The sequence below is a fragment of the Enterococcus sp. HY326 genome (assembly GCF_026157065.1).
Taxonomy (GTDB): Bacteria; Bacillota; Bacilli; order Lactobacillales; family Enterococcaceae; genus HY326.
The window spans coordinates 630,857-688,527 of record NZ_JANLGQ010000001.1 but is presented as its reverse complement, the minus strand read 5'-3'; the positions used below and the strand labels follow the sequence as shown (position 1 = coordinate 688,527).

Below are 57,671 nucleotides of genomic sequence, written 5' to 3'. Positions count from 1 at the left end.
TATTCTTTTGGTTTGACGGCAACAAAGATAAAGCGATGTTCTAGGTTAGCGATAAATCCTTTTTGATTTAACTCTTCTTCTAAATAAAGCAGCTCCTGTAAATTATTTTCCACCGAAAAATTCGGAAACTCCCAAGAAATAGTCAATGCGTAATAGATGAGGGCCTCCAGCGTATAAAATTTTTGCCATGGATAGGCTTCATCAGCAAAAAGCAATTGAAAATTTTCGCCTTTAAGCTGTTCTTTGATGGTTGCCAAATGCCAGTCAAATTGCTTTTTTTGAAAATTAGGAATCAACCGGGAAGTAAGGGTCAAGCCATTTAAATCGCCGACCTGCTGCGAAATAAAAATTCCACCGGGTTTTAAGACCCGCTTGACTTCTTTCAAATCAAAAGACTCATGGGAATTAATCACCAAATCAAAATGCTGATCAGGAAAGTTTAATTTGTCATCCTCTTTTACAAATTCAACAGCGACACCCTGAGGGGTTAAATTTTCTAAAAGCAGCCGATAATTCTTCGGCCAGCCCTCCGTCACCGCCGTATTCTTTAGTGGGTGATTAAAGCTTTTTAAAAGCTCGCCACCGCCTGTTCCCATGTCCAAAAGCTGGCAGTCTGGCTGTAAAAATTTTCGAACAATTTCTTGGTAATTCCAAGGGTTCGCTTCTTGTGTGTACTCGGCTTCAATGGCTGAAAAATCCCAGCCGCTGAAATTTTTTTGTTGGGCCTGAGCTTTTAGCCAGGCCGGATTGATTGTTGTGGGCATAAACATTCTCCTTAAAATTTTAGTACTTGAGAAATTGATACCGCCCGTGATAGCAGAAAACAAGCTTGAGATAGTCGCTATCATGAGCTATATCAAGCAGTTACCTCGTTTTAGTCTGATAATCATCATCTCACACCCTTCAAATATTACGTCAAAGTCAAAGAATAGCTGGCATCAATCAAGCCAGCCAGTTCAGAAAAATCGGCAAATTGCCGTAAATCAACGGTAATCCAGTGGCTTTTATTCATATGATAGGCTGGGAAAAAACCAGCCTGCTCCTGTAAAATACTGCCTAATTCTGGTTCGATTTTTAAATTTAAGATGGTCAACTCATCATTAGTGGGCAAGTCCAGCTTGTCTCCCGTGACGCTCATCAGCAACGCAAACCACTTTTGATTGCGGCGATGACGAAAGACGCTGCTATTGTTTTTAGCAAAGGGCCGGTCCGGTTGAATCTGATAACGCTGAAAAATGTAATCGATAACTTCTGCTTCTGTACTCATAGATCAGGCCTCTGATGTCAATTGTTTTTGCATCAAATAATCGGTCTGCACATCGTCCCCCATGACAAAATCATGTTGGCCGACCCGCTGAAAGCCAATTTTTTTATAAAAGGCTAAAGCCGGCTGATTGTATTCCCAAACTCCTAGCCAAATCGATTGCTTTTGCAACTCATCTGCCCGTTGCAAAGCTTTTTGGAACAAGCGATTACCTAGCCCTTGGCGTTTAAATTGTTTACGGACATAAATCCGTTCAATCTCAAGGCCTTCAGCATCAACAGGTTCCGTTTGAGCGGGACCGTAATTTAATTTTAAATAGCCGGCTAAAACATCGTCGCTAAAGATAAAATAAAATTCTGAGAGGGGATTAGCAAGCTCTCTCTCAAGCTTTTCAAGATTGTAGGCTTCGTCTAAGTATGCATCCATATTTTCTTTGGTGTTGTCATTAGCGAAGGTATCAAAATAAGTCTCGCGGCTGATAACTTCCAGTTCCTTGGCGTTTTCTTTTGTCAGAGGTTTAATTTCAATCATCGTCTGGGCTCCTTTGCATTATCGCTTGTGTAGTAGGCCTTTTTAGCCAACTAAAACGCTATTGGTTTTAGCTGTCTGTAAATAGGTTTCTTTTTGTCTACGGGTCAGCTTTTTAAAGGCTGACTCGGCTTTGGTAGCTTCACTGCGGCTGGCAAAACTTTCCGCATGAATCATTTGAACAGGACGGCGGCTGTTGGGGTGAGTATATTTGGCGCCGGTACCGCTGTTGTGTTCAGCTAGACGGCGGCTCAAATCAGTCGTATAGCCGCCATAAAAAGTTTGATCACGACACAGCAGTACGTAGAAAAAATGTTCGTCACTTTTCATAGAGCATGCCTCGAATCTCAGGTGTATAATCGCCATTTTCATCGGTAGTAAGAAGAGGTGGCAATATTTTTAGACCGGCTTCTTTGCCGTTACGAATTCCTTCAACCAGTAAAATATTGGCTTCTTTGCCGACCTTTGGATAGACAAACTGCAATCGTTTTGGAGCGATATCATATTTTCTTAAAGTATCGATGATATCTAAGAAGCGATCCGGCCGATGGACCATCGCAAAATGGCCATTGGTTTTCAATAGACCGCTGGCAATTCGAATGACTTCGTCAAGATTCGTTTCGATTTCATGACGGGCAATCGCTAAATGGGGATTGGGATTTTTGCGACTGGTCGGCAGTTCCTTGAAATAAGGTGGATTGCACAAAACTAAATCAATCGAGTCAGGCTGTAAATAGTTGAAGCAGTCTTCAATGTCACCGGGTACCATAGTCACTTGTTCCTCCAAGTGATTTAGTAAAATACTTCGCTGCCCCATGTCGGCAAGGCGCGGCTGGATTTCAATTTGGGTAATCGGCGCAGCGGTTTTACCGCTGACAAAAAGACCCACGGCACCATTGCCGGCACAGAGATCGACAATCTGACCTTTTTGGGGAATTCTGGGAAAATTTGCTAATAAAACAGCATCTAGAGAAAAAGAGAAGACCTCTTTGCTTTGAATAATTTGAATACCTTCAGCGAAAAGCTGGTCAATTCGCTCACCGGTTTTTAAAGGGACAGTCACCTACGCACAGCTTCTTTCTTTATAATTTCTTAAGCCTTGTAGCTTTTTTTTAGGTTCTATGAATAGAATACTGGTATTATACCTTAGACATTTACTTCCAGCAAAAAAATACTTGATAAGTAAAATAAATTTCGGCATACTATGATTCAGAGAAGTCAGAGCTTTCTCCCAGTCAGAAAGGAAGAGGAACATGTTTTTCCGTTTTATTCGAATGGTAGCTCGCTTTGTGGTTTTTGTGTTGAATGGCAACGCCCATTATCAAAATCGTGAAGCCCTACCGCAAAATGAAAATTATATCTTAGTCGCACCCCATCGAACCTGGTGGGACCCGATTTATTTGGCGATTGGCGCCCGCCCAAAATCCTTTAGTTTTATGGCCAAAGAAGAATTATTTAAAAATCCAATTTTGCGTTATATTCTGGTTCACGCCAATGCTTTTCCAGTTAAACGCACCAATCCTGGACCAAGTACGGTGAAGACACCAGTAAAATTATTGAAGTCAACGGATTTGAGTTTGATTATGTTTCCTAGCGGCACTCGCCATTCTACTGAATTAAAAGGCGGCATGGCATTGATTGCTAAGCTAGCTAAGGTGCGAATCGTGCCGTCTGTTTATCAAGGCCCGACCAGTTTTAGCGGGTTACTCAAGCGCAAACGGATTGATGTTCGTTTCGGAGAACCGATTGATATTAGCGATATTAAAAAAATGGATAAAGCTGGTATGGATGAGGTGGAACGCCGCATTCAAACAGCTTTTGATCAATTGGACAAAGAGGTCAATCCAAATTACAAGTATGTCGCTTCTGAAAAAAAATCTTAAAAAACAGCTTCCCATTGTATCGACTCTTAAACTGTTAGCTTTTTAGTCTAACTCTTAAGGGGGATACCGACTGAATGGGTAGCTGTTTTTTTTGATTAATTTATCAATCCCATTAACTCTTTGACCACCATTGGCGAAATTTTTGGAATAAAGAAGGTTGCTGCTGTCTGTCAGCTACTTTTTCAGCAGCATTAAAGGCGGTGATTAGCTGGCTATTGAGTTGCTGATAGCTATCAATTGAAAACATGGGCTGACCAGCATGATTGGCATATTGATCAGTCCCAACGGCTGAACCCAAGGGATCTTTTGGATATAGCCAATTTGTTTGCTGCTGCTTGGCAACATGTGTGCACAAAGCGAGTAATTCGTCGTAAAATTCTAAATAATCGGAGTAGAAGTTAATGGTTTCCGTGTAGTCAATAATGATTGGGACAGTCGCATCAGTCGCTCTTTGCTGCTGGATGACATGGACAAACTCTTCATAAACTGGGCTCAGTAAAGGATAAAGGGAATCAATATAGGAACGATTATCCTCAAGATTTTTTAAATAATTGTCGCTAGCAAGCTGGATTTCACCGACCAGATTTTCTGTAAACCACGTACTAAAAGCCTCTTCATAAGCTTCTTCCTCCGCAAATTTTTCTAATTGCGGAGCCGTTAAACTGGCAATCGCCTGCTGTTTTGCGGGCAATTGCGGCAGTGCCCCTAATAGCCAAAAAAGCGGCAAGCTATTGTTTGCTTCAAAAAGTTGACAGTCAGTTCCTGCCAGTAGATAAGCCCGATTCCCCATCTTTTTTCCTCCAAAGTAATTCAAATGGTTTTTATTTATTTTAACAGGAAAAAGGCTGAAGAAAGTGTTTGGAGGAATTTTTTTTAAATCGCAGTCTGCTTAGCATAATTTGAAAAACAGTCAGCCAGTTTAAAATCTTTTTTCTCCTGAATCTTCTGAGGCTGACGACTGCTTGAGGACTGGAAAAGTGGTATAATAGTGGGAAGACCATTTTTGGAGGAACAGACATGCGTTTTTTACATGTGGGGGATTTACATATCGGCAAAAAGCTTCATGGCTATGACTTATTGCTGGACCAAAAGAAAAATTTAGCAGATATTATTCAGCTGGCAAAAACTGAAGAGGTGGACGCTGTGGTGTTGGCGGGGGATTTGTATGATCGTTCGGTGCCGCCGGTTGAGGCCATCGAGATTTTCAATCAGTTTATTCAAGAGCTGAATATTGAAAATCAGTTTCCCGTCTTTGCGATATCGGGAAACCATGATAGCGGAGTTCGTCTGGAGGCTGGGGCGCCGTGGTATCAGCAGACTGATTTTTATCTGCATACCCGTTTAGAACAAGCCTTCACGCCAATTGAATTTCAGGGAACGCAATTTTTTCTGCTGCCCTATTTTGAGCCAATCAGCGCCCGTTTGTATTTTCAAGATGATGAGATTCGCACGATTACTCAAGCGATGGAGCGGGTCGTTCCTGAAATGGAAAAACAATTTAAGCCGGAGCTCCAACAGGTTTTAGTTGCCCATTTTTTTGTGGCGGGAAGTGAAAAAAGCGATTCGGAAACCAAGATTGAAGTTGGCGGCCTTGACAGTGTGCCAAGCTATCTGCTGGAAAGCTTTGACTATGTGGCGTTGGGGCATTTACATAATAAAAATGCCCTCCAGCATCAAAAAATGCGCTACAGCGGTTCGCCGTTAAAATTTTCTCTTTCAGAATTACATCAAAAAAAAGGCGGCTGGCTAGTAGAGCTGCCGGATTTACACTTAGAGTTTAAGGAATTAAGCCCGCTGCACAATCTCCAGCAAATCGAAGCGAGCTTTGAGGAGCTACTGTCACCGATTTTTTATCAAAGCATTGAGCGGGAGGATTATTTAGATATTTTACTGACAGACCGCGGGATTATCCCCAATATGATGAACCAGCTGCGGCAGGTTTATCCCCGGATTTTAGGGGTTAGCCGAGTCAATGGTCGTGAATCGACGGAATTGCAGACAGATTTTAAAGAAGTCCGACGGCTAGCACCGGAAAAATTAGTGGATAATTTTTTCCAAGAGGTGACCGGAGAAACCATGACATCCACCCAAACTGAGCTTGTTGCTGATGTCTTAGGCACACAGGAGGTGACTGACGCATGAAGCCTGTTTCGTTAACTTTGAAAAATTTTGGTCCCTTCATCGAAGAGACCCTTGACTTTGACCGTTTGGCAGAAGCGCCGCTGTTTTTAATTAGCGGCAAGACGGGTTCCGGCAAGACCACTATTTTTGATGGCATGACCTTTGCTTTGTTCGGTGAAACCTCTGGCGGCTTAAGAGGCGCCAGTGAAATGCGCTCTTCCTTTGCAGCGCCGACAGAAGAAACGATTGTGACCCTTGTTTTTGAACATCAAGGACTATTGTATCAAATTGAACGCCGCCCGAAGCAAACCCTACAAAAGAAAAAAGGCAGCGGTACGAAGGAACAAAATGCAAAAGTCGAGTTGACCATCTGTCAGCCGGATGGCACTGAAATCCGTCAGTATAGTAAAGATGGCGAGGTCCGCAAAGAAATTGAAGAGCTGCTCCATCTAAATGCTAAACAATTTAATCAGATTGTGCTCTTGCCTCAAGGAGAATTTCGGAATTTTCTGGTGGCTAAAAGCGAAGACAAAGAAGCGGTGTTACGGAATTTATTCGGCACTGGTATCTATCAAAAATTTGCCAGCGAGCTGCAGGAACGCTTGAAACGAGCAAAAAAATTACAGGAATCAGATACGGCGGAACTGGCCTTGATTCAAAAGCAGTTTCAGTGGGAGCAAACGGCTTTGTCAGATCAGGAATTTTTAACTAACGGCGAAAATTATTTGCTGGAGGAAGCTCAGCATTTAAAAGCTGCGCAAAAACAGTTGGCTGAGCTGGCCTTAAAAGAGCAAACGGCACAAAAAGAACTTTTCGCAGCGCAGGAGCTGACCAAATTATTTACGGAATTAGCAGCAGTTGAGACACGACAGTTAGAATTATCAGCACAAGCTGATGAAGTGGCTGCTTTAGAAAAAGAGCTGCAGCACTTGGAATGGGCGGAAACGCAACGGAATAAATTAGTCAAAGTGGATGAGCTGACTGAAAAAGCCGAAACGTTGGCGGATCAAAAAGAGGCGCTATTAGAAAAAAGCGCCGGCTTGAAGCAGATTCTCAGCGACAGCTTTAAGCAGCAGGCTGAGCTGGAAAAACAAGCGCCAGCTTATGAAGAAAAAAAGAAACGGTTGCAGCAGCTGCAGGATAAATTACCGCAGCTTCAAGCATTTAACCAACTACAAGAAAAACTTCAGCAGTTAGTAAAAAAATTGGGACAGGCAGAAGCAGATGAAGCTCAGCTTAGCAGTCGCCAAGCTGAAAATAACGAGCAGTTAAAAGCGTTGCAACAACAGCAATTGGCAATTGCGGGCCTGCAGCAGCAATTAGCTGAGCTGACCGACAATAATTATCAAAGCCGTGAAATTCACGAGCTGCTAACAGATAATCAAAAGCAGCGGGAAATCTTACAAGCCAATCAGCTGGCAGCTGAAAAAGCTGAGACGGCATTAAACAAAACACGGACTAACGTAGCAGAACTTCAAGCTGATTTTCAATTGAAGAAAAGCCAGTCAGCTGCTCTGCAAATTGCTCGTTTGAGTTTAGATTTATTACCGGGCGAGCCTTGTCCGGTCTGCGGCTCGGTGGAACATCCTGGCCTCGTGCAGGAACAGCCGGTGAGCCAACAGGAAATTCAAGCAGCAGAAACAGCGCTAGTTACGGCAGAAGCTGCTTTAAACGAACAACAGCAAAAATTAGCCGAGCTAGAAACCCGTTGGCAGATTTCTGTCGAGGAAAATCAACAGGCGGTCAGCGCCCTTGAAAAAGTCGAATCAGCAGCTGCTGCCAAGGCTGTCACTTTTATTGAAAAAATGGCAGCAGATTATCAAACAAGCCTGTTGGACTTATCGGCAGTCATTCATTTTTTCGAGGCTGAAAATAAGCGATTAAACGCTGAAATCAATGCTAGTCAAGCGGCAGGTTTGAAAGCCAAAGACTTGCAGGCAGAACAAGAAAAACTGGTTCCACAGCTACAAGCACTTCAAGAGTGGAAGCGTCAGCTTTCTGAAGAGCATAATTTATTAAAGGGTCAAGTGACAGCCCTTGAACAACAGGGCTTATCAGAAGACCCACAAACTATTGAAGTGGAAATTACTGAAATAACCGATCAGCTAAAAAGCTATCAGCAGCAGGTAACTGAGATAACGGAACTGGTTCAAGCGAATCAACAGGCAGAGATTCGCTTGATAGAACAAATTCGACAAAATCAAGACAGTTTTGCCGAAACGAGCAAGAGCTTGACTGAGCAAAATGCCGAGCTAGCGGCACTACTTAAAAAAGCACCAGTGGCGACAGTGGATGAGCTGCGGGAGTTGTTAACCCACACGTCACAGCTGCCGCAATTGCGAAAAACAATTGGTGATTATCATACGCAGATTGCTTTAAATCAAGAAAATTTGAAGCGTCTGAACCAAGCTTTATCTACAAAAGAGCAACCAAACTTAACAGATTTAGAAACTGCTTATCAGCTAGCCCGCAGTGAACAGGAGCTCTTTCATGAAGAGGTCAGTCAGCTGCAGTATCAGCTAGCCAGCAATCAAAAAATTCTGGCCGATTTTAAAAAACTATATCAGAAAAATCGCCAGCAATTAGTTAAGCTGCAGGAATTACAGCAATTAGCAGATACGATTAACGGCAATAATGCCCGTAAAACGAGTTTGGAACGATTTATTTTGCAGACATATTTAAAAGATGTTCTGCTAGTGGCCAATCAACGGCTGCAAAGCTTAACCCATGACCGCTATCAGTTTGAATTATCGACGGCTGTCGGTTCCTTCCGCAGCCAAACAGGTCTGGAAATTAATGTCTACGATGACACAGTCGGTCAAAGCCGCAGTGCCCATACCTTATCTGGTGGCGAAAGCTTTATTGCCGCTTTAGCGTTGGCCTTATCTTTAGCTGAAGTCATTCAAAACCAAGCTGGTGGCATTTCAATTGAGGCTCTTTTTATTGATGAAGGCTTTGGTTCTCTAGATGAAGAGTCACTGGAAATGGCGATGGAGGCTTTAGAAACAATCGAAAGCCGCGGCAGAATGATAGGTATTATTAGTCATGTCAAAGAATTAAAAGAAAGAATTCCCCAGCAAGTGTTAGTCGATAGTTCTGGCAATGGGCAAAGCAAAATTGCCTATCGCTAAAGATTGCAACAAGTGCAGCTTGCCAAGTTAAGGAGGAGAAAATCCCGTGAAATGGAGTATACCTGAAAAAGTAATCAAACGTGGCCGAGAATATCTGGAATCGGGCCGAGTGTTATCCGTTGAACCAGATTATGTTAATCGTGTGTGGCACGGTGAAGTTCTCGGATCAGAGACGTACCATGTAACTTTGGACGGGACCACTAAGGAAGAAGACATCTGCCAATGTCCTTATTGGCAGGACCATCATTATTGCAAACACACGGTAGCAGTGGAATTATATTTGCGTAAGGAAGGGCTGAACCGCATAATTAAAGCCAGCGATGCGCCGGCTGCTGTCAGTGTTTCCCAATCAGAAATGTTTACCAAAGGATTTTCACGGATTTCCTTAAAGCAAACGGATAAAGTTCCCCCTTTGGCGATAGAATTTTATTTGGAAATTATGGAAACCAATCCTTATCATCCTGAGCTGGCTGCTCTAGGGCTGCAATTGCGAGTGGGGTATCTTGCCTTAAATCGCTTTTATGTGGTGAAAAATATCAATGATTTCTTGTCAGCTTGGCAGGAGGAGAAAAGTTTTGAGGTCAATAAACAAAATTTGGTTCTCAGTCGTGGCGCCTTTGACGAAGCCACAAATGAAATTTTGCAAATTTTATACGGTATCAATCAGTCTCAGCTACTACTTGGTACCCGCGGCCTGCAAATTAATGGCAAGGTGGACAAGCGGCGGATTTTATTGCCGGTAGAGTACGGGCAAAACCTGCTGCTGAAAATTAATCAGTTGCGGCAGCTGCACTTTAAAGTCGACGAAAAAAATTGGCAGCAGATTGCTTTTAGCGATGACTTGCCGCCTTTAAAATTTTCTATTTTAAAGGAAGCTGACCACTATCAATTGGCAGTCAGTCAGCTATTTACCCGCTATTTTAGTTATTATCAGTGGGGCTTTTATGAAGGCTATTTTTATCCTTTATCTCATCGTCAGCAGGAAATTTTATTAACCTTGGAGCAGCTCCTTAAACGCTATAAAAATCAACAGGTGGCCTATCAAATGCAGGAGCTGCCGGACTTATTTAAAGGAGTGCTGCCCTTTTTACGGGAAATCGGTGAAGTCTACGTCAGCCCAGAGGTTACCGCTGAGATTGCAGAATATCCCTTAGCTGCCGACATCATTTTTAAATTAAAAAGCAAATCTAAGCAAATTGTCAGCCAAGTCAATTTCAATTATGGCGACAATGTATACTCCACCAATCCGAAAGATCAACAGCTGGCAGAAGAAAAAATTGTGCTGCGGGATTATCGCCATGAAGCGCTGATTAAAAAGCGCTTTGAAGATTTTGGCTTTCAGGTGACTGCAGAAGGCTTTGAAAGAAAATTACCACAGGGCGCTGCCTTATATCAATTTTTTGCCGAAGAGCTGCCGGCTTTTCGCAAACTAGGCACGGTTAAAATGGGCAAAAAATTACGAAGCTTGTATTTAGATGCCCAGCATTATCAGCCTAAAGTCACCGTGACAGAATCTGATTCTTGGCTGGATGTCCACTTTGATATTTCCGGTATTTCTGACCATGAAGTGGATCAAGTTTTGCAGAGCTTAATGCAAAACCAACCCTTTTATACTTTGGAAAACGGCCAAGTGTTGGCCCTAGACTCGGAAGAATTTTACCAAGCCAGCCAATTTCTAGCAGAAATTCGCGGTAGCTTGCAGACGGAAGATGGCATTTTACATTTGCCAAAAAGTAAAAGTCTATTGGTAAAGGAAAAAGCTGGTGACGAAGTCGAGCTAACAGCCTCCTTTGAAACTTTAACCAGAGACTTGCTGCATCCAGAAGATTTTCCAACTGAATTGCCGGAGAATTTACAAGCGGAATTGCGCAACTATCAAAAAGTCGGTTTCCGCTGGTTTAAAATGCTAAGTCACTATCATTTCGGTGGCATCTTGGCCGACGAGATGGGCTTAGGGAAAACGATTCAAGCAATCACCTATCTGCTATCTGAAAAGCAAGAAAACGGTGCGATTCGGGCCGTGATTGTTGCACCAGCTAGTTTGATTTATAACTGGCAGGCAGAAATTCGTAAATTTGCCCCAAGTTTAACCTCCTGTGTTGTGGCAGGACCCAAAGAGGAGCGGGAGGCGCAGCTGGCCCAAGCTAGTGATATTTATATCACGTCCTATGCCGGAATGCGGCAGGATGGTGAGCTGTATCAAAATCAGCAAATTCAATATTTATTTTTAGATGAAGCGCAGATGGTAAAAAATAGCGTCACGAAAACGGCGCAGGCGCTGCGGGAGTTACCTGTGCCCCATGTCTTTGCCCTGAGTGGCACGCCGATTGAAAATAATTTGGAGGAGCTGTGGTCACTATTTCAAATTATTATGCCGGGCTTTTTCCCGGGAAAAACCAAATTCCGCAGCTTGGATAAAAAGTTAATCGCTCAAATGATTAAACCCTTTGTTCTGCGGCGGGATAAAAAGACAGTGCTGCAGGATTTACCAGAAAAAATCGAGACCAATCTTTACAGTGCTCTGACAGAGGAGCAAAAAACGGTTTACCTGGCGAATTTGAAGCAAATGCAAGATAGCGTCAATGCGATGGATCCAGGAACCTTTAATAAAAATCGGATTGGCATTTTAGCTGGTTTGACTCGACTGCGACAAATCTGCTGTGATCCGCGACTCTTTATTGAAGATTATAACGGCGGCTCTGGCAAGCTAGAGCAGGTGAAGGAACTAGTTTTAAACGCCAAAGAAAACAATCGGCGCATTCTGCTCTTCTCCCAGTTTACTTCCATGCTCTCGATTATCGAAACGGAGTTCCATGATTTAGGTTTGGAAACTTTTTATTTGCGGGGCAGCACCAAAGCGAAGGATCGCCTGGATATGGTGAATGCCTTTAACGAAGGCCAAAAGGATGTCTTTTTGATTTCCTTGAAGGCGGGCGGCACTGGGCTGAATTTAACCGGCGCTGATACGGTGATTTTGTATGACTTATGGTGGAATCCGGCAGTTGAAGAACAGGCGGCCGGCAGAGCTCACCGCATTGGTCAAAAAAATGTTGTGGAAGTTTGGCGCATGATTGCTGAAGGGACCATCGAGGAACGAATGGACCTGCTGCAAAAAGGCAAAAAGGAATTATTCCAACAAGTCATTGAAGGGGACCAAGAACAATTGGCCCTCCTGACAGAAGAAGATATTCGTATGATTTTAAGTGTTGGCGAAGCTTAACTAAAAGACTAGCTGGACCAGAAGCAAAGACAGTGTCGAAAAATTGACGGTGCCTGAGCTACTCGTCCAGCTATTTTTTTTACGAGGCTGTCAATTTTTTGAGATTTGACAGCTTATTAAAAAAATAGAGGGTTTGCTTTTGGTAACTTCAGCATACTAAAATAAGATGAATTTCCCATAAAGTTTCATTCAAGAAACCGCAAAGTATATTGAGGTTGCACTTAACTTTGCACCGAGAGCAGATATTCCTTATAATAGTAGCATTGGCGCTAAAGGAGCGGCCAATGGAGCAAAGAAAATCTAGCTTATCAATTAAAAGCTAGCAAAAATAGTTACGGGATGCTTTGAAAAAAGCACAAACGGGTTGTTTTTCAAAGAGAATTAAAAGGAGAAATCATGTTTAAACGTTTTTTTAGTTATTACGCACCTTACAAGAAATTATTTATGTTGGATTTTACCTGTGCCGTTTTGGCTGGCGGACTGGAATTAGCGTTCCCAGTAGTGGTCAATCAGGTGATTGACCAAATCATGCCTCAGCAAAATTTTCGGATGATTGCATTGGCAGCAATTGGTTTGCTGTTCTTTTATTTGGTGAATACTGCCTTTCAATATATCGTCGTTTTTTTTGGTCATAAATTAGGCGTCAATATTGAAACGGATATGCGGCGAGAATTGTACCAGCATTTGCAAACTCAGCCCTTTGAATATTATGATAATCAAAAAACTGGTCGGCTAATCAGCCGCCTGACTACTGATTTATTTGAAATTTCTGAAGTCGCCCACCATGGACCGGAGGATGTTTTTATCACTGTCATGACTTTGGTAGGTTCTTTTATTTTGATGATGCAGATTCATGTGCAACTAGCGCTGGCAACTTTTGTACTACTGCCCTTCATCACGATTGTGCTGCTATTTTTTAATAAAAAAATGACTAAGGTCAACACGCAAATTTATGAGAATTTAGGCGAGTTCAATTCAGGAATTGAAGCAGCTGTCAGCGGCGTGCGGGTCACCCAGTCCTTTGCCAATGAAAAATTTGAGCAGCAGCGCTTTGAAAAATTAAATCAGGCTTATCGCAAATCAAAAATTATTTTTTATAAGGTGATGGCGGTCAGTTCATCATACAATTACTTTTTGATGCGCTTGATTAATTTATTTACGCTGATTTTCGGAGCTTATTATGTCATTAATGGCGATATCACCAATGGTCAGTTTGTGGCGTTTATCCTGCTGGCGAATGTTTTTGTGCGGCCAATCGAAAAGGTCAATACGATGATTGAAAGCTATCCAAAGGGAATTGCTGGCTTTAAGCGGCTCACCGAAGAGCTGGACCGCCCTTCAACGATTGTTGATCGCCCTAATGCCCGCAATGTTGACAATCTCAAAGGAGATATTACCTATGAGAATGTTTCTTTTAAGTATGCAGACGGCAAAAGTGTCCTGCATCATTTAAATTTAGAAATTAAATCTGGGGAAACGGTTGCTTTTGTCGGTCAAAGCGGTTCTGGTAAAACGACGATTTCTAATTTGCTGCCCCGCTTTTATGAAGTCAGCGAGGGGCGTGTCGCAATCGACGGCATCGATATTCGCGACATTACCTTAGCGTCACTGCGTCAACAAATCGGCATTGTCCAACAGGATGTCTTTTTATTTCCAGGAACGATTCGCGAAAATATCGCCTATGGTAAATTAGATGCTACGGATGCAGAAATTCAGCAAGCGGTTTCTTTAGCACACTTAGATAAAGTCATCGACCAGATGTCAGATGGTTTAGAAACCAATATTGGCGAACGGGGAGTCAAACTCTCCGGTGGGCAAAAACAAAGGGTAGCGATTGCTCGAATGTTTTTAAAGAATCCGCCGATTTTAATTTTAGATGAGGCAACTTCTGCCCTTGATACGGAAACGGAACAGGTTATTCAGGAATCGCTAAATTCCTTAGCCAGCGGCCGCACGACACTAATCATCGCCCATCGCTTGGCGACGATTAAACATGCAACTAGAATCATTGTGGTTAGTGAAGAGGGCATCGTTGAAGAGGGTAGTCACACTGAATTAATGAATAAAAATGGCAATTATCGGAAATTATACGATGCTCAGTTTAGAAAAAATAGCCTTTAGAATTTCTTAATAATTTTTATCTATTTTCTGAAACTTCCAAGAAGAATGAAAATGTGTTTCATTCTTCTTTTTTTGTTTGTATTTTCGAGAAAATTTACGCTATTTCTCTTTGAAAAAAAATAAATCCTGACCAAATGAAACAGAAAAAAAACGAAGATAATAACCCTTTTTAGACTAATTTCAAAAGACAATCAATTGTTGAGTGAAATAAAATAACACCTATAACATTATTTATTGTGCGTGATAAGCTAATTTAGCATTGTTTGTAGTCCAAATGAATAGACTTTAGGTTTTTTTGAAAAAGCTACCAAGAAATATTTAGACTTTATAAAAAAACAATACTGGAAAAAATATTTCTAAAAAAAGAGTGTAATATTTTTAAAATTATAACAGATTTTGTCTTCTGTTATATCGTTTGTTATAAAAATAAGTCAATCATTCAAAAATGTTTTGATTTGTGCAAATTATGAAAGAAAGCTGAATTTTATAGGCTTTCTATGTGAAAAAAGCCGAATGCATAAACATTTAATTTCTAGCAAGTATAGCTTTTTTTGAAGAAATTCGATATAATAATGGCATAAGAAAGAAACAGAATACCTTCTGTTATAAAAATGTGATGAATATCATCAAAAAAGGAGTGAGAATCAATGTTGACTTTATACACATCTCCTAGTTGTACCTCTTGTCGGAAAGCTCGAGCTTGGTTACAAGAACACGAGATTCCATTTGTAGAACGGAATATTTTCTCTGAACCATTAAATATTTCAGAGTTAAAGCACATTTTAGAAATGACTGAGGATGGCACGGAAGAAATTATTTCGACTCGCTCAAAAGTATTCCAAAAGCTGAACACTGATTTAGACGAATTGTCTCTGCAGGAACTATTAGAACTGGTGCAAACGAATCCTGGATTGTTGAGAAGACCAATTATGGTAGACGAAAAAAGATTGCAAGTTGGTTTTAATGAAGATGAAATTCGCCGTTTCTTACCACGCGGTGTACGCCAATTAGAGTTGCGCCAAGCCCAATTGATGGCTGGCTTGTAAAAAAGTAAATTGTTGTTGATTGCACAAGCGATGAAAAAAGTTCATCGCTTTTTTTGTGCGTTTCAAAAGCATCCGTTGTGGGGTAGGTTGCAAAATGCACAAAAAGAGTACAGGAGTGCTTCACCTGTACTCGAATAACCAAAAACAGTTTTTTTATAGCTTTTTCAAAGCAGTCCATTTTTAAAGCTTAAAGACTTTCACTGAATGGGGAGCTAAGGAAAAGAGCAGTTGATTTCCACTAAACTTGAAGTCAGTTTGTTGCCATACTTCAACAGGATTGTTTAGCCTTTTTTTCCGCTTAACATGATGAACTTTTTCAGGCAGCATATCCAAAGAGTAAGTTACATTTGTGTCTGATTCTGTTAAGTTGAGAAAACACAAATAAATTTCTTGAGTATCTAAGTACTTGATTAAAATATCAATGTTTTGTGCAGATTCTAAAACCGCTGGTAAATATGGGCGGCTTTGATTGATGCGAATTATTTCTTGATTGGTTACAATTTTCAAAAAATCACTAGATTCTTTGGTTAGATACCTCAAGTCATTACCTAAGACTAAAGGGGCGCTAAGAAATGACCATAAAGTGAAATGAGCTATACTTTCATTGACGGTCAGTTGGCCATTACCTATTTCTAGCATGTCTGGATCTGCATAAGAACCTTCGACAGCAAACTTCGCCACTCGCAACGCCTGCTGGTAGCACTCTACTATAGATTGCCAACTATTTTCAATGTCAGGATAAATACGATAAGAATTGCCAATTCTGTTCGCCCAAGTCCAAGGTTGAGTTCGGCCATGCTCACAAATTGCAAAGTTGAAATTTTTCTCTGGATTGTTTGAGTTATCGATGGCCAATCTGAGAGCATTTGCCATTGTGCGGTATCGCAATATCGCATCGGACTTTTGATCGAAGACTGAATTTTTTACGAGTAATTTTTTTAAAGGTTCCGATAAGGTGATGATTTCTTGTTGTCGCCCTGAGTTACTCCAACCGCTTGAAGTAGGGAAGAAGACGTTGACGGCTGTCTGATTAAAAATCATCTCTAAAAGCTGGCGTTTTTCAGTTTTTTTCTTTCGATAAACAATCGTTACAATATAGCTGCCAGCAGGTAAGTCTAGATTTTCGAAAATAAGTTCACCACGATTGCTACTAAGCCCGGTTAGGTATAGATTTTGCCCTTTTTCCTCACTAACAATTTCTGCTGCCCCTCCCAGAGCCCCTTGACTAGGTTTAAGAATAGTTTTTTCATTGGTATTAGTCTCAAGTAATTGAATCTCATAAATATCAGGTGCATCTGGCAACCAACCCTCATCACTTTTTAAATCAATGACATGACAATAATCATATTTTAAAAAATCAATGTCCCAATTGATAAATTGTGCTGCATCTTGTTTTTCAGTCGTGTAGCTAGCTGGTAAATCTTCACAGGTTAACCGACCGCAGGAGCTGTATAAGCCAATTTTCAGACCTAAACGATGAATATTTTTAATTAGCTGGGTTGGATTTGGAAAATTTATTAAATCAAATTGTAGATTTCCATTTATATCCCTGGTGGATGATTGCCAACAGTCATCTAGATTTAGATATTGATAGCCAGCTTCTAGTAGCCCAGTATTTTTTAAAGCCTGAGCTGTTTGTTCGATAATCTCTTGATTGATGTTCTGATGAAAATAATTCCAAGAAGACCAACCCATAATAGGTGGAGCAATTTTTTTCATATTACCATCTCCATTTCACTAAAATAATTTTTCTTTATAATGGGATTAAAACACTATTAAAATAGCTTTTCCAAAAAAATGTAAAAAATATATTGACAACTATTTTACTGAATTATATACTAACTTTAGTAACATTGGAAGCGCTAACAAATAAATTTTTTTTGGAGGAGAAAACATGAAGAAAAAAGTGATTTTGGGTAGTATGCTGTCGTTGTTTTGTTTAGGAGCTGCAGCCTGTGGTTCGAGTGGGGGAGATAGTGGGAGCAACACGAATGATAGTGGTGGCAGCAGCGATAACGTGACCATCTCATATGCCAGCTGGGATACAGATCAAGCGGTGGGATTACAAAAAGTTATTGATAAGTTTGAAGCAGACAATCCTAATATTACCGTTAAGATGGAAACAACGCCTTGGGAACAATATTGGACGAAGCTAGAAGCTGCAACTACTGGCGGTAATATGCCCGATATTATCACAATGCATTTAAATGAATCCTATAAGTATATGTCCAATGGCATGTTGATGGATTTACAAGAAATGGTTGATGCGGGGGATATTGATTTTGATAATTTCACTGACGGAATTGCCGATTTATATAGTTATGAAGATAAAAATTATGCAGTACCAAAAGATGTAACGACAATTGGCGTTTGGTACAACAAGACTTTATTTGAAGAAGCTGGCGTTCCACTGCCAACAGCAGACTGGACTTGGGAAGATTTTTCAGCAGCGGCAGCGGCATTAACGAATGAAGAAACTGGCGTCTTTGGATACGCAGCAACAAATGCCCCTGAAACTGGGTATTATGATTGGATTTACCAAAATGAAGGGTCAATCTTTACGGATGATGGTTTAGCATCTGGTTTTTCTGAACAAAATACAATTGATGCTTTCCAACATTATGTTGATTTTACATTAACAGATAAAGTTTCACCTGCAATGGAAGTCTTAAGAGAAACAGATCAAGTGAATCTATTAGGCTCTGGAAAAGTTGCGATGATTACTCATGGTAGCTGGATGGCTTCTGGTTTTGCTGAAAATGAATACATTGCTGAAAACTGCGATGTTGCTGTCTTGCCACAAGGAGAAGTGCAAGCGACAGTTACAAATGGCTTGGCATGGTCAATCGCCGCTGATACAGAACACCCTGAAGAAGCCAAAAAATTCATGGCCTTCTTAGCATCAGAAGAAGCTAACCAAATTCAATCTGATGAAGGTGTTTCGATACCGGCTTATAAAGGTCTTGGTGAAGGCTGGGTGAACAAATTTGTCGACGTCTTTCCTGGAATTGGTGCCTTTGATGACATGTTAGAATATGGCGTGATTCGTCCGTTTAACCAAGAAACATTGAAATGTGAAAGCTTAATGGATGAAGAAGTCGACAAAGCTTTAGCAGGAACTGTAACGGTTGAAGAGGCTAGCGAAAATATTGTCAATGGAGTCAACGACATTATGGCAGCCTACCAATAAAAAATAGGGGGTAGGTTGGATGAAGTTTTTAAAAAAATATAAAAAGGATCATCTTATTTGGGGCTATATTTTCATAGCCCCAACTGCTATTGGATTAATCCTGCTGAATATTAAACCGGCAATTTATACGGTGATTTTGAGTTTTAGTAAGTCAACAGGTTTTGGCAATAGCACGTTTGCTGGTTTAGTGAATTTCAAGCGTTTACTTGCAGATGCAGAAGTTTGGCAATCCTTTATTAATACGTTTAAGTATTCAATTGTGTCCATCCCGTTGATTGTTGTCTTTTCGTTGATTGCCGCTGTTTTAGTCAATCAAAAAGTTAAAGGGGTGAGTATTTACCGAACCTTGTTCTTCTTACCAGTTGTTGCTGCCCCAACTGCAGTGGCGATGATTTGGCGTTGGTTGTTGAATTCTCAATTTGGTTTAGTCAATCAAGCGTTAGCAGTTTTCGGTATAGCACCAGTTTCTTGGTTATCTAATCCCGATATTGCTATTTTCAGTGTGATTATTGTCGGTGTCTGGAGTGCTATTGGCTATAATATGATTATTTTATTATCAGGACTTCAGGAAATTCCAGCTGACTATTACGAATCTGCTGATATAGATGGTGCAGGTCCGTTCCGGAAATTCTTTTCTATCACCCTGCCGTTAGTTACGCCAACCTTATTTTTCGTGGTCGTGACGACTGTCATTCAAGCTTTCCAAGTATTTGACTCCATCTTTATGATGATTCAGCCAAGAACAGAGGCAATGTACAACACCCAATCATTAGCCTATCTGTTCTACAAGCATTCTTATATCTTAAATGATAAGGGCTACGGCTCAGCCATCGTTGTTTTATTATTAATTGTAATTTTAATCGTGACAGCGGTGCAAATGAAGTTGCAAAAATACTGGGTGAATTATTAGGAGGGGCGACAATGCAAAAACGAAAATGGCATCTATTGATTCACATTGCTTTAATTATCGGTTCATTAGTCATGGTTGTACCCTTTGTTTGGATGATTTTAACCTCAGGGAAGACCTTGTCTGAATCTGTTCAAATACCACCAACAATTTTTCCAGAAAATTTTCAGTTTAGCAATTTTGAAGCCGTCTGGAATCTATTACCCTTTGATAAATTCTACATTAATACCTTATTGATGATTATCGGGCGCGTCTTTTTCTCGCTGCTATTTAGTGCAATGGCGGCGTATGCCTCAGCGAGACTACGCTTTCCGGGACGTAATTTATTTTTTAGTCTCGTCTTAATTCAAATGATGATTCCCGGACAGATTTTTATCACGCCACAATATATGCTAGCGCAACAATTAGGCATTTTGGATAGTGTTCCCGGTTTGATTTTACCAGGCTTTGTTAGCGCATTTGGAACCTTTTTACTGCGGCAGTTCTTTATGAGTCTGCCGGATGACTTAGAAGAGGCCGCCATTTTAGATGGCGCAACTGTCTGGCAAATATTCTTTAAAATCATGTTGCCATTGGCACGCTCTGGCTTAATTGCTTTAGGAATCTTTACCGCCTTGTTTGCCTTTAAAGATTTAATGTGGCCGCTAATTGCGACGACTTCTGTTGACAATATGACCTTGTCAGCTGGGTTAGCCAATTTACAAGGGCAATACATGACCAACTATCCACAATTGATGGCCGGCTCACTTTTAGCAGTATGGCCGATGATCGTGATATTTATCGTCTTCCAGAAAAGATTTATTGAAGGTATCGCTACGACAGGCGGTAAATTATAGGCAAATTTAATAGGCTGTGACATAAGTCTAAACAGAAAAAAGATACCTGAACACTATTCAGCAAAGGCTGAGCACTATTATGAATTTGAGACGGGGGTTGCTAAACCACTCAGAGCAAATTCAACGGTTCAGATATTTCTTCTGTAAAATGACTTATGTTACAGTCTCTTCTTTTTAGTGTATAGTAATGACAATAAGGAAAAAGGATGGGATAAGCATGGCTGGAATTAAAGATGTAGCTAGCAGAGCGAAGGTTTCGACAACGACAATTTCGCGCTTTTTAAATAATGATCCGAACTTGTCAATTGCTGAAGAAACTAAAAAGAGGATTTTAGAAGCAGTCAATTATTATGATTATCGCAAAAACGTTGTTAAAAATAAAATCAATAAAACGATTGCCATTATTACCTCTAAAACAGATTTAGAGGGGTTGGAAAATCCTTATTTTCGAAGGATACGGATTGGTATAAATGAGGCGATTAAAGAAAAAGGCATTACGCTGGAGCATTTTTATGAATTAGGAGATAACATTGATTCCACAAAATTCGAAAGCATTGGAGCGGTTTTGATTATTGGTGCAGTAAACCAAGCAACACTATTTGAAATTAGTCAACACAACTCGAATTTAGTGTTGATCGATGATTTATATGCGCCAGCCCAGTTTGATTCGGTAACAGCGGACATTGAAGGTGCGATGATTGCCATGTTAAATGATTTATATCAACGAGGTCATCGGAACATGGTATTAATTTGCGGTGATCAGTCATATTTTGGAAATAATGGGGCTGTCGCTAAGAAAAAGTATGGAGACATTCGTTATAAGACCTATATGAAATGGATGGAGGAAAAAGGACTTTCAGAATTTGCTAAGGGATATGTTGGCGACTGGTCTTCTGAAAATGGGTTGCGGCAAACTCGGAAAATTTTACAAACGACTGAGAAGGCGAATTTACCAACGGCGATTATTGCCGGTAGCGATATGACAGCGGTCGGGGTGTATCAAGAATTACAAAAAAATGACTTACGAATACCAGAAGATATTGCTGTTGTTTCTTTTGATAATATTGATATTGCAGGCTATCTCCACCCCTCATTGACCTCGGCAGATTTAAGGGAAAAAGAATTGGGGGATGCGGCGGTCGCCTTAGCTTGGCAAAGAATTAATTTTGAGAGAGACTATCCGGTGAAACTGACCTTACCTTTTGAAATAAAAAAACGCGAGAGTGATACGAGGGATTTAACTTCAAAATAATTTGTAAAAAATCCCGCATCTAAGCGACCTTTTTCAGCTTGAAAAAAATTATATTTATTTTCATTTAAATAAAACACCTAAAATTTCTAAAATTCGAGTTAATCTCTTTACATTTAGACTCATTCCGCTACAATAAAAGAAAGAAAGCTCTATTTCTTTTCAAAAGCGAGGTGTTTGATAATGGAAATGGAACATATTAATGATAATACGATTCGCGTAGTCATCCACAATGATGATTTGGTTCAACGGGGAATTACTTTTTTAGATTTGCTAGGGAATCATCGTGAGATTGAAAACTTTTTCTATTCTATTTTGGAGGAAGTGGATATTGAAGATGAGTTTCGTGGCAGCGAGGCAATCACTTTTCAGGTTTTACCAAAGGGTGACGGTTTGGAACTATTTATTAGCAAGAATATTACGCCGGAAGACATGGAAGGCTTAGAAAATAACGAAGAATTTCGTGATGATGTGGCAGAGTATTTGAAAAATCAACTGACTGAAGATGCTGAAAATGACTTAAGTTTAGAGAATTTAAGCAGTCTAGTATTTGAGGTCGCTGATTTTGAAGATTTGGTTCAATTAGCTGCTGAGGTTTATCTTGATTCTGCCTGGACTAATCTTTATCGTTACAAAGAAGGCTATTACCTGCAAATCACTTTCCTACAAGATGATTTGAATGTTATGGATAAAGAGGACATGATTTCTCAAGTGTTGGAGTTTGCTAATCTATCGCCGATTACCAGTGAGATTTTAGCTGAGCATGGGCAACTACTGATGGAGCGCAATGCTCTAGAATTACTACGGTATCACTTTCATTAAAACCTTTAAAAAGGGCTTATCGGCTACGGCTGGTGAGCTTTTTTTTGCGTATTTTTTTGAGGGTGAAACAGATGTATGTAGCGAAAAATAGTCGTGGGGTTTTAGTAAATCTTTTACAAATCGAAAAAAGTCAGCCTTTGATAAAAGAAACATATTATTGCCCGGCTTGTCGGCAGAAATTAATTTTGAAAGCAGGCAACGTGAAGCAGCGTCACTTTGCCCACTGCGCTAAAAAGACCTGTGAAAGTTTTAGTGAAGGGGAAACGGCTGAACATCTGGCAGGCAAAGCACTGTTGTTTAACTGGGATCAAGAGGCCCAGTTGGAGGTGTCCTTAGCGAGCATTGGGCAGCGAGCGGATGTTTTGTTGCCACAGCTTGCACTAGAATTTCAATGCTCGCCCTTATCAACAGCTAAATTGGAAAAGCGGGTAGCTGGTTATAAAAAAATGAACTTGCAACAGTGGTGGCTAACCGGTGAGCGGCTCAAGGAAGGTGTCTTGCGACAAGGCAGCTCTCATTTTTGTTTGTTTAATCAAACGTTTGGAGTACATTTTTGGCATTTAAATACCTCAAAAAAAAGTATCGAGCTCTATACCCATCTTTTAACGATGTCCAAACAAAAGTCTTTCAAACGGAAAATTTTTAATTTTCAAGAGCAGCCATTGTCGCAAATTTTTGGCGACAGAAATTCGGTACCTTCGATTGTTTGTTCGACAAAAAAGGATTGGCAACAGCAAAAGCTTTCTGTCCAAAAGAAGCTTTATTATTGTTTGCCAGAGATTTTGCAAATCCAGCAGGCCTTGTATCGCCGTGGCAGTCATCTGCTACAACTACCGGAAATTTTGTTTGCGCCGAGTATTGCAACGCCCTTTTTTGGTGATTGGCTGTATTTTCTGCGCTTTCATTTTTTTCAAAAAAGTTTGAGCTGTTCAGCTATTGACTTACATGAATTTAGTTTTCAACTAACGCAACGCTTTTTACAGACCTATCAATTACAGCAAAAGTTTCCTTTAGTTGAGCCAGCAGCCATTTCAGCTGCTTTTTTCACAGAAAGCTGCCGACTTTTTCAAGCCTTTCAACAGAAAAAAACAAGTTTTAAGGTCTTTTCTGCAGACTCTTTATGAAAATATGATAAGATTACTACAGGATAAATATTGGCGCAGGCTAATATTTTCGTGAGATTTCTATTGATAAAGGAGCGATTTTCATGTCAGAAGCAAAACAATTACCAAAAAGAGATGAAGTGCCAGTAGATTTAACGTGGGATTTAACTACTATTTTTCCAGATGATGCGGCCTTTGATACGGCAATTACAGCATTAAATACTGAAGTAGCAAAAGCTGAAGATTTCCAAGGTACCTTGGCAGATGGTCCGGAAGCTTTCTTAGCAGCGATTGAATATTTGTTAGATATCTACCGTAAAACTGAAACGATTTATGTGTATTCCCATTTGAAAAATGATCAAGACACCACCAATACGACCTATCAAGCTTTATATGCCAGAGCTAGCAGTTTATATGCGCAAGTTTCTCAAGCACTGGCTTGGTTTGAACCAGAAGTTTTGAGTTTGCCGGATGAAAAAATCTGGAGCTATTTTTCTGAGGAACCTAAATTAGAAATTTATCGTCATTTCGTCAATCAAATGATTGATAATCGGGCTCACATTCTCTCAGCTGACCAAGAAGCACTCTTGGCTGGTGCCAGCGAAATTTTTGGCGCTTCCAGCAATACCTTTTCCGTTTTAAACAATGCGGATTTAAAATTCCCAGTGATTGAAAATGAAAAAGGTGAAAAAATTGAATTGTCCCACGGAGTCTATGGACAATTGATGGAAAATGTTGACCGCAGTGTACGGGAAAAAGCGTTTAAAGGCTTATACAGCGTCTATGAACAATTCCGTAATACCTTTGCCAGCACGCTATCAACGCATATTAAGAGCCATAATTATAGTGCGAAGGTTCGGAAATATGATTCTGCTCGGGCAGCTTCTCTGAGCAACAATCATATCCCTGAAAGTGTTTATGATACTTTGGTGGCAGTCGTCAATGAAAATCTGCCGCTGCTGCATCGCTATGTAAAATTGCGCAAACGCCTGTTGAAGGTGGATGAGTTGCATATGTATGATATGTATACGCCGATTTTAGGAGAAGCGTCGATTAAATATACGTATGAAGATGCCAAGGCGAAAGCACAAGAAGCATTGCAACCATTAGGAGCAGAATACTTGAAGGTTGTTGATGAAGCTTTCAGCAAGCGTTGGATTGATGTGGTGGAAAATCAGGGCAAGCGCAGTGGAGCGTATTCTTCTGGCGCTTATGATACGAAGCCATATATTTTAATGAATTGGCATGATACACTGGACCAATTATTTACCTTGGTCCATGAGATGGGACACAGTGTTCACAGTTATTTCACCCGCAGCAATCAGCCTTATGTCTACGGTGATTATTCAATTTTCTTAGCTGAGATTGCTTCCACGACCAATGAAAATATTTTGACGGAATATCTATTAGAAACTGAAACAGATCCTAAGATTAGAGCCTACATTTTAAATCATTATTTAGATGGCTTTAAGGGTACGATTTTCCGGCAAACACAATTTGCAGAGTTTGAGCATTTTATGCATGAAGAAGACGCCAAGGGCACGCCGTTGACTGCAGAATATTTGAGCGAGAGCTATGGTGAATTAAATAGTAAATATTATGGTCCAGATGTGACAGAAGATCCAGAAATCAAATTCGAATGGTCGCGGATTCCTCATTTCTATTATAATTACTATGTGTACCAATATGCGACTGGCTTCTCAGCAGCTTCGGCCTTAGCGCAAAAGATTGTCGATCAAGAGCCGGGTGCCTTAGATCATTACTTAAATTATTTGAAATCCGGCAGCAGCGACTTCCCAATTGAAGTCATGAAGCGGGCCGGTGTTGATATGACCAAAGCGGATTATATCCGTGATGCCATGAAGGTTTTTGAAACTCGCTTAACTGAATTAGAAGAATTAGTTGAATCCTTAGCTGATTAAATAAAAGACAGTCTTCAAAAAAACACAGCAGCTTGGTAAATGAAGGAAAGAAAGTCCGGTGTTTGCAAGCTGCTGTCAGCATACTCTAAAGATTTACTTATTTTCAGACTAAAATAAAAAGGAGGGCTTCGATGTCTCTAGCAAGTGTCCAAGAATATTTTGCTAAATTAAACATGGCCGATCAAATCATTGTACTTGAAGAGTCTTCAGCAACAGTCGCTTTGGCGGCCCAAGCGCTACAGACACAACCGGCGCAGATTGCCAAAAGCTTATCCTTTAAAAAGAAAGCTAGCGTTGAAGCCATCTTAGTCGTGGCAGCCGGTGATACAAAAATTGACAATCAAAAATACAAAGAGTTTTTTCAAGAGAAGGCTTTGATGCTTAAAGCAGAGGAGGTCGATGAAAAAATCGGCCATCCAGTCGGTGGAGTCTGTCCCTTTGCGGTGAACGAAGATGTGGCGGTTTATTTAGATGATTCATTGAAACGCTTTGACTTTGTTTATCCCGCCTGTGGCAGCGGTAATAGCGCCATCAAGTTGACAATTCCAGAGTTGGAAACTTACAGTAACTTCCGCCAATGGATTGATGTTTGTAAGTATTAAAAATAACTATGTCAAAAAAGCTTGAGAATTTTCTCAGGCTTTTTTATTTTGTTAAAGCAGCGTATTTGTTGGGTGGGAATTTGGGGAACAGTACGCTCCAAGAATAATTTTTAAGGCTAGTAAAGTGTCTTTAACAAGCTTCGATTATAAGTTTACTGCGAAAAAACTAAAAAAAACCACCTGTAAAAGTTAGCAGTTGTACGCTAACTTTTACAGGCGGTTTAAATTTTATTCAGCAGGTGGAGTTGGTTCTTCAAGTTGGCTCGTTGAAGTTTCCATCGCTTCAATCTGTGAAGGGGTATCTAGTATTTGCCGCTGGCGGCGTCTTCTTAACCAAAATAGGTAAACACCAAACAAGAGAATACAAACGACAAAGGAAATAGTGCCTAAGCTAAAGCCCTGCGGCAGATATTTAAAGACAATTTCGTGAGTGCCGGCCGGAAGATTAATCGCAACCAATGCATCTTCATAGGCGGTAATTTCAACTTCTTCGCCGTCGACATAAGCTTTCCAGCCTTCGTCAAAGGGGATGGTCGTCATTAAAACTTGATCGCTATCGACGGTAACCTTTCCGCTGGCGGTCCGACCATCGGTGGTTAATTCAACTCCGTTAGCTTGGATGGCGTTCATTGCTGTCGTGTAAGCAGTCGTATCCATACCTAAGACCTGTGGGTTAAGTAAACTAATCGCATCGGTTCCGTAAAAGCTAACCGAAAAATTAACGGTTGTCTGCTCCGCATAATAACCTAAATCATAATATTGTCCGGTAATATTAATCTGGGACTTGCGACTCTCACCATTAACAAAAACTTCGGCGGTGGAGCTGCCGATTTGGTTAAAGTCAGTTGGAAACAAGCTGATGTAGGCTTGGGTATTGGCGGGAACGGTCACCTGATAATTAATGACCTTCGCAACATTATTGGTCTGTTCGCTATAGGTAATCGTATTGCCATTTTCGGTCACATCCGTATTTTCTGTGGAGGTGACAATTGGATTGTAAAAGGTAAAGTAATTTAAATTTTGACCGGATAAAGCATTGACTAAATTCGTCTGGGTTCCCAAATTATCAGAAACCAAACTCTCCACGTTGTAGATACTTTCATCTACTGTGAAGGCTAACGGCAGAGCATTCTGATTTTCATATAAGGTATAATCTCCCGCTGACTCGATAGCAGAAAAGCCAAATTTGTTGAGGGTTGTTTTGCTGAGATTATATTTTATGCCAAAAAGGCTGTCCATCAAGAGGGTATTATTATTGTAACGAATATTTAAATTAGTCCCCCGGGAGCGAAAACCCAGTTCATCCAAAAAGCTGGAGGAATTCCGGTTGCGGATGGAAGAAAACATGCTGATGCCGCTGTAACCATAATTCAGACTGTCATTGGAGGAAACAGCATCCAAGTTTTCCAGCCGATAAAAACTATCATTCAAATCCTCAGACTCAGAGACGAGGGACTTGATTGCTGGATAAGGACTGGTGTACAAACTTCTGGAAGCGTAATTCCAATCATCTAAAATTCCGTGAATCATGCCGTTTGTATTCAGTAGGGCCTCACCGCTCATCAAAATCAAAAAGATAATGCTGAGGCGTTTTAGATTGAGTTTATTTGATTGGAATAGCGCAATGCCTAACGTATAAAAAAGTAAAAAGGCGACACTGATAATCAGTGAAAACAGACTGACATAAGGATAATTATTGGTCTCCAGACCGAAGCCGATACAAAAGAGCGCAGCGATTAAAAGACTGAGACCCATAACAAAGTAGCTATCTTTTTTAGTGAATTGTTCCCAGCCGTAACCAGCAAGTAGCACGACTAAAAAGGAAAATAAATAGGCATAACGGAATAAAAACATATTCGGCGCGTGCATCCCGTGCCAGAAAAGATTTAACGGCACAAGGTAAAAGCTCGCAATTAAAATCGCCAACAAACTGCCGAAAGCCACTTTATTTTTCCAAGAAATTTTACGAGTCACGAAATAGAAGACACAGAAAACTAATGGTACTAAGCCGACATAAATGAAAGGAATCGAACCATAGCGGGTGGTATCGTAGACGCCAATCATATTTTTCATTAAGATGTCCCACCAGCCGGTTGCCTCCGTTTTCAGCTGATTAATTGTGGAGAGGGATTCGCCGTTGGTCCGCAAATCCAAGACAGCCGGCAAAATCATAATCAGTGAAGCACCGGTGGCTAAGGCAGCGGTCAGACCATAGGGAACAATCGTTTTGAGATAAGTCTTTGGCTTGGTCAAAAGCCGGGCGATAAAGTACAGCCCAGAGAAAATTGCAATCATAAAGCCCATGTAAAATCCAGATAAAAAGAGCAGCAAATAGCTGACAAATAAAAGCAGCGGTTTTTTCTCATCCATTACCTTATGGATGCCTAAGATAACCAGCGGCAAGTAAACAAAAGCATCGGACCACATGATTAATTCTGAATGGGCCGTGGCAAAAGACATTAAGGCATAGGCGACAGCCAAAGAAACCTTGTTCCATTTTTTCAATTTGAAACTGTGATTTGCCAAAAACCAAAAGCTTAGTCCGGCTGCTCCGATTTTTATGAGGGTAATCAGATAGAGGGCATCAGGCATTAATTGGTTTGGGAAGAAATAAACCAAGAAGGTAAAAATCCCCCCTAAATAATAGGAAACCAGCGAAAGATAATTTAACCCTAATGAGGTATTCCAAGTGTAGAAAAAGCTCTGCTCGCCATGTAGAAAATTATTAAAGCTGGCATAAAAATTGGAAGATTGCGAAAAAGCATCACTTGCCAGAATGCTGCGGGAGCTTCCGGGATAAATACCGATACTGAGATAGACCCCTGCTAAAATTAAAAAAGGCAGTAAAAAACTGGCTAACATAAACCAGCGATTTTCCTTAAAGTAAGGGGTAGTAAAAGGATTTTTTATTTTAAAAGAAGATTTTTTATGTGCTGTCTGTCGTTTCAAAAAAAGTTCACCAAATTTCTATAAAGTCATTAAGGATAGTGTACCATAGGAAGAAAGTTGAGGTAGAATTTTTCAACTTGAAAATTAAAAAGGCTGGAAGAAAAATGCTGTGAAGAGAGACGGGAGTTTTTGTGGCGCAGATAGTTATTGGCTGCGGCCGTTTTAGAGATTTTTAATTTTCCTGGCTGTGACACAAAAAAACCGTCTCCTTTTTGCAGGAGACGGTTGGGAATACTAGTTGTTGTGATTAAACACGTTCAACTTTTCCAGATTTCAACGCGCGAGTTGAAACCCATACTTTTTTAGGTTTGCCGTCGATTAGCACACGAACTTTTTGCAAGTTAGGTTTGACAGTCCGTTTAGTAGCATTTAATGCGTGAGAACGGTTGTTGCCGCTGCTAGTTTTACGACCGGTAAAATAACAAACTTTAGCCATGATATTTCCTCCTTCATCTTATGATGCAATTCAATCTGCATGCATTCTTCTGCCTGAGCTCCTAGAAACTTCTATTACTATAGAAGAAAATACAAGCTCCTGAGTCAAGAAGAACTTGCTGTCGATTGCAAAATCTTGAAGCGAATTCTTCAGCTCATACCGTAATAATTTATCATAGGTTGCTCCATTTAGCAAGCTGATTTTTTGAAGAGAATTGACAAGTCCTGTGAAAACGTGTAAATTATACAGAGTTATGGTGGGCTTGTTGTGACAAAAGCCTGTTTTTGTCGTCAGATTATTAGGTGGCTTTCTTTTATTTACTAGGGGGCTATGATAAAATACAGAGTGAATTTGACAAAAAATTTGTAGGGAGGCATACAAATGGCTGTAAAAATTAAAACGGCTGCCGGTACGATTGAAATCTCTAATGAAGTGATTGCAACAGTTGTCGGCGGTGCAGCAACCGACGTGTTTGGCATCGTTGGCATGGCCAGTAAGAGCCAGATTAAAGATAATATTAACGAAATTTTAAGAAAAGAAAATTATTCCCGCGGTGTGGTAGTTCGGCAAGAGGAAAATGGTGTGGCGGTGGATGTGTATACCATCATCAGTTATGGCACCAAAATTTCTGAAGTATCCCGCAATGTTCAAGAAAGTGTCAAATACAATTTGGAAACTTTACTGGGCGTGAGCGCAAATTCGGTGAATGTTTTTGTGCAGGGTGTGCGGGTATTGCCTGACTAGGCATAGATGCTTAGCATCAATAAGGAGGATATTTTAGTGAGTGTAACAGAAATCAGCGCCAGCCAGTTTCAAGAAATGGTTCAGGCAGGGGCAAAGCGCTTAAATGTAAATGCGGAATTTGTCAATTCCTTAAATGTATTTCCTGTGCCAGATGGCGATACGGGTACCAATATGAATTTGTCGATGACTAGTGGAGCGAAAGCCGTTGTTGATTCACCCTCGCAAAAAGTCGGTGAGTTGGCAAATATTTTATCAAAAGGTCTTTTGATGGGGGCGCGGGGCAATTCCGGCGTTATCTTGTCTCAGTTGTTCCGAGGTTTTTCAAAACATATTCCTGATGTTGTAAACTTAAATGCCAAAGATTTAGCGGCGGCTTTTACCCATGGAGTTGAAACAGCTTATAAAGCGGTGATGAAACCTGTGGAGGGCACGATTTTAACCGTTGCCCGGGAAGCAGCTAAAGCCGGCGAACGCAAGGCTCAAAAAACGGACGATGTGATTGAAGTGATGGAGGCCGTTTTAAGCGGCGGGAAACGGGCGTTAGCGAAAACACCTGATTTATTACCCGTTTTAAAGGAAGTCGGCGTTGTCGATAGCGGCGGCCAAGGCTTAGTCTTTATTTATGAAGGCTTTTTAACTGCTTTAACTGGTAAGTTTGAAGCAGATGTCGCTTACGAGCCGTCACCAGCTGCGATGGATGAGATGGTCAACGCTGAACATCACCGCAGTGTTCAAGGACAATTGGCCACAGCCGATATTAAATTTGGCTATTGTACTGAAATCATGGTCAACATCGGTGAAGGCCCAACAGTTGATAGCAAGTTTGATTATGAAACCTTCCGTAATTATTTAGACGGATTAGGGGATTCCTTATTAGTGGTTAATGACGATGAAATTATCAAGGTTCACGTCCACACAGAACATCCCGGCGAAGTCATGAATTACGGGCAAAAATTTGGTTCGTTAGTGAAAGTTAAAGTCGACAATATGCGGATGCAACATGAAACGATTTTAGAGCATGATGAACATATCCACGAAGACTTAGATATTACTCAAGCCCACAAACCTTATGGCGTGATTGCGATTGCTGCCGGTGAAGGCGTGCAGGAATTATTTAAGAGCTTAGGCGTTAACTTTGTGATTAGTGGCGGCCAAACGATGAATCCTAGCACAGAGGATATTTTAAAGGCTGTGGAGGAGGTCAATGCCGACCAAGTGATTATCCTGCCGAATAATAAAAATATCTTTATGGCAGCTGACCAAGCGGCTGAAGTGGCAGAAGTGCCGGTAGCAGTAGTGCCGACTAAAACCATTTCCCAAGGGATGACGGCGATGCTGGCCTTTAACGACCAAGCTGATTTAGAAGAAAATAAAACTTCGATGACTGAGTTAAGCGAAAGTGTGGTCAGCGGACAAATCACCAATGCGATTCGTGACACAGCGATTGATGGTGTGACTATCACAGAAGGCGATTATCTCGGAATGGTTGACGGCAAGATTGTCGTATCTGAAAAGGATATCAAAGATGTTGCCTTGACGACTCTTGAGAAGATGATTGCAGCCGATACGGAAATTGTCACAATTATCGTCGGCGAAGGCGGTAATCAAAAAGCCGCTGAAGACCTTGTTAAAACTCTTTCAGAAAAATATCCTGACTTAGAGATGGAAATTCACCAAGGAGACCAACCGGTTTATCCCTACTTGTTCTCTGCTGAATAAAAAATTAAACACTTGTAAGCCTGAAGCACTAATCTTAGATTGGTTTTTCAGGCTTCTTTCTTGAAGGGAGGTCGACAGATGACAGCATTGACTGATAGTGTCGCCGTTTTAGCCGGCGTGGGTCCTAAGCGCCAAGAAAATTTAGCCAGCCTTGGCATAGTGACGATTGAGGATTTAATTACCTATTTTCCATTTCGCTATGAGGACATTCAAGAAAAAAATCTTAACGAAATCGGCGATCAGGAAAAAGTCACGCTGAAGGGGACTGTCGTTTCTGAAGCAATCTTGGCCCGCTATGGCTACAAAAAAAATCGCCTGCAATTTCGCATGATGCAAGACCATGATGTTTTCAGTGTCTCTTTTTTTAATCAACCTTATCTAAAGGATAAAGTGATTTTAGGAGAAGAGATCGCCGTTTATGGTAAATGGGATGCTAAGCGCAAAGCTTTAAACGGCATGAAAATTTTGGGCAGCAAATCACCAGAGGATTTTGCCCCGATTTACCATGTCTCAAAAGCGGTCCGCCAAAGCACCTTGATTGAATTAATCAAGGTAGCACTGGAACTCTATCAAGAGCAGATTTTTGAAAATCTGCCGACCTCTCTGATTGAAAAATACCGCTTAATGGATCGCAAGTCAGCGATTATTGCCATGCACTTTCCTAAAAATCATCAGGAAAGTCAGCAGGCCAAGCGGCGAGTCGTCTTTGAAGAATTTTTCCTCTTTCAAATGCGGATGCAGGGCTTAAAGGCGCGGGACAAAGCCGAAGTCAACGGAATTTCGATTTTATATGATGTGCCTCGCTTGAAAAAATTTGTCGAGACGCTGCCCTTTGAGCTGACGAATGCTCAAAAGCGGGTCACTAATGAAATCTGTCGAGATTTGCGCAGTCCGCAACATATGCAGCGGCTTTTGCAAGGGGATGTCGGCAGCGGGAAAACAGTAGTGGCGGCAATTGTTTTGTATGCCGCCATGACAGCTGGTTTTCAAGGAGCCTTGATGGTGCCAACGGAAATTTTAGCCCAACAGCATTTGGAAAGCTTGAGCCAGCTCTTTGATCCTTTGGAAGTGCGGGTGGCAGTTTTAACTGGTTCGACTAAAACAAAAGAACGACGGGAAATCCTCGCCCAATTAGCCAATGGCGAATTGGATATTCTTGTCGGCACCCACGCTTTGATTCAAAAAGATGTTTTCTTCGCCAATCTCGGTCTCGTGATTACCGATGAACAGCATCGCTTTGGTGTGAACCAGCGGAAAATTTTGCGGGAGAAGGGCTTGCGACCGGATGTCTTATTTATGACGGCGACGCCGATTCCTCGAACTTTAGCGATTACTGCTTATGGGGAAATGGATGTTTCCGTGATTGATGAATTACCGGCCGGCCGAATTCCTGTGGAAACTCGCTGGATTCGTCATCCACAATTAGATAGCGTCTTGGAGTGGAGTTTAAAAGAACTTTCAAAGGGCCATCAAATGTACGTTATCTGTCCGCTGATTGAAGAATCAGAGGCCCTGGATGTCAAAAATGCCACCGAGATTTATGAACGCCTGCAAACTTATTATGGCGACACCTATCAAGTGGCTTTACTCCACGGTAAAATGAAAAACCAAGAAAAAGATCAAATCATGGAAAATTTTAAAGATCAAAAAAGTCAGATTTTAGTTTCCACCACTGTGATTGAAGTCGGGGTCAATGTTCCCAATGCCACAGTGATGTTGATTATGGATGCCGACCGTTTTGGTTTGGCCCAGCTCCATCAACTGCGAGGACGGGTTGGCCGGGGCGGCGATGCCTCCTATTGTATTTTAGTGGCGGACCCGAAAAATGAAATGGGGGTGGAGCGCATGAAAATCATGACAGAAACCACTAACGGCTTTGTCGTCAGCGAAAAAGATTTGGAGCTGCGGGGACCAGGTGAAGTCTTTGGGTTTAGGCAATCGGGAATTCCGCAATTTATTGTGGGGGATATCGTCAATGATTTTAATATTCTGGAGGTCGCCCGCAGTGAAGCCAAAAAGATTTGGCAGAATTCCGACTGGCAACATCAAGCGGAATATAGTAGTCTAGTGGAGACTTTAAAAATAGCTGATGAAGAACAATTTTTTGATTAAAGCGCAAGTTGCTTGAACTAAACTGGAGGAAAATAAAAAAATGAAAATTGCAGTAGATGCGATGGGCGGCGACAACGCCCCTCAAGCCATTGTTGAAGGAATTATGCTAGCTAAAGCTGAATACCCTGAGATGGAGTTTCTTTTATTTGGAAAAGAAGCGGAAATTAAAAAGTACGTAACCGATGAAAAAAATGTCGAAATCATCCACACCGATGAAAAAATTATGAGTGATGATGAACCCGTTAAAGCGATTCGTCGTAAAAAAACTGCTTCGATGGTGTTGGCAGCCCAAGCGGTCAAAGAAGGCCGTGCCGATGCGATTTTTTCTGCTGGCAATACTGGTGCCTTATTAGCAGCTGGATTATTTATTGTCGGTCGTATTAAACAAGTGGAACGACCAGGATTGATGACCACTTTACCAGTGGTTGGGCAACCGGATAAAGGCTTTGATATGTTGGACTTAGGGGCGAATGCCGACAATCGTCCGGAACATCTGCTGCAATTTGGTGTCTTAGGAGCCTTTTATGCTAAAAACGTTCGGGGAATTGAAAATCCTCGTGTTGGACTTTTAAATAATGGCACGGAAGCTAGCAAAGGTAGTGAGCTGACAAAAAAAGCATATGAGTTGCTGAGTGAAGCACCTGATTTGAATTTTATCGGCAACGTTGAAGCCCGTGATTTATTAAGCGGTGTCGCTGATGTAGTTGTCACCGACGGCTTTACCGGAAATGCCGTCTTAAAGACAATTGAAGGTACTGCCATCAGCATTATGTCGCTATTGAAAAATTCGATTTCAGAGGCAGGCATCACTGGTAAGCTGGGGGCATTATTATTAAAAGACAGCTTGCGGGGCTTGAAAAATGAAATGGATTATTCTAAACATGGTGGAGCAGTCTTGTTTGGCTTAAAGGCACCTGTGATTAAAACCCATGGAGCAACTGGACCAGAGGCTGTAAAGTATACCATTCGCCAAATTCATCGAATGTTAGAAACACAGGTTGTCACTCAATTGGTGGACCATTTTGTCCAAGAGGAAGCGACAGAGTCTGAAGCGACGACACCAGCAGAATAGAAATTCGCTGAAAAAGGTAGACAAACAATTTTTTTATCAGTAAAATGAAGCTTGCAGACTGAGGGCAAGGAAAACGGGGGTGAAGCGAATTGACGCGGGAAGAAGTATTTAGCAAAGTAGCGAATATTATCGCCAAACATTTTGAAGTTGAGCCGGATAAAATTACCGATCAGATTAGTATTAAAGATGATTTGAATGCTGATTCAATTTCAGTGATGGAATTTGTCTTGGAATTAGAAGACGAATTCGGGACTGAGATTTCTGATGAAGAAGCAGAAAAAATTGAAACAGTTGGCGGCGCAGTTGACTATATTATGAACAATCAATAATCATTGATTTTCTCGAGGTTGTGACATAAGCTCAAAACAGATTTAAAATAGCTAAACCATCGTCAGTAACAGCTGACAGTGGGGCAAACTTGTTGGTGGGAGCATTTGGCTCCTGACAGCAGTTACCCCTTTAGTTTAGAAATTTTGTCTGTGAAGGAACTTATGTGATAACCTCTTTTTTTATCTCCTTAAAGTTTCAAAAGAAGAGAAAAACCAGTATAATAGAACAGTATCTGCAACCAAGTTGGAAAGGAATGGGAACATGAATCACCAGTTGACCAAATTGCTACAGGAGAACTATCAAATTGTTTTTCATCATGTCGATTTACTCGAACAGGCCTTCACCCATTCATCCTATGTGAATGAGCATCGCAACTTGCATTTATCTGACAATGAACGCTTAGAATTTTTAGGGGACGCCGTTTTGGAATTATTAGTTTCCCGATTTTTATATGACACCTTCACAGATTTACCTGAAGGTCGTTTAACGAAGCTGCGTTCAGCAATTGTCAGAGAGGACAGTCTTTCAAAATTTGCGAAGGAATGTCAATTTGACCAGTATGTGTTACTAGGAAAAGGCGAAGAAAACTCCGGCGGGCGGATGCGCCCTGCTTTATTGTGTGATTTATTTGAAGCCTTTTTAGGGGCTTTGTATTTAGATCAAGGATTAGACGCTGTTTTGGCGTTTATCAGCAAAGTTATCTTTCCCCAAGTAACCAATGGTGCTTTTTCACATGAGATGGATTTTAAGACCCGTTTACAAGAAGTTCTACAAAAAAATGGCGATGTTAAAATCGACTATCAATTAATTAAAGAAGAAGGTCCTGCCCATGAACGGGAATTTTGGACTAAAGTTTTATTGGATGGTCGCGAAATCGGCGATGGCCACGGGAAATCCAAAAAGCTTTCAGAACAAGCTGCAGCGGAAAATGCCCTGAAGCAATTAGCTGAATCCGAAACAAATTAGGAGCGATTTTGTGTATTTAAAGAAAGTAGAAATAGCCGGCTTCAAGTCCTTTGCTGATCGCACGGTGATTGATTTTGAAAATAAGTTAACCGCCGTCGTGGGTCCAAACGGCAGCGGTAAAAGTAATATCACCGAAGCGATTCGTTGGGTTTTAGGGGAGCAGTCCGCTAAAAGCCTGCGGGGCGGCAAGATGCCGGACATTATCTTTGCCGGCTCTGAATCCCGCAAACCTTTGAACATTGCGGAAGTGACGATTGTTCTAGATAACAGCGACAACTATCTGCCGCTGGATTTTAGTGAAATCAGTGTGACCCGTCGTTTACGTCGGACTGGTGAAAGTGACTTTTTCATTAATAAGCAAGCCTGTCGTCTAAAAGACATTCAAGATTTATTTATGGATTCTGGTTTAGGCAAGGAATCTTTTTCGATTATTTCCCAAGGGAAGGTCGAAGCGATTTTTTCCAGTAAGCCAGAGGACCGGCGCGGAATTTTTGAAGAGGCAGCCGGTGTTTTAAAATATAAACAGCGGAAGAAAAAAGCCGAGCAGAAATTATTTGAGACAGAAGACAATTTAAGCCGGGTTCAAGATATTATCTATGAGCTGGAAGACCAGCTGGAACCTTTGAAGGCCCAGAGTGCAGCTGCTAAAGAATTTTTGACTTTAAAAGAAAAATTAACGGCAATCGACATCAGTGCCGTCATTACTGAAGTCAGCAGCACCAAAGCCGATTGGGAAACTAAAAAAACAGAACTGGCTGTCTTAGCGGAGCAATTGACAGAGGTCGGTGAAGCGATTCAACACGCTGAAAGTAAATTATTTGATTTGCGGCAAACCCGCAGCCAAACCGACCAGCAGATTGACCAATTCAATCAACAGCAACTGCAATTGACTGAAGCTTTAAAACAAGCTGAAGGGCAAAAGGATGTTTTAAAGGAACGCTCACAAAACACCTTGAAAAATGCCCAGGAATATCAAGCCTCTGTCGAAGAAGCCGAAGCAAAATTAGCCGAGTTTAGTCAACAATTAACTGATTTGCGACGCAATTTATTAACAAAAGAAGAAGAGATGACTCTTTTAAGCAGCGAAATTGCGGCCACTGAAAGTGAATTAATCAAATATCAAAAATCTTCTAAGGAAATTATTGAAGATTTGCGCAGCCAATACGTTGAGTTAATGCAAGAGCAAGCCAGCACTAACAATGAATTAAAACATTTGGAGCGGACCTATCAGCAGGAGATGGTTAAAAACCAGCAGGCGCTGACTAAAAATCAGCAGTTGGAAACGCAACAGGCGGCATTGGTTGAGCAAGTGGCTGATTTAACTGAGAAAAAAACGACCGTCCAAGACCAAATTGCCAAGCAATTAAAGGATTATCAAAAGACCCAACAGGAATTACAGCAGGGGAGCGCTCGTTTTAAAGAAGCGCAGCAGGAAATGTATCAGCTGATGAATCGGCTGCAACAGGTTAAAGCTCGCCATAAAAGCCTGCAGGATATTCAAGATAATTACACTGGATTTTATCATGGTGTCCGTTTGATTTTGCAAAACCAAGAGCAGCTTGGCGGCATTATCGGCGCCGTGGCAGAGTTATTAACATTGCCAGAAGATTACACCTTAGCAATTGAAACGGCTTTAGGGGGCGCAGCGCAAAATATTGTTGTGGAAACAGAAAAAGATGCCCGCAACGGGATTACTTTTTTGAAGGAACGCAAAGGCGGCCGTGGAACGTTTCTGCCGCTGACAACGATTAAGCCTCGTTCCTTAAACAGTTCCCAAGTGAAAAAGGCCCAAGATGTGCCCGGCTTTTTAGGAATTGCAAGTCAATTAATCAGTTATGATGACAAAATTGCTAATATTGCAGAAAATTTATTAGGGCATATTGTGATTGCCAAAGACTTGACCAGTGCCAACCAACTGGCGAAGGCGCTGAATTATCAGGTGCGGATTGTTTCCCTCGAAGGTGACGTGATGAATGCCGGCGGTTCGATGACCGGTGGTGCCAGCAAAAAAGGCAATCAAGGCAGTCTCTTCAGTCAAGGCCAAGAATTGCAGCACCTCAGCCAAGAATTGGAACGAATTGAAGCGCAGCAATTTGCAAAGGAACAACAGGTTCAACAGTTAGAAGCTGTTGTGAAAAAGCAAGAGGTTGACTTAGAGGCCCTTCGCAGTCATGGGGAAACGACCCGTTTAGAAGAACAAGAAATTTTAAATCAGCTTGCTAATAAGGAAAATGAATTAGAGCGGGCTCAAAAAGAATTACAGATTTTCCAAATGGAGTCCACAGAGCTGCAGCGTTTCATCGGCGAATACCAACAGGAAAAAGCCGAGCTAACGGACAGACAAACCACCCTAGCGACGCAATTGACCGATATTGATCAAGAAATTAAATCCATCAGTCAGGAAAGCGAATTGGTGGAGGAAACCCGCCAGCGTTTGCAGGAGGAAAAAAACCAGCAAACGGCCAAGTTGGCGATTGCCAAGGAGCAGAAAACTCATTTGGAAAGTCAGCTCCAAAATTTGGTGGAGCAAGAACGAGACACTGCTAATCGACGGGATAATTTAGTCAGTCAAATTGCGGCCTTAAGCAATGCTTCCTCTGATTTTGAAATGACGGAAGAAAGTTTAGTGGCTCAAGGGGAAGAATTGAGCCGCGCTCTAGCAGAAATCAAAGAGAAATTATCTGCCGCCAAAGAACAGCGGCAGGCTTTACAGGAACAAGTCGACCAATTGGACAACCAATTGACCGAAGCCAATCAGCAACAAAAAAATCTGATGGCCACCCAAACCAATTTAGAAGTTCAAAAAAATCGGCGGGAGCTGCAATTGGATAATTTTCTTGCTTACCTGCAGGAAGAATACAGCATGACCTATGAAGCGGCTGTCTGGCAGTATCAAGAAACGTCTGATTTAACGGCAGCTAAAAAAGAAGTGCGCCAATTAAAAGCCGACATCGAGCGACTCGGTCCAGTCAATTTAAACGCCATCGAGCAGTTTGAACAAGTGGATGAGCGTCATCAATTTTTAGTTAGCCAACGGGATGATTTATTATCCGCCAAAGAACAATTATTTACCACGATGGCGGAAATGGATGAAGAGGTCAAACTGCGTTTCAGTGAAACCTTTGATGCCATCCGCAATAAATTTAAAGCCGTCTTTCCAAAAATGTTTGGTGGTGGTCGGGCGGAATTATTCTTGACTGACCCGACAGATTTATTAAATACGGGAATCGAAATTGAGGCACAGCCACCGGGCAAACGGCTGCAAAGTCTGAGCCTATTATCAGGAGGCGAGCGAGCTTTAACGGCTATCGCTCTGCTGTTTTCAATTATTCAAGTGCGGACAGTTCCGTTTTGTATTTTAGACGAGGTGGAGGCTGCCTTAGACGAGGCAAATGTTTCGCGTTTCGGCCATTATCTCAGCCAATTCCAAAGCGACACGCAATTTATTGTTGTGACCCACAGAAAAGGTACGATGGAAGCCGCCAATGTTTTATATGGTGTCACCATGCAGGAATCCGGCGTGTCTAAAATTGTTTCGGTACGTCTGGAGGATGTTACTGAAGGTGGTAGGATTTCGGCGGAGGCGCAGTAAGTAAAATTCTATCTATATGATTAAGTTGAAATAAATAGTGGCTAAAAAGCTAGTATGACTGGTTTGTAATGGCTGCAAAAGTTTTCAGATAGTACAAAGGAGCGTTTCATGATTAAACTAATTGCAATTGACTTAGACGGCACTTTATTAAATAGCGAAAAGAAAATCTCTGAGGCAAATAAACTGGCCTTACAAAAAGCCAAAGATGCCGGAGTAAAAATTGTGCTGTGTACTGGCCGACCTTTAAGAGGGATTGAAGTTTATTTGGAGGAATTGAGTTTAGAAGAAGCTGGTGATTACAGCATCACCTTTAATGGCGGCTTGGTTCAAAAAAATGATACCGGTGAAATTTTAGCCAAAAAAGCTTTAACAACAGCCAATGTTCGAGAAATTTATCAGCTAGGCAAGCAACTTGAACTGCCAGTGGATGTTTTGGCTGATGATGATGTCCTGCAGCTAACGACAACTCCTGGGCATAATTCGATTTATCAAAGCTTAAATGATTTGCTGAATTTTATTCCGACTGAAATTGAAGCAATCAATGATGAAGGAACGTATAATAAGGCTGTCATGGCTTATAGTGCGGCTGTTTTGGATCAAAAAATCCCGGACATTCCACAGGATTTATATACCAGATATGAAATTATAAAAAGTCGGGCTAATCTGCTAGAATTTATGCCTAAGGGTGTGACGAAGGCTTATGGAATTTCTTTGCTGGCAGAATACTTAAAAATAACCGCCGCAGAAGTCATGGCAATCGGTGATGAAGAGAATGATTTACCAATGATTGAATACGCCGGTGTCGGTGTCGCTATGGCTAATGCTGTACCTGATGTCAAAGCAATTGCCAACTATGTGACCACCAGCAACGATGAAGATGGCGTGGCCGCTGTTATCGAAAAATTTGTTTTTACTGGTGAGTAAGCTGTGGCAATCAGACTAAAATGATTTAGGATGTCAGTTCCACTTTTAGCAGTACACAAGGTCCCTGCAGTATAGTGGAATGATATACGTACGAAAATAAAACTAAATTTCAGTCAAGAAATTTAATACCTTAATATGAGTTAGGATGTCAGTTCCACTTTTAGCAATAGACAAAGTTCCTCCTGTTTAGTGGAATGATATACGTACGAAAATAAAACTAAATTTCTGATAAGAAATTTAATACTTTAAAATGAGTTAGGATGTCAGTTCCACTTTTTGGCAATAGACAAAGTCCCTCTTGTTTAGTGGAATGATATACGTACGAAAAACAGACTAAATTTCAGTCAAGAAATTTAATACTTTAAAATGAGTTAGGAGGAAATTCCATGGGATTTTTTGATAAGATCAAAAAGGCTTTTACTGGCGAGACGGAAGAGGTTCAAACGCCGGAGGAAGTTGAAGTCCAACAGAAATACGAGCAGGGTTTAGAAAAGACTCGTAAAACTTTTGGCGAGCGGATGAATGAATTATTTGCGAATTTCCGAACGGTTGATGAAGACTTTTTTGAAGAGTTGGAGGAAACTTTAATCGGAGCTGATGTCGGCTTTGACACAGCAATAAAAATCACTGAGGCTCTGCGTCAGGAAGTGAAGCTGCAAAATGTCAAAAAGCCGCAGGAAGTTCAAAATGTTATCATTGAGAAATTAGTCGACCTCTATGAATCTGAAGGGGTGGATGAGGTCAATGCGCTAAATGTACAGCCTGAAGGATTGACAATCATGCTGTTTGTCGGAGTCAACGGGGTTGGTAAAACCACGAGTATCGGCAAATTGGCGAATCAATACCGTGAAGCTGGCAAAAAAGTGCTTTTAGCGGCGGCGGATACGTTTCGGGCAGGCGCGATTGACCAATTAGTTGTCTGGGGTGAGCGGGCCCAAGTCGAAGTCGTTCGTGGCAAAGCTGGCGGCGACCCTGCGGCTGTCGTTTATGATGCGGTGGCTAAGGCGCAAGAACAGCAGGCAGATATTTTATTAGTGGATACTGCTGGCCGTTTGCAAAACAAAGTTAACTTGATGAACGAGTTGGAAAAAATCAAACGTGTGATTCAGCGGGAAGTGCCAGATGCGCCCCATGAAGTGCTATTGGTGGTGGATGCGACGACTGGACAAAATGCGATGGTCCAGGCGAAACAATTTAAGGAAACAACTGATGTCACTGGTTTAGTCTTAACTAAATTAGACGGAACCGCTAAAGGTGGGATTGTGTTAGCAATTCGCAATGAGCTGCATTTGCCGGTGAAATTAGTCGGCTTAGGTGAAGGCATCGATGACTTAGAACCATTTGAGCCAAATGATTTTGTAATTGGTCTGTTTAAAGGCTTGTTGAAGGAAGAATAAATTTTATGGAGACACTGAAGTCCGATTTAGTCAGACTCCAGTGTTTTTTCATTTTTCCCAACAAAAGAATAACTTTATGACACTTTTTTGATAACGCTTTCTGTCCTATGATATAATTAAAATATCACATTGTAAAAGGAGAGGAGCAGAAAAATGACTGAGAAAATTCTGGAGCGGCTGCACAGTTTGGGCATTCCTGAACTGAAAGAGATTACCGAGCTGAAAACTATGAATGGTGATTATATTAATCTGACCTGTCTGCTACCAAACGGGAGAATCAGTAATATTTTGGATAATACGAAACAATACTTGGCCGCAGAAATTGAAAAAAGAGATTCTGAATTTTGCTATGGCGTGGCCGCCGATGACCAGCAAATTGCCGTTTATGAATATAGTGGCGGTGGAAAAAATGCCAAGCTGATTATTTGGACAGCTCTTTAATGGTGACTGTCGTCATAAAGATAATGCCCCCATCAGTTAGACTAAAAATCTAACTGATGGGGGCATTACAATTTACAGAATAAACTTTGTAGCCTTTTTTTATGAGAGGGCTTTTTTATTGTTATTGGGAAGCCATGCTTGTTGGAGACGTTCTTTCAAACCTTTGATAAAGCCAAAGGAAGCCAAGAAGGAGAAGCTGCGGCCGATTAATTCACCTAACCAAAAAGCATGGGCCCCGACTAGCGGAATCAAAAGCGAGGTTGCTGTAATTCGAATCACTAGGTCACCAACATTACAAATCAGATAATTGCGCATGGAGAGGCTGCTACGCAAAAGGCTTTCATTCATAAATTTAAAGACTGTTAATAGCGTAATCAAGCTGCTAAACAAAAGATAGCTGAAAAAAAAGTTATAGGCCGCTGGATGGCTGCTGGAATCGAAAAAGAGATTACAGAGGGGACGAGCAAAAATTACCATCACAAGACTGACGATTAGTCCATAGATAACAGAAATTTTCACTAAAAAGCGATAAAATTGTTTCAAGGCGGCACTGGCTTCTGCCGCAAAAGCCCGCGCAGAATAAATCGACAGCGTCTGGGAAAATCCAGAGATGACAATTCGGCTGATATTTAAGACCCGTGTGATGGCAACGTAGCCGATGATGATTTCATTTCCTAAAGGATTGACTAAGGCCTGCAGCAAAACGGAGGCAAAGGTAATCACAAATTGCTGAAACATCGAAGGCAGAGCGATGTGAGCCAATTCCTTTAACAATTGCCACGACATTTGGATTTTCAGTGAAAAATCTGGGAAGCTCTGGGCTTTTTTGTGAAGAGATAATAGGCTGACCACCATCAAGGCAGCCTGAGCAAAGACCGTTCCCAAGGCAGCGCCAGCAATTCCCCAGTTAAAGACTAGAATAAAAATTAAATTCAAAAGAATGTTTAAGAGAGATGAGCTTAAAACTAATAGAAAACTTTTGCGGGCTTCGCCAAAGGTCAAGAGCATTGCTCGGGAAATATCATAGAGATAAATGCAGGGCACTCCAAGTAAATAAATGCGGCTGTAAGTCAGGGTATCGGCCATCAGATTTTCTGGCACCTGCATCCAAGTTAAAGCGGCTGGTAGTAGCAGCATCCCAATGACAGTCAGAATTAAGCCGGCGAGAATGGCCAGCACTAAAATATTCCCGATACTTTGAGAAAGTTTTTTAAATTGCTGCTTGCCGATAAAACGGGAAAAAATAATTTCTACAGCCAACTCGATACCACCAGAAATAACGATAAACAGCATTAATAGATTGCTGGCGTTGCCGATAGCGGCCAGCTCATTGGGACCTAATGTTTGTCCGACGATAATCATGCTGACGGCACTATAGAGCTGTTGCGTCAGCAAACTGCCAATCAAGGGCAGGGAAAAGAAAAATAATTTTTTATTCGAAACGTGTTCCATGATTTTCACCTCAATTATTTGCTATACTTTATTTATAAACTATCACGTTAGGTTATAGTCAAGCAGGAGTTAAAAAAAATGAAAAATGAATTGACGACCGGCGCTTTTGCCAAGCTGTGCCGCATTTCTAAGCGGACATTATTTTATTATGACGAGATTGATTTGCTGAAACCAGTGCGGGTGGATGAGAAGGGCTACCGCTATTACAATTTGTATCAAACGGATCGCTTGAGCACGATTCGTCTGTTTCAAGAAATCGGCTTGTCCCTCAAGGAGATTCAGCATTATTTTCAGGCGGCGGATTTCAAAGGGAAAAGTCAGATGCTACAGGCCCAGCAAAGTAAGCTGACAGAAAAAATTCAGGAGCTGCAACAAATTAGCGCCGGCATCGATTTTTTAAATCGACGCTTTCAACATTTTCAAGAAATCGGTGCTGACAGGCTTTTTTTTGAGGAATTGTTGACTGCCGAAAAATATCTGCTGACCCCTAGAAAACCTCAGGAGGGGATTTCTGTCAATTATTTAAATTATGGCTATCAGTATGGGATTATTTTTGATGAAGAGGAAATTTCAAGGGTGCAGGCGCAAAGTAGTTTCCAAAAAAATTGTTTAGCCGCAGTCGAATTGCCACAAGCGATGGCGGTTTTTCAGCGGGCTCAAGCAAATAGTAATTTTCAAAAGTCTGCTGGTGAATATGTCAGCATTATTTATCTTTTAAAAAATGGCGAGATGACCAGCTGTGTGCCTCGCTTTTTAAATGCAATTGAAGACTATCAAACAACAGGGCCCCTCTTTCATGAGGACTATTGTAGCGAGCTAGCCAGCCTTTCTGACGAATTTATCATAAAGCTTTCCCGAAAACTGCGAAAATAATAAGCGGTTTAGTACGTTATTTCCTAAGAATCCGCTATAATATACGGAGCAGATTCTCTAACAGAAAGGTGAAATCATGAATTTTAAAGCATTAATGCAAGCAACTAGTGTCTTGCCTTATCTTGAAAAGGCCCGCTTTGGTCTAGAAAAAGAAAGTCAGCGGGTCACTTTAGAGGGGGAGCTGGCGCAAACGGATCATCCCTCCGTTTTGGGCTGTCGCAGCTTCCATCCCTATATTCAAACGGACTTTAGCGAAACCCAACTGGAATTAATTACCGGCGTAAAGGAAACGGAAACAGAAGTCTTGCGGGAGCTAGCGGCAATCCACGATGTAGCTCTGCGTTCGATGAATGATAATGAAATGATGTGGCCTTTAAGTATGCCGCCGCATTTGCCGGAAAAAGACAGCGAGATTGAAATTGCCAAGCTAGCCCGCTTTGAAGATGTTTTATATCGTCGCTATTTAGCTCGGGCATATGGTAAACGCAAGCAGATGGTCAGCGGAATTCATTTTAATTTTGAGTACGCCCCTGAACTAGTGACGAGCCTTTACGAAAAGCAAAATGAGTGTAGCAGTCCAGAAGAATTTAAAACTAAATTATATATGAAAGTTGCCCGTAATTTTTTGCGTTATCGTTGGTTGTTGACCTATTTATTTGGAGCGGCACCTTTAAGCGAAGCTAATTATTTTACTGATGAAGCGCCGCAAGAGCCGATGCGCAGTCTGCGGAACAGTCGTTTTGGCTACACCAATCATGCAGATGTCCAAGTTTCTTATAGCTCTTTAGAAAAATATATTGCTGATATCGCCGAAATGGTTAACAGCGGCAAGCTTTCAGAGGAAAAAGAATTTTATGCACCAATTCGTCTGCGGGGCGGCAAAAAGATGTCGGAGCTACCTAAAAAAGGTATTCGCTATATCGAGTTGCGAAATATTGATCTAAATCCCTTTGAAAGAATCGGCATCAGCCACGATCAAGTCCGTTTCATTCATTATTTTATGCTGTTTTTATTATGGACTGACGAAGATGCAGCGGCTGATCAATGGGTGGCTGCTGGTGATCAATTAAGCAATCAAGTGGCGGAAGAAGCGCCGTTAGCTCCAACTGTTGCGCAAGCAGAAGGTCAGTGGTTGATTGCTGAAATGAGTAAGATGCTTACTGAATTCAAGTTAGCCGAGGCGGCTGAATTTATTGCCGGTTTCCAGAGGATTATCGAAAATCCCGCAGAAACATTGGCGGCCCGTTGGTTAACGGCCGCTGAAAAAACCAGTCAAGCAGCCTTGGCAACTGAGCTGGCGACGACTTATTATCAAGCGGCTCATGAGCGCCCTTATCAGCTGGCGGGTTATCGGGAAATGGAATTGTCCACGCAGATTTTAATGTTTGATGCCATTCAAAAGGGCATCAGCTTGGAAGTTTTAGATGAAAACGATCAATTTTTAAAACTGCATTTTAAAAAGCACGTAGAGTATGTCAAAAATGCCAATATGACAGCCAAGGATGTCTTTATTGTCCCATTGATGATGGAAAATAAAACCGTGACGAAAAAGATTTTGGACACAGCTGGTTTTCATGTGCCGAAGGGCTCAGAATTTAGCAGCATTGCTAGTGCCGAAGCAGCTTTTGGTGAATTTGCACAGCGGGCTTTTGTCATTAAGCCCAAGTCGACTAATTACGGCATCGGCATCACCATTTTTAAAGAAGGGGCTACCTTTGAAGATTATCAAGCCGGTTTAGCCATTGCTTTTAAAGAAGACAGCGACGTTTTAGTCGAGGAATTTTTGCCGGGGACAGAATACCGTTTCTTTGTTTTAGATGGCGAAGTTAAGGCGGTGCTCTTAAGAATTCCCGCCAATATTGTCGGTGATGGTCGCCGCAGTATTGAAGAGCTGGTGGCCGAAAAAAATCTTGATCCGTTAAGAGGAACCAACCATCGTTCCCCATTAGAATTAATTCAGCTGGGGGATTTGGAAAAATTAATGCTAAAGGAGCAGGGCTACACGGTTGAAAGTGTGCCAGCGGAGGGCCAAATTGTCTATCTACGGGAAAATTCCAATATCAGTACTGGTGGCGACTCGATTGATTTCACCGACGAGATGCCAACTGCTTATAAAAAAATTGCCGCAGATGCGGTGGAAGCTTTAGGAGCTGTAATCAGTGGAATTGATTTGATTATTCCGGATTTAAATGTGGAGCCGACGCAGGAATCGACAGCGTATGGCATTATCGAGGCTAATTTTAATCCGGCGATGCATATGCACATCTATCCTTTTGCCGGTGCTGGCCAAAGATTAACGATGGACGTGTTGCAACTGCTTTATCCTGAAGTGTTTGAAGAAATAGAAAATTGTTAATAGTGGCATTGAGCTAAAGTTTATAATGTAAAATTTGTTTAGAGTTAATCCTTTTAAAGGTTTTTAGAAATAAAAAAGGCTGTCGCAGCATTTCTAGCTGGCGACAACCTTTTTTTAATATTCAAAATCTTTAATTTCAATTGTTTGTTTGGTTTCTTGAACATCCAAGCCAGTGTGTTGCTCCCACCATTGCTTCATTTCTTTTTCATAAGTTGTGGGGAACTCTTCAACAATCTCAATGATTGGCCGGCCCTGCAGTTTTGCATAGGGATAATTTAAGGCCAGATTGTATTTTAATTCTGTCAACAGGCTGTAATACTGGAACATCATATAGTTCATTTCCAGCTCATCGCTGCCGGATAGAACCATCGGTGCTCGGTCAAAAATAAAGCCGAAGCTGCGCATCATAAAGACCACGCCATCCAAACTTTCATTTTCAATTAATTCCACATCCCGCAAAATATCAATGTGGCGGTCAAGGGCATTGAACAGCTCCTGCCGTAATTCAGGATATAACTCCATCTTCCTTCCTCCATCTCTCAAATGTTTTAGTGTATAGCAGTAAGATTACATGACAAAAGTTATCACCGAAATTTTGAAAAGAAAATTTTTCAATAATTTTCTTATTGAAGCAGTCCTTTTCTCAGTCATTCGGTGAAAGTCAGACAATCTTATCAGTCAAAAATGAATTGTTTCAGACCTACTTAAATAAATTATGCCAAAAGCCGCTTTTTTTCTCAGGCTCTGTTGCTGAAGTTTCAGAAGACAATGGATATTTGGCTTCGACATCCACTACTTCTTCATTGACGGCTGTTTTAGCTGCGAAAACCAGACCGATATCTGTTGGCTGATCTCCGACAAAATCATTCACAATCGTAAAGCGAATGTTTTGTTTGCTAGCCAGTTGGATATAAATGGACTCCACAGATTGTTCGACTTTGCCATTTAACAAGAGGCTGCTGTCGGGATGCAGCGCAAATTCTTTTAAAAGGCTTTCTTGGTTAGCTTTTTTTGGCATTTCCGCAAGGATCATCGTCAAATGACAGCGCTCTCTAAAAGTTCCTAAATATTTGTGCTGTTCATCAGGATTGACCAGTGGGGCGCCATAAATCCCTTTATCTAAATGCTTTTGCAGTTCATCCGCCAAAAAAATCACCTCGTTGTTATGCTAAATTTATTATAGCATAAATTTATTGGAGAAAAATTTAGAAAAAGGCTTGCAAAAAAATTTAAATTTCTCTAAACTAATCGTAAGAATGAAAATCATTCTCAATTAGAAAAGGTAGGAGGGTTCTTTTTGAAAAAAAGTTTAATGGTCGGTCTGCTACTCTTACTAATTTTTATTTCTTTTTTTGTTGGAGTCAATGACTTGTCGCTGTCTAGGTTGCTTTTTGATGAAGGTCAGCAACGGCTGATTTTTTTCAGCACTCGTATTCCCCGGACAATCAGTTTGCTCTTGGCTGGCGCCACCATGAGCATCTGTGGTTTGGTGATGCAGCATTTGACCCAAAATAAATTTGTTTCCCCCACAACTGCCGGAACAATGGACAGTGCCCGTTTAGGAATTGTCTTTGTGATGCTAGTGCTGCCGACCGCCTCCATCTTCCCCCGCAGTCTTGTGGCGTTTCTCTTTGCTTTTTTAGGAACCTTAGTTTTTTTAGCCTTAAGTCGAATTCTACCGGGAAAAAATCAAGTCATGCTGCCTTTAATTGGTGTGATGTTTGGAAATATTATCGGTTCTGTAGCGACTTTTTTTGCCTATCAATATCAAGTAGTACAAAATATGTCCGCTTGGCTGCAGGGAAATTTTTCAACGATTACTAGAGGTGGCTATGAGTTATTGTATTTGACGATACCGGTTTTTCTTTGTGTCTATTTCTTTTCTTACGCTTTTACGATTATCGGTTTGGGGGAAGATTTAGCGGAAAATTTAGGTTTAAATTATTCTCTCTATCGTTTACTAGGAGTTTTCTTAGTGGCAGTGGCTAGTGCTGTAACTTTAATTATGGTGGGGTCGATTCCCTTTTTAGGGGTGATTGTGCCCAATGTTATCTCCTTGATGTTCGGGGATAACCTCAGACAAACACTGCCGTTAACCGCATTAGGCGGCAGCATCTTTTTGATTGCCTGTGATATTATCGCCCGCTGTGTTATTCCTCCGTATGAAATTCCCGTCAGTGTGATTACGGGAATTTTAGGCAGTCTGATTTTTATCTATCTCTTGACGAAAAAAAATCAGCCCCAAAGGAGTAACGCATGAAAAAAATGATGCTGAAAATCAGTTTTTTGACAGCGGCGGCTCTGGTGATGTGCCTATTGTATTTGACGTATAATACCCACGGAAATTTCGAGTTTGCCCTGCAGATTCGCGGCAAAAAAATAGCCGCCTTTATCTTAGTGGCAATTGCGACCAGCTTTGCCACCATCAGTTTTCAAACGATGACCCAAAATCATTTTCTGACTCCGAATATTTTGGGTTTGGATTCATTATATGTAGCAGTTCAAACGCTGTTGTTTTTTGCAGTCGGCGGCGTCAGCATGCTCTCACAGGAGGGAACCGGCCTCTTTTTAGCTAATATCGCCATCACCATGCTGGCCAGTCTATTCTTAAGCAATATTTTATTGAAACATAGTCAAAATAATTTATTTTTACTGCTGATGATTGGCATGATTTTAGGTACGCTTTTCAGCAGTCTCAGCACTTTTTTACAAGTGCTGATGGACCCCAATGAATATGATTTATTGCAGGGGCGGTTATTTGCCAGCTTCAACAACGTCAATAGCTATCATCTGTTGTGGGCAGCCGTTTTGATTGGCGTGACGGCCTTGCTCTTATTAAAAGCCAGCCACTATTTAGATGTATTGCATCTAGGACGGGAGCAGGGAATTAATTTAGGAATAAACGTTACTCAAGTTCAGCTGCTATTGTTGCTGGCAATCAGCCTATTGACGGGAACGGCCACGGCTTTAGTCGGGCCGGTAACTTTTTTAGGCTTTATCGTCAGCAATATCAGTTATCAATTGCTGGCGACTTATCGCCATCGGTGGCTGTTTGCTGCCGCTAGTTTATTAGGGATAATTTTTTTAATCGGCGGTCAGTTTTTAGTGGAACAAATTTTTCAGTTGAACACAACCTTAAGTGTCGTGATTGAATTTGTTGGTGGCACGTATTTTATCGGTAAGTTAATTTGGGTCAATCGTTTGACCCGCAAGCGGATAAACTAGCAGGCTAAAGGAGGCAGGCAAGATGATTGATATCAAGCAAATTTCAAAGTCTTACGGGGATAAGGTGGTGGTCTCGGGCATCGAGCTACCTTTAGAAAAGCAAAAATTGACAGCCTTTATCGGTCCAAACGGTGCTGGCAAAAGCACTTTGCTGTCGATTATCAGTCGCTTGATTCCTCAAGATACCGGCGAAATTTATTTGGACCACAACGAAATTAAAGCTTGGAAGTCAAAGGAGCTGGCCAAGAAGCTGGCGATTTTGAAACAGCAAAATCATATTGCTCTGCGAATTACCGTGCGGGACTTGGTCAATTTCGGACGCTTTCCCTACAGCAAAGGCCGTTTGCAGACAGAAGATCATCGACTAGTTGAGGAAGCTTTAGAAAATTTAGGGCTAACCGAGATGGCGGGCGATTACATCGATACATTGTCCGGCGGTCAGCTGCAGCGGGCCTACATTGCGATGATTTTAGCCCAGGATACAGATTATATTTTATTGGATGAGCCGTTAAATAATTTAGATATGAATTATGCGGTGCAGATGATGCAAATTTTACGTAAATTAGTCGATGAGCTGGGCAAGACTGTGTTGGTCGTTTTGCATGATATTAATTTTGCGGCTACTTATGCCGATCAAATTGTCGCCATGAAAAATGGCGAACTCTTTGCCAACGGTCCCACCGACGAAATGATTCAAAATGAAATATTAAACCCTTTATACGGGATGGAAATTAAAGTGTGCGAAATCGAGGGCAAGCGCTTTTGTATGTATTTTAACTAAATGGAGGAAAAAGAATGAAAAAGTTTTTGTTAAGTGTTGGAATTGTGTTGAGTTTAGGTATTTTGGCTGCGTGTGGCAACACCACTAGCGGCACAACAGATAGCAGCGAGACTGCTTCTTCGACAAGCAGCAGTACATCAGCGGGGACAATTAAAGTGACCGATACTAACGGCACAGTCGAGGTTCCGCAAAATCCAGAAAAAGTTGTGGTATTTGACATGGGTTCCTTAGACACAATTGATGCTTTAGGAGCCGGTGATGCAGTCGTCGGGACAGCTGTCAGCAATCTGCCAGCTTATTTAGATGCTTATGCCGACGTCGAGTCAGCCGGTGGCATCAAAGAGCCGGATATTGAAGCAATTAATGCAATGGCTCCCGATTTAATTATTATTTCTGGACGTCAAGCAGACTATTTGGATCAATTATCAGCCATTGCACCTACGATTTATTTGGGTATTGATTACGAAAATACTTGGGACTCAATTCAAGATAACGTCAAAACTTTGGGGCAAATTTTCGAGAAGGAGGACGAGGCTGAAAGCCAACTGGCTGAGCTACAAACGCAAATTGACGAAGTCCACACACAAGCAACCGATGATGGCAAAAATGCTTTAGTTTTACTAGCCAATGAAGGAGAATTATCGGCCTATGGTGCTGGTTCCCGTTTCGGTATTATCCACGACACATTTGGTTTTTCAGAAGCCGATGACGCCATCGAAGCTTCCACTCACGGTCAAAGTGTTTCCTTTGAATATGTGCTGGAAACAAACCCTGACATCATCTTTGTCGTTGACCGGACCCAAGCCATCGGCGGCGATGACAGCCAAAACAATGTTGCCGAAAATGAACTCGTGCAGCAAACGACAGCTGGTCAAAATAATCTGGTGATTATGTTAGATCCAGAAGTTTGGTACCTCAGCGGTGGCGGTCTGGAATCAGTCCAATTGATGATTGATGACGTCAAACAAGCTTTTCAGTAATTTTTAACTTTCAATAAGCCTTTAAAAAGTCTGGTTTTAATCAGCTGCCTCAAAAATTTTCTAGTTGCTTTGCTTGGGAATTTTTGAAGAAGCTGGTTGGACTGGGCTTTTTTTGCAAAAAATTTGGGAGTGTGGTGGAGGGGAAGCTCACTAACGACGAGTTTCATAGATTCGCTGTAAACACTTCTTAATTTTACAAAACTAAATACACAAAAATTTCACATTTTCAGTCTATTATTAACTTATCCCAATAAAACAAACCCAAATAAAACACTTTTTCATTTTTTACTCCTAAACCCGCCAGTCCCCGCTGGCGGGTTCCCTTTTTGTCTAAATTAAGGAGTAGCAATCTGATATGAAATAGTTTACACAGCTAATTTTTTTGATAAGTTGTCAATAAGCTTTGATAGTCAGGGGTGCCATGCAAAAATTTCAGCTCTGAAGAATGCTCCAACTCGTTCACAATGGCTGGCAATAAATTTGAACTGAAAGTGGTTAAGTGTGGATCAGTAAAATCTAAATGTTGATATAAACTTGAATTTTCAATTGTCCACTCTGTGTTCAAAGATTCAAGCGTATTCTTTAAGAATTGAATGGTCGTCTCTTTATCCTTCTGAGCAGTTGAAACCTCGAGAAGTGCTGTCCAAGCAGTACAAGTCATAAGATCAAATTTTTCAGTTACTTGTTGATAGAGTGATGCTAAATGTCCAGCCTTATCCATATGTTTTTCTCTAATCGAAATCTGCGTTAAGCCTAATAAAATGTTTTGTAGACTGACTGAGGTCTCGAACAGCTTTGCTTCAAAGTAGTGCGCAGCATTGGTGTCATTGCCTAGCAATAAATTCAATTCTGCAAGTAGTAATTGCTTATCAGGACAAGATTCGGGAAGTGATTGAACAATATTTTCGGCATTTTCAAACTCTTCATTTTGACAGTATACTGAAAAAATTAAGTCAGTTGCTTTATTGCGAAGGTTGAGGTCATTACTATGTAAAATTCGTTTTAACCAAGTAGTCAAAATTTCTAAATATTTTTGTTTTGGGTTAACCATGAAGGCAGCTAAAGCCGTAGTTAAGATATCAGATAGATGATAAATTAGGAGTTCGCAAGAAGGGTATTCGCTAATTTTATCATTTGCTAGATTAAAGCCAACATCATATCCTTCTTCTTCTATCAGAGTAAGAATTTGGGTACAAATCGCGTCAACCTCAACGTGGGTTAAATTTTCTTTAAAGGATAGTAGCGTGTTTAAATCCGTTTGCAACAATCTTGCTAATGCTGGTAGCGTTGTGATATCAGGGTAAGTTTGGCCTTTCTCCCACTTATGGATGGCAGGCGCACTGACACCAAGATAATTTGCTACTTGTTCTAGAGTAAGGCCTTGTTCCTTTCGTTTTTCTTTGATGATTTGCCCTAGCATGTTACTCCTCCCCTTTCTATCTCAACTATAGCGTAGCAAAAGTAACAGAGGGGTGCAATGAAGTGGTTGTTAATTTTTAGAATCCTATTTTTAACAAGTGGTTAAATGATAGTAGGGGCTTAGCTTGTTCAAGGTTGTATCCATTTGAATTTGTTTTGAAAATTGAGTTTATGAATGCGTTAACTCAGGATTTTTTAACTCAATAAGTCATTCACCTTTAGCAAACAAAAAGTAACCATGCTATCCTTATAGAAAGACTTGACTCTAACGTCGTGTCGCAGTTTATCATGAAGATAGAAAGGAGAGCATCATGGAGTTAAAGACAATCACACAAGTGTCAAAGGAGTATGAAATTTCCACAAGAACACTGAGATATTATGAAGAGCTAGGATTAATTCAAAGTCAAAAAATTCCAGATTATGCTTATCGTATGTATGATACTGAGAATTTAATTATCCTACAGCAAATCTTGATTTTTCGTAAGCTGCGCATTCCATTAAAGGAGATTCAGATTATTCTAGAATCTAAAAATAGCGAGAAGATTTTTAGTATTTTGGAGCAAGCGATAGTTGGGATTGATAGTGAGCTGATTGCGCTAAAAACTATCCGACACGCCTTAAGGATAGTTGTGGATGAATTGAAAAAACTTTCTTTTGAACATACCGAAATAAATAACTTTGATGATACTCAAGTGATAAATCTAGTTGAGGAAATCTCCACTCAAACTTTGAAAAGGAAGGAGAGCTTGCCAATGGCGACTATTGACGAAGCAAACAAAACGATTGAAAGTATTAAAGATTTACGGATTATTTATGTTCCACCGATGACAGTTGCAGCTTTTCAGCTAGAGGGGCAAAATAGGGAAGAAGCTGTAGGACTAGAAATTCAGAAATTCATTATAGAAAACCAGTTGAAAGAAAATAAACCAGATTTTCGTTTATTTGGCTTTAATAATCCAGCTGCTGATGAGAACATATCCAAAGGCTATGAGATGTGGGTATCAATACCAAAGGAAATGGCGGTGAATCCACCGTATGTAAAAAAGCAGTTCCAAGGTGGATTATATGGGGCTAAAATGATTAAGTTTGGTGATTTTCATGAGTGGGCAAATTTATGGCAATGGGTGCTCACCAATGGGGAATATGAATTTGATTATAGCTCAAGAGTTATACCTCTTTCTAAAGCGGCCGATCCTGCACTAGAAGAAACGCTCAATGCCATCAACCACGTAGAAAGCACAAGTAAAGAGCATCTGCAACTTGATTTATTGGTACCAATCTCATTAAAAAAGGATACTAAACAAGAATAAATTTGAATTATTCTGTCTATATCTGTGTTACTCCTGGAAAATCCATCGTTTGCAGACTCGAAAAAAATTAAAAATTCCATCATTACCAAATTGCTCCGACGGGTAGTGATGGAATTTTAATAAATCTACGAAAAGAGTAATTGGGAAACTTAGATTTTTTGTTTGCATCTACACGTCTATTTAATCACTTCAAGCGAAATAGCTAGTGAAAATTTTTTTAGTTATTTCTTTATATAAAGCATAAATTAATAAATCAAAAAAAGTTTAATAGTGAAAAAATTATTTTTTTGATTTATTTTATAGTGGCAGTTACTGTTGCTTGCAAGTATTTTTTTTAGATTCCACAGGCCGACACCTAAATGATTTTTTTTGCTGCTTCTATTTTTTTTAACAATTTCCATTAGATTAATTGGGGCTGTTGTTGAGTTGGCCATGGTTACGATTAATTGTCCATTAAGGTTCTCCATTGAAAGTTTGATTTCTTTACTTTCTTGAGCTATGACTGATTCGATGGCATTGTTCATGATAATGGACAGAATGCGAACAAAATCAATCAAAGATATTTTAGGGAGTTTTTCTATGGAGTCAATTTTGAGTTTTAAATTAATATCTTCTTTTTTACATGTATGAATAAACTCCTCGACAAGGCCACGAATAGCGGAATTTTGGATTAAGACTAGTTGGCTATAATCATAATTCTTAAGATAATCTTTGGAATCGCCTATAAAATTTTTTAAGTAACTTTGTGCCCCATAGATGTCTTCATCTGCCAAATAACTATTTAAGCCAACTAATATTCCTTTAATATCATGTCTGTATTCACGAGCTAATTGAAAATTTTCTTTTTCTTCGTCTATAGAAAGAAAAATATGATCCATCATTTTTTTTTGATGATAATTTTTATTGACCAGGGTTATAACAGAGATTAATAAAATCACCAATATGAGAAGTAAGATGAACATCAAAAGTAAGACAAAGAAATTTCCTGTTTGGACTAAATAAAATTGAATCATTCTCAGAGAAAAGAAAAAGATGAAACTTCCAATACTCAATTTTGGATAATCCTTATTAATGTCGTTCAAAGAATTCCAAACACGATATTTTTTATCTATCTTCTTCAAAAATAATTTTAATAAAAGAAGCAGGCTAATTTGAATAATAGTTGTTATTAGCAAATGATAGTTAAAATTATCATAGATGCTAGTAATAAACTGCTTAGGCAGATGATAAGTTATAAACCACACTGTATTAATAAGACTGTATTCTAAAATTATCGCAACGGATGACAATAACCAACTTTTTGTGTAGTTGTACATCAGTAAATACTGAATTAAAGAGAAGAAAACGCCATTAAAGAATAGATACTGATCATTAGTCATGAGAGTCAAAATGATAGTGGTAATTAAAAATGTAGATAAGCCTATACACTGATATCTAGAAAGCATCCTTTTATAGAAAATGCCCCACATGATGACTAGAAAATTTAAGAAATAACTTGCTAAAATTAAGTTAACTTCCATTAATTTCCATTCCCTTCAAACTATTCTTTATCTTTCTGGCCCCTAGTTTGCCTATTTCAAGGATGTCTTCGTCAAGAAACTGGATAACTCCTTCGCTAATACTAACCCGTTTTATCAATTCTAAATTGATAATAAAGGATTTGAGACCTGTGTAAAAGTTAGGTCCTTGAATAGCTGTTTTTAATTGACTCAATTGATCTTTTATCATGTACTCCCCTTGGATGTGCTTAATTAGAAGCATTCTTCTTGAACCAGGGACTGTTGCAATATAATAGATGTTGTTCTCAGGGATGATAATATCATTTTCAAAATTATCAAAGATTAAAACTCTTTGATTTTTTTTTCGGCCTCGCTGTGTCAGTTTTGCGACTCCAATGTTTTCTTTTATATTGGCTGCCAATAAACTATCTTCTTCATCCTTCAGCAAATATCCTAGTGGAAGAATGCCACGATTTAACACTTCAATTCCTTTTGAATCGAACGCCGTAATAAAAACAATAAAACAGTTTTGATTTTTTTTACGAATTTTTTCAGCTAGATCAATTCCAGTAAAATATGTTTTTAAATCAATGTCTAAGAAAAATAAATCATCATCTAAAATCTCAAAACTTTCTAATTGTTTGTAAAATGTTTGCTCGTTTGTGACTTCTTTCAACTTCAAATTTGATATATTCAATCTTTTTACAATCGCCATTATGTGATTTCGAATTGCAAATTGATCATCAATAATAAATAAACGCATAGCTGTCCCGTCCTTATTTTCTTTTATCGCAATCCTACCACAGTTACCAACAAAAAAAGAAAAAAAGGCTCAAATGAATCGGTAAGCGCTTGCAATTGAACGCTTCAATCGTTTAGTTGGCTTATTCTTTTAGCAAGGAGTTGTAAGAGATTCCCCACGCGTCCTCCACTTCTCAAACTGAAAAAAGGAACGAGGTGAAGAGTTGAAAACCGTTTTAATTCTGACAGAATGTATAGTTGTCGAAAGAGAGATAAAAGAGAAGTTGGAGATATTAGGTTATGAAGTGTTTTGTTCTAATTTAGCTATTAACACCATTTTAAAATATGAAGACGATAGTTGGATCAAATTTTTTGAAATAGTAATTTTTAGTGAAAGTTTGGCGAATC

General features: G+C 40.5%; 47 protein-coding genes (2 of these 47 running past the window's edge). 32 read left to right on the top strand and 15 right to left on the bottom strand.

Features of this window, described 5'->3' with window-relative positions; all coding sequences use genetic code 11:
* The 5 genes from ORH16_RS03340 to ORH16_RS03320 all read right to left on the bottom strand — a co-directional run.
* A protein-coding gene (locus ORH16_RS03340) for a class I SAM-dependent methyltransferase (RefSeq protein ID WP_265456215.1) crosses the window boundary here: on the bottom strand, nt 1-764 show its 5' portion. 1 nt of this gene lie to the left of the window's left edge; the window shows 764 of its 765 coding nt (coding positions 1-764); its start codon is at nt 762-764; the stop codon is cut by the window's left edge — 2 of its three bases fall inside, at nt 1-2.
* Nucleotides 765-910: 146 nt separating this feature from the next.
* The gene (locus ORH16_RS03335; protein ID WP_265456213.1) at nt 911-1,267 is read right to left on the bottom strand and encodes an MmcQ/YjbR family DNA-binding protein; all 357 of its coding nucleotides are present in this window, start codon (nt 1,265-1,267) and stop codon (nt 911-913) included.
* Nucleotides 1,268-1,270: 3 nt separating this feature from the next.
* Complete coding sequence (locus ORH16_RS03330) at nt 1,271-1,795, bottom strand: GNAT family N-acetyltransferase (RefSeq protein WP_265456212.1); 525 nt, start codon at nt 1,793-1,795, stop codon at nt 1,271-1,273.
* Nucleotides 1,796-1,837: 42 nt separating this feature from the next.
* The gene (locus ORH16_RS03325; protein WP_265456211.1) at nt 1,838-2,122 is read right to left on the bottom strand and encodes a GIY-YIG nuclease family protein; all 285 of its coding nucleotides are present in this window, start codon (nt 2,120-2,122) and stop codon (nt 1,838-1,840) included.
* Nucleotides 2,112-2,855: a tRNA1(Val) (adenine(37)-N6)-methyltransferase gene (locus tag ORH16_RS03320; protein ID WP_265456209.1), complete on the bottom strand. Its 744-nt coding sequence runs from the start codon at nt 2,853-2,855 to the stop codon at nt 2,112-2,114. Before ORH16_RS03320 ends, ORH16_RS03325 begins: the two co-directional genes overlap by 11 nt.
* A 190-nt stretch (nt 2,856-3,045) precedes the next feature.
* Here ORH16_RS03320 and ORH16_RS03315 point away from each other — a divergent pair, with 190 nt between their 5' ends.
* Entirely contained in the window at nt 3,046-3,675 is a 630-nt protein-coding gene (locus ORH16_RS03315; RefSeq protein ID WP_265456208.1) for a lysophospholipid acyltransferase family protein, read from the top strand.
* A 112-nt stretch (nt 3,676-3,787) separates the two neighbouring features.
* Here ORH16_RS03315 and ORH16_RS03310 read toward each other — a convergent pair whose 3' ends face one another.
* Nucleotides 3,788-4,465: a hypothetical protein gene (locus ORH16_RS03310; protein ID WP_265456206.1), complete on the bottom strand. Its 678-nt coding sequence runs from the start codon at nt 4,463-4,465 to the stop codon at nt 3,788-3,790.
* 227 nt (nt 4,466-4,692) lie between these two features.
* On the opposite strand from ORH16_RS03310, the gene ORH16_RS03305 reads away from it, so the two are divergent.
* The 5 genes from ORH16_RS03305 (at nt 4,693) to spxA (ending at nt 15,314) form a co-directional block, all read left to right on the top strand.
* A complete protein-coding gene (locus tag ORH16_RS03305; protein ID WP_265456204.1) occupies nt 4,693-5,817 on the top strand; it encodes an exonuclease SbcCD subunit D in 1,125 nt (374 codons plus the stop codon).
* Nucleotides 5,814-8,927: an AAA family ATPase gene (locus tag ORH16_RS03300; RefSeq protein ID WP_265456202.1), complete on the top strand. Its 3,114-nt coding sequence runs from the start codon at nt 5,814-5,816 to the stop codon at nt 8,925-8,927. The genes ORH16_RS03305 and ORH16_RS03300 overlap by 4 nt, the downstream gene beginning before the upstream one ends.
* A 46-nt stretch (nt 8,928-8,973) precedes the next feature.
* Nucleotides 8,974-12,147: a DEAD/DEAH box helicase gene (locus ORH16_RS03295; RefSeq protein WP_265456200.1), complete on the top strand. Its 3,174-nt coding sequence runs from the start codon at nt 8,974-8,976 to the stop codon at nt 12,145-12,147.
* A gap of 396 nt (nt 12,148-12,543) precedes the next feature.
* Nucleotides 12,544-14,268 carry an ABC transporter ATP-binding protein gene (locus tag ORH16_RS03290; protein ID WP_265456198.1) on the top strand — a complete coding sequence of 575 codons (1,725 nt, stop codon included), beginning with the start codon at nt 12,544-12,546 and terminating at the stop codon, nt 14,266-14,268.
* Nucleotides 14,269-14,915: 647 nt separating this feature from the next.
* Nucleotides 14,916-15,314, top strand: coding sequence for a transcriptional regulator SpxA (gene spxA / locus ORH16_RS03285; RefSeq protein ID WP_265456197.1), 399 nt, complete (start codon nt 14,916-14,918; stop codon nt 15,312-15,314).
* A 180-nt stretch (nt 15,315-15,494) separates the two neighbouring features.
* Here the strand turns inward: spxA and ORH16_RS03280 are convergent, their stop codons facing one another.
* Nucleotides 15,495-17,033, bottom strand: a complete 1,539-nt coding sequence (locus ORH16_RS03280) for a hypothetical protein (RefSeq protein ID WP_265456195.1) — start codon at nt 17,031-17,033, stop codon at nt 15,495-15,497.
* Between the two features lie 175 nt (nt 17,034-17,208).
* Here ORH16_RS03280 and ORH16_RS03275 point away from each other — a divergent pair, with 175 nt between their 5' ends.
* From ORH16_RS03275 to ORH16_RS03240, 8 genes are all read left to right on the top strand, one after another.
* Nucleotides 17,209-18,504 (top strand): ABC transporter substrate-binding protein, encoded by a 1,296-nt coding sequence (locus ORH16_RS03275; RefSeq protein ID WP_265456193.1) that lies wholly within the window; start codon nt 17,209-17,211, stop codon nt 18,502-18,504.
* A gap of 19 nt (nt 18,505-18,523) precedes the next feature.
* On the top strand, nt 18,524-19,414 hold the full coding sequence (locus ORH16_RS03270) for a carbohydrate ABC transporter permease (RefSeq protein ID WP_265456191.1): 891 nt from the start codon (nt 18,524-18,526) through the stop codon (nt 19,412-19,414).
* Nucleotides 19,415-19,425: 11 nt separating this feature from the next.
* The gene (locus ORH16_RS03265) at nt 19,426-20,247 is read left to right on the top strand and encodes a carbohydrate ABC transporter permease (protein WP_265456190.1); all 822 of its coding nucleotides are present in this window, start codon (nt 19,426-19,428) and stop codon (nt 20,245-20,247) included.
* A gap of 217 nt (nt 20,248-20,464) precedes the next feature.
* Nucleotides 20,465-21,499 (top strand): LacI family DNA-binding transcriptional regulator, encoded by a 1,035-nt coding sequence (locus ORH16_RS03260; protein ID WP_265456189.1) that lies wholly within the window; start codon nt 20,465-20,467, stop codon nt 21,497-21,499.
* A gap of 180 nt (nt 21,500-21,679) precedes the next feature.
* Nucleotides 21,680-22,318 (top strand): adaptor protein MecA, encoded by a 639-nt coding sequence (locus ORH16_RS03255; protein WP_265456187.1) that lies wholly within the window; start codon nt 21,680-21,682, stop codon nt 22,316-22,318.
* A 71-nt stretch (nt 22,319-22,389) separates the two neighbouring features.
* Complete coding sequence (locus tag ORH16_RS03250; protein WP_265456185.1) at nt 22,390-23,442, top strand: competence protein CoiA; 1,053 nt, start codon at nt 22,390-22,392, stop codon at nt 23,440-23,442.
* Between the two features lie 83 nt (nt 23,443-23,525).
* Nucleotides 23,526-25,343 (top strand): oligoendopeptidase F, encoded by a 1,818-nt coding sequence (gene pepF / locus ORH16_RS03245; protein ID WP_265456184.1) that lies wholly within the window; start codon nt 23,526-23,528, stop codon nt 25,341-25,343.
* Between the two features lie 131 nt (nt 25,344-25,474).
* On the top strand, nt 25,475-25,945 hold the full coding sequence (locus ORH16_RS03240) for a YbaK/EbsC family protein (protein ID WP_265456182.1): 471 nt from the start codon (nt 25,475-25,477) through the stop codon (nt 25,943-25,945).
* Nucleotides 25,946-26,173: 228 nt separating this feature from the next.
* Here the strand turns inward: ORH16_RS03240 and ORH16_RS03235 are convergent, their stop codons facing one another.
* Nucleotides 26,174-28,807, bottom strand: coding sequence for a YfhO family protein (locus tag ORH16_RS03235; RefSeq protein WP_265456659.1), 2,634 nt, complete (start codon nt 28,805-28,807; stop codon nt 26,174-26,176).
* Between the two features lie 334 nt (nt 28,808-29,141).
* Complete coding sequence (rpmB, locus tag ORH16_RS03230; protein ID WP_071861708.1) at nt 29,142-29,330, bottom strand: 50S ribosomal protein L28; 189 nt, start codon at nt 29,328-29,330, stop codon at nt 29,142-29,144.
* A 381-nt stretch (nt 29,331-29,711) separates the two neighbouring features.
* Between rpmB and ORH16_RS03225 the strand changes: the two genes are divergently transcribed.
* From ORH16_RS03225 to ORH16_RS03180, 10 genes are all read left to right on the top strand, one after another.
* Nucleotides 29,712-30,074 carry an Asp23/Gls24 family envelope stress response protein gene (locus ORH16_RS03225; RefSeq protein WP_265456180.1) on the top strand — a complete coding sequence of 121 codons (363 nt, stop codon included), beginning with the start codon at nt 29,712-29,714 and terminating at the stop codon, nt 30,072-30,074.
* A 36-nt stretch (nt 30,075-30,110) separates the two neighbouring features.
* Nucleotides 30,111-31,793, top strand: coding sequence for a DAK2 domain-containing protein (locus ORH16_RS03220; RefSeq protein WP_265456178.1), 1,683 nt, complete (start codon nt 30,111-30,113; stop codon nt 31,791-31,793).
* A gap of 78 nt (nt 31,794-31,871) precedes the next feature.
* Nucleotides 31,872-33,905, top strand: coding sequence for an ATP-dependent DNA helicase RecG (recG, locus tag ORH16_RS03215; RefSeq protein WP_265456176.1), 2,034 nt, complete (start codon nt 31,872-31,874; stop codon nt 33,903-33,905).
* A gap of 40 nt (nt 33,906-33,945) precedes the next feature.
* Complete coding sequence (plsX, locus tag ORH16_RS03210; protein ID WP_265456174.1) at nt 33,946-34,977, top strand: phosphate acyltransferase PlsX; 1,032 nt, start codon at nt 33,946-33,948, stop codon at nt 34,975-34,977.
* Nucleotides 34,978-35,066: 89 nt separating this feature from the next.
* Nucleotides 35,067-35,306, top strand: a complete 240-nt coding sequence (gene acpP, locus ORH16_RS03205; RefSeq protein WP_265456172.1) for an acyl carrier protein — start codon at nt 35,067-35,069, stop codon at nt 35,304-35,306.
* A 262-nt stretch (nt 35,307-35,568) separates the two neighbouring features.
* Nucleotides 35,569-36,273, top strand: coding sequence for a ribonuclease III (gene rnc, locus ORH16_RS03200; protein WP_265456170.1), 705 nt, complete (start codon nt 35,569-35,571; stop codon nt 36,271-36,273).
* A gap of 10 nt (nt 36,274-36,283) precedes the next feature.
* Nucleotides 36,284-39,865 carry a chromosome segregation protein SMC gene (smc, locus tag ORH16_RS03195; RefSeq protein WP_265456168.1) on the top strand — a complete coding sequence of 1,194 codons (3,582 nt, stop codon included), beginning with the start codon at nt 36,284-36,286 and terminating at the stop codon, nt 39,863-39,865.
* A 108-nt stretch (nt 39,866-39,973) separates the two neighbouring features.
* A complete protein-coding gene (locus ORH16_RS03190) occupies nt 39,974-40,789 on the top strand; it encodes a Cof-type HAD-IIB family hydrolase (protein ID WP_265456166.1) in 816 nt (271 codons plus the stop codon).
* Between the two features lie 386 nt (nt 40,790-41,175).
* Entirely contained in the window at nt 41,176-42,186 is a 1,011-nt protein-coding gene (gene ftsY, locus ORH16_RS03185; protein ID WP_265456165.1) for a signal recognition particle-docking protein FtsY, read from the top strand.
* Between the two features lie 153 nt (nt 42,187-42,339).
* Complete coding sequence (locus tag ORH16_RS03180; RefSeq protein ID WP_265456163.1) at nt 42,340-42,627, top strand: hypothetical protein; 288 nt, start codon at nt 42,340-42,342, stop codon at nt 42,625-42,627.
* A gap of 99 nt (nt 42,628-42,726) precedes the next feature.
* On the opposite strand, the gene ORH16_RS03175 is transcribed toward ORH16_RS03180, so the two are convergent.
* Nucleotides 42,727-44,079 (bottom strand): MATE family efflux transporter, encoded by a 1,353-nt coding sequence (locus ORH16_RS03175; RefSeq protein WP_265456161.1) that lies wholly within the window; start codon nt 44,077-44,079, stop codon nt 42,727-42,729.
* 78 nt (nt 44,080-44,157) lie between these two features.
* Here ORH16_RS03175 and ORH16_RS03170 point away from each other — a divergent pair, with 78 nt between their 5' ends.
* Together ORH16_RS03170 and gshAB are read left to right on the top strand one after the other, a co-directional pair.
* Complete coding sequence (locus tag ORH16_RS03170) at nt 44,158-44,952, top strand: MerR family transcriptional regulator (protein WP_265456159.1); 795 nt, start codon at nt 44,158-44,160, stop codon at nt 44,950-44,952.
* A gap of 76 nt (nt 44,953-45,028) precedes the next feature.
* Complete coding sequence (gene gshAB / locus ORH16_RS03165; protein WP_265456157.1) at nt 45,029-47,308, top strand: bifunctional glutamate--cysteine ligase GshA/glutathione synthetase GshB; 2,280 nt, start codon at nt 45,029-45,031, stop codon at nt 47,306-47,308.
* A 114-nt stretch (nt 47,309-47,422) separates the two neighbouring features.
* On the opposite strand, the gene ORH16_RS03160 is transcribed toward gshAB, so the two are convergent.
* Nucleotides 47,423-47,830, bottom strand: a complete 408-nt coding sequence (locus tag ORH16_RS03160; RefSeq protein WP_265456155.1) for a hypothetical protein — start codon at nt 47,828-47,830, stop codon at nt 47,423-47,425.
* Between the two features lie 178 nt (nt 47,831-48,008).
* On the bottom strand, nt 48,009-48,455 hold the full coding sequence (locus tag ORH16_RS03155; RefSeq protein WP_265456153.1) for a YueI family protein: 447 nt from the start codon (nt 48,453-48,455) through the stop codon (nt 48,009-48,011).
* A 150-nt stretch (nt 48,456-48,605) separates the two neighbouring features.
* Between ORH16_RS03155 and ORH16_RS03150 the strand changes: the two genes are divergently transcribed.
* From ORH16_RS03150 to ORH16_RS03135, 4 genes are read left to right on the top strand one after another with little or no spacing between them, the layout of a single operon-like run.
* Entirely contained in the window at nt 48,606-49,568 is a 963-nt protein-coding gene (locus tag ORH16_RS03150; protein ID WP_265456152.1) for an ABC transporter permease, read from the top strand.
* Nucleotides 49,565-50,533, top strand: a complete 969-nt coding sequence (locus ORH16_RS03145; RefSeq protein ID WP_265456150.1) for an iron chelate uptake ABC transporter family permease subunit — start codon at nt 49,565-49,567, stop codon at nt 50,531-50,533. The genes ORH16_RS03150 and ORH16_RS03145 overlap by 4 nt, the downstream gene beginning before the upstream one ends.
* Before the next feature lie 22 nt (nt 50,534-50,555).
* Nucleotides 50,556-51,314 carry an ABC transporter ATP-binding protein gene (locus ORH16_RS03140; RefSeq protein ID WP_265456148.1) on the top strand — a complete coding sequence of 253 codons (759 nt, stop codon included), beginning with the start codon at nt 50,556-50,558 and terminating at the stop codon, nt 51,312-51,314.
* A gap of 14 nt (nt 51,315-51,328) precedes the next feature.
* Nucleotides 51,329-52,294 (top strand): siderophore ABC transporter substrate-binding protein, encoded by a 966-nt coding sequence (locus ORH16_RS03135; RefSeq protein WP_265456146.1) that lies wholly within the window; start codon nt 51,329-51,331, stop codon nt 52,292-52,294.
* Nucleotides 52,295-52,667: 373 nt separating this feature from the next.
* Here ORH16_RS03135 and ORH16_RS03130 read toward each other — a convergent pair whose 3' ends face one another.
* Nucleotides 52,668-53,714 (bottom strand): helix-turn-helix domain-containing protein, encoded by a 1,047-nt coding sequence (locus ORH16_RS03130; RefSeq protein WP_265456144.1) that lies wholly within the window; start codon nt 53,712-53,714, stop codon nt 52,668-52,670.
* Between the two features lie 310 nt (nt 53,715-54,024).
* On the opposite strand from ORH16_RS03130, the gene ORH16_RS03125 reads away from it, so the two are divergent.
* Nucleotides 54,025-55,023 (top strand): effector binding domain-containing protein, encoded by a 999-nt coding sequence (locus ORH16_RS03125; RefSeq protein WP_265456142.1) that lies wholly within the window; start codon nt 54,025-54,027, stop codon nt 55,021-55,023.
* 245 nt (nt 55,024-55,268) lie between these two features.
* Here the strand turns inward: ORH16_RS03125 and ORH16_RS03120 are convergent, their stop codons facing one another.
* Together ORH16_RS03120 and ORH16_RS03115 are read right to left on the bottom strand one after the other, a co-directional pair.
* Nucleotides 55,269-56,543, bottom strand: coding sequence for a GHKL domain-containing protein (locus tag ORH16_RS03120; RefSeq protein ID WP_265456140.1), 1,275 nt, complete (start codon nt 56,541-56,543; stop codon nt 55,269-55,271).
* Nucleotides 56,533-57,285 carry a response regulator transcription factor gene (locus tag ORH16_RS03115; RefSeq protein WP_265456138.1) on the bottom strand — a complete coding sequence of 251 codons (753 nt, stop codon included), beginning with the start codon at nt 57,283-57,285 and terminating at the stop codon, nt 56,533-56,535. The genes ORH16_RS03120 and ORH16_RS03115 overlap by 11 nt, the downstream gene beginning before the upstream one ends.
* Nucleotides 57,286-57,487: 202 nt before the next feature.
* Here ORH16_RS03115 and ORH16_RS03110 point away from each other — a divergent pair, with 202 nt between their 5' ends.
* A protein-coding gene (locus ORH16_RS03110) for a helix-turn-helix domain-containing protein (protein WP_265456136.1) crosses the window boundary here: on the top strand, nt 57,488-57,671 show its 5' end (the start). Its footprint extends 557 nt past the window's final position; only the first 184 of its 741 coding nucleotides appear in the window; the start codon lies at nt 57,488-57,490; its stop codon lies off the right edge, out of view.

Excerpts from the sequence above, each read along its gene's own strand:
- ORH16_RS03290 (WP_265456198.1), top strand. The coding sequence starts at position 12,544 with ATGTTTAAACGTTTTTTTAGTTATTACGCACCTTACAAGAAATTATTT.
- ORH16_RS03270 (WP_265456191.1), top strand. The coding sequence starts at position 18,524 with ATGAAGTTTTTAAAAAAATATAAAAAGGATCATCTTATTTGGGGCTAT.
- ORH16_RS03335 (WP_265456213.1), bottom strand. The coding sequence starts at position 1,267 with ATGAGTACAGAAGCAGAAGTTATCGATTACATTTTTCAGCGTTATCAG.
- plsX (WP_265456174.1), top strand. The coding sequence starts at position 33,946 with ATGAAAATTGCAGTAGATGCGATGGGCGGCGACAACGCCCCTCAAGCC.
- ORH16_RS03135 (WP_265456146.1), top strand. The coding sequence starts at position 51,329 with ATGAAAAAGTTTTTGTTAAGTGTTGGAATTGTGTTGAGTTTAGGTATT.
- gshAB (WP_265456157.1), top strand. The coding sequence starts at position 45,029 with ATGAATTTTAAAGCATTAATGCAAGCAACTAGTGTCTTGCCTTATCTT.
- rpmB (WP_071861708.1), bottom strand. The coding sequence starts at position 29,330 with ATGGCTAAAGTTTGTTATTTTACCGGTCGTAAAACTAGCAGCGGCAAC.
- ORH16_RS03310 (WP_265456206.1), bottom strand. The coding sequence starts at position 4,465 with ATGGGGAATCGGGCTTATCTACTGGCAGGAACTGACTGTCAACTTTTT.
- ORH16_RS03125 (WP_265456142.1), top strand. The coding sequence starts at position 54,025 with ATGGAGTTAAAGACAATCACACAAGTGTCAAAGGAGTATGAAATTTCC.
- ORH16_RS03175 (WP_265456161.1), bottom strand. The coding sequence starts at position 44,079 with ATGGAACACGTTTCGAATAAAAAATTATTTTTCTTTTCCCTGCCCTTG.
- ORH16_RS03250 (WP_265456185.1), top strand. The coding sequence starts at position 22,390 with ATGTATGTAGCGAAAAATAGTCGTGGGGTTTTAGTAAATCTTTTACAA.
- ORH16_RS03190 (WP_265456166.1), top strand. The coding sequence starts at position 39,974 with ATGATTAAACTAATTGCAATTGACTTAGACGGCACTTTATTAAATAGC.
- ORH16_RS03130 (WP_265456144.1), bottom strand. The coding sequence starts at position 53,714 with ATGCTAGGGCAAATCATCAAAGAAAAACGAAAGGAACAAGGCCTTACT.
- ORH16_RS03120 (WP_265456140.1), bottom strand. The coding sequence starts at position 56,543 with ATGGAAGTTAACTTAATTTTAGCAAGTTATTTCTTAAATTTTCTAGTC.
- ORH16_RS03180 (WP_265456163.1), top strand. The coding sequence starts at position 42,340 with ATGACTGAGAAAATTCTGGAGCGGCTGCACAGTTTGGGCATTCCTGAA.
- rnc (WP_265456170.1), top strand. The coding sequence starts at position 35,569 with ATGAATCACCAGTTGACCAAATTGCTACAGGAGAACTATCAAATTGTT.
- spxA (WP_265456197.1), top strand. The coding sequence starts at position 14,916 with ATGTTGACTTTATACACATCTCCTAGTTGTACCTCTTGTCGGAAAGCT.
- ORH16_RS03235 (WP_265456659.1), bottom strand. The coding sequence starts at position 28,807 with ATGTTAGCCAGTTTTTTACTGCCTTTTTTAATTTTAGCAGGGGTCTAT.
- ftsY (WP_265456165.1), top strand. The coding sequence starts at position 41,176 with ATGGGATTTTTTGATAAGATCAAAAAGGCTTTTACTGGCGAGACGGAA.
- ORH16_RS03300 (WP_265456202.1), top strand. The coding sequence starts at position 5,814 with ATGAAGCCTGTTTCGTTAACTTTGAAAAATTTTGGTCCCTTCATCGAA.
- ORH16_RS03315 (WP_265456208.1), top strand. The coding sequence starts at position 3,046 with ATGTTTTTCCGTTTTATTCGAATGGTAGCTCGCTTTGTGGTTTTTGTG.
- ORH16_RS03225 (WP_265456180.1), top strand. The coding sequence starts at position 29,712 with ATGGCTGTAAAAATTAAAACGGCTGCCGGTACGATTGAAATCTCTAAT.
- ORH16_RS03255 (WP_265456187.1), top strand. The coding sequence starts at position 21,680 with ATGGAAATGGAACATATTAATGATAATACGATTCGCGTAGTCATCCAC.
- ORH16_RS03265 (WP_265456190.1), top strand. The coding sequence starts at position 19,426 with ATGCAAAAACGAAAATGGCATCTATTGATTCACATTGCTTTAATTATC.
- ORH16_RS03160 (WP_265456155.1), bottom strand. The coding sequence starts at position 47,830 with ATGGAGTTATATCCTGAATTACGGCAGGAGCTGTTCAATGCCCTTGAC.
- ORH16_RS03145 (WP_265456150.1), top strand. The coding sequence starts at position 49,565 with ATGAAAAAAATGATGCTGAAAATCAGTTTTTTGACAGCGGCGGCTCTG.
- ORH16_RS03140 (WP_265456148.1), top strand. The coding sequence starts at position 50,556 with ATGATTGATATCAAGCAAATTTCAAAGTCTTACGGGGATAAGGTGGTG.
- ORH16_RS03115 (WP_265456138.1), bottom strand. The coding sequence starts at position 57,285 with ATGCGTTTATTTATTATTGATGATCAATTTGCAATTCGAAATCACATA.
- ORH16_RS03280 (WP_265456195.1), bottom strand. The coding sequence starts at position 17,033 with ATGAAAAAAATTGCTCCACCTATTATGGGTTGGTCTTCTTGGAATTAT.
- ORH16_RS03260 (WP_265456189.1), top strand. The coding sequence starts at position 20,465 with ATGGCTGGAATTAAAGATGTAGCTAGCAGAGCGAAGGTTTCGACAACG.
- ORH16_RS03330 (WP_265456212.1), bottom strand. The coding sequence starts at position 1,795 with ATGATTGAAATTAAACCTCTGACAAAAGAAAACGCCAAGGAACTGGAA.
- pepF (WP_265456184.1), top strand. The coding sequence starts at position 23,526 with ATGTCAGAAGCAAAACAATTACCAAAAAGAGATGAAGTGCCAGTAGAT.
- ORH16_RS03325 (WP_265456211.1), bottom strand. The coding sequence starts at position 2,122 with ATGAAAAGTGACGAACATTTTTTCTACGTACTGCTGTGTCGTGATCAA.
- ORH16_RS03275 (WP_265456193.1), top strand. The coding sequence starts at position 17,209 with ATGAAGAAAAAAGTGATTTTGGGTAGTATGCTGTCGTTGTTTTGTTTA.
- ORH16_RS03305 (WP_265456204.1), top strand. The coding sequence starts at position 4,693 with ATGCGTTTTTTACATGTGGGGGATTTACATATCGGCAAAAAGCTTCAT.
- recG (WP_265456176.1), top strand. The coding sequence starts at position 31,872 with ATGACAGCATTGACTGATAGTGTCGCCGTTTTAGCCGGCGTGGGTCCT.
- ORH16_RS03240 (WP_265456182.1), top strand. The coding sequence starts at position 25,475 with ATGTCTCTAGCAAGTGTCCAAGAATATTTTGCTAAATTAAACATGGCC.
- ORH16_RS03170 (WP_265456159.1), top strand. The coding sequence starts at position 44,158 with ATGAAAAATGAATTGACGACCGGCGCTTTTGCCAAGCTGTGCCGCATT.